Here is a 57671-nt window from a genome sequence, read left to right on the forward strand (position 1 = left end):
CACATAGGTAACGGTGTGAAGCACCTAAGGCACTGCTGTTTTTATCCATCCCCCACCGCTTAGCCGAGTGACTACCAAAGATAATTCGGTTAATGGTAATCAAAGAGGGTGTCGAACAAAGGTATGATGGCACGTAATTAACTCACAGTCAAGTAGTAAGTCTCATAGTTTCTGTTAATAACAACACGGAACTGCTTCTGAATTCAACAAACCGGTTTGGGGCGGTCTGCTTTTTACGACGTATACTTTTTTAACTGAATAACCATGGAATTAGGTATTAGCAGTTTTGGCGAAGTACAGCCCGATGGCGTGGCCGGAAAAGCCGTCAACGCCCACCAGCGGATGCAGCAATTGCTGGAAGAAATTAAACTGGCCGACGAAGTGGGGCTGGACGTCTTTGCCCTCGGCGAACACCACCGGCCGGATTTTATGGTTTCGGCCCCGGAGGTCATTCTGGCAGCCGCAGCCTCCCTCACGAAAAATATCCGGCTGTCGAGTTCCGTCACGGTTTTGAGTTCAGCCGATCCGGTTCGGGTGTTCCAGAATTTCGCTTCGCTGGATCTCATTTCCAACGGCCGGGCCGAGATCATGGCCGGGCGCGGTTCGTTCATCGAATCCTTTCCGCTGTTTGGCTACGACCTGAAGGATTACGACGAGCTGTTTACCGAAAAACTGGACCTGCTGGTGGCGATCAACCAAAGCGAAATCGTCAACTGGCAGGGTAAACACCGGGCCGCCATCCGCAACCTGGGCGTTTATCCGCGTCCGTATCAGGAATCGCTCCCGATCTGGCTGGCCGTTGGTGGCACGCCCGCATCCGCCGTTCGGGCGGGTACGATGAACCTGCCCATGACGCTGGCGATGCTGGGCGGCTCGCCCGACCGGTTTGTGCCGTTTGTCAATTTGTTCCGGCAGTCGGCGCAGAAAGCCGGTCATGACGTTGCGAAATTACCGCTGGCGATCAACTCACATTTTTATCTGGCCGACAATTCACAACAGGCTTCTGACGAACTGTTTCCATCCTACGAACAGATGATGAACCGCATTGGTCGCGAACGGGGCTGGTCGCCCATTGGCCGGGAGCATTTCGAGTACATGCGCCAGTCCGGGCCGCTGCTGGTGGGCAGTCCGCAGCAAGCCATCGACAAGATTCTGCACTTTCACGAATTGTTTCAGAACACCCGGTATCTGGCCCAACTCATTGGCAGTCATCAGCTTCCGCACAGTAAAGTGCTTCGCGCGATCGAATTGTTCGGAACCAAAGTGGCACCAGCCGTTCGGAAAGCCTTACGAACGCCCGAGCCGGTTTAAACCTTAATTGCCGGGAATTAGACGTACCTTCACCGGAATACGGGCGCAGTGCTCCCCTCCGGTTTGCAAACAATCTTTGATTCCCTCATCACAAGTTTTATTGACCATAACGTCGGCATCGCCGACCATTTTTTAAGTGACGCGCTGGCGGCTCATCTGAAAGAAAATCTGACCACGCTGTACGCCGAAAACCGGCTTCGGTCGGCAGGTACCGGCAGCGACGGCCAGGTTGTGCAGAATAAACGGGTTCGCAGCGACCTGATTTACTGGCTGGATCGCCAGCACAATGACCGCTACGAAAATGATTTTTTTGACCTGATGGACCGGTTTGTCCGTCATTTAAACCAGACCTGTTACACGGGTATTACAGGCTACGAATTTCACTATACGCTGTACGAAACGGGCAGTTTTTACCAGAAACACCTCGATCAGTTTCGCAACAACGACAGCCGGAAGTATTCGATGATCCTGTATTTAAACGCCGACTGGCAGGAAGATGACGGTGGCGAATTGTGCATTCACCGGGGCGATACCATACAACACATCGCCCCGGTAAACGGCAAAATCGTCTTTTTTAAGAGTAACGAATTGGAACACGAAGTCCTCCGGACCAATAAACCCCGGATGAGTATAACCGGCTGGTTAAAAGTGAATTAGGCTATTTCTTCTGCTGCGACAGGAACGTGATTAATGACGCGAATTCTTCGTACGACAGGGCGTTGGCCAGGCCCGACGGCATCATCGAGGTTTCCTGTTCTTTCCGCGTCAGAATATCGCTGGTTTTGATGGTGAACACTTCGCCGGTAATGTTGCGCATCACCACCTTGCTGGCCGATTCTTCGGAAACAAAACCCATATAGCTCTTATTGCCTTTGGCCGTGATCAACACCGTGGCGAAGCCCTGCGAGATCGAAGCATTGGGTTTCAGAATCGACTCGGCGATCTGTTCGCGGTTCATGATCGAGCCAATCTGTCCCATAAACGGCCCTTTCATCGGCTCGCTTTTGCTCAGGCTGTGGCAGGCAATACAGCCCTGCTGGGTAAACAGCGTTTTTCCGAGGGCCGCATCGCCCTTGATTTTCGCCATCGCCAGCATCACGTCCTCAATCGACGCTTTGCCAACCTGCCCTTTCTGGTTTCTGATTTTTTCCAGATCCACTTTGGTTTCTTCATTGGCTGCCACAACCTCTTCCCCGCCAAACTCGGTGATTTCCATCCGGTGCCGTCCGTTCAAATCGGCAAAAAATTGCTTGCCTGACGCATCCGCTTTCGTCCATTCCTGCATCAGCAAGTCTTTGATCGCCGGTGACGATTCCCACGTAATCCCCTTGTAATAAGGGCCGTGCGTATCGGGCCGGGTACTCCACCACCACGAACCGTCGTAATCCGCTTCCTTTTTGTAAAGCCGGGATAAAGTCGTCAGAATCTGCTTTTTCAGGGTTTCATCCTTCGCATTTTTGTAAGCAGCAATCAAACCGGTGGCGGCTTTCGGATCGTGCATATACCGCAGCGCCCAGAGGGCAATCGTCGAATTTTCGGTGCCGATGGCATTCACACACGCATCGACGGCATTCAGGCTCACCAACGCCCGAACCGCCAGGTGCGGAGGAACAATGGCGGCATTTGGCGTCGCGTGCGGGCCTTCCGTGCCTTTCGCCGGGGCGACGAAGGAAGCAGGCACTTTCACCTGCAACAAGGCCGGAGCGGCTTCGATCCGTCCCAAACGCCCCAAACCGACGATGGCCGCCAGCCGCACCCGCTCCGAAGGATCTTTCAATCCCTGAAGGAACGGTTCGATGGGCACGGTTTGGAGGTTCGGTTTCCGGTCGGCCAGGGCTTTCAACGCGAACTCCCGAACGTCGGCTTCCGAGGTCAGTTTGACCAGATTGGCAATTCCGTTGGCTCCGGCCGCCTGCGCGTACGTAAAAATGCCGGCCACCCGGACGTACAGCGGCAGGCTTTTGTCGGCGGCCAGTTTCCAGGAGGCATCGGCCGCGTCTTTCGGGCGGGTTAGCAATTCCTGTTGGGCCGCCAAACGGGCCACGGCACTCCCGGATTTCAACAAGGCGACCAGCTCTTTCACCGATGCTTTTTTCACATCCGCAAACGCTTTGTACGACCAGCTTTTCGGCACAACCCGCACCACGTAGCCTTTGGCCGGATTGCCGGAATAGCCCGCACCGTCCCAGGCCGACAGATACATCCGGCCCGACGCGTCGACGTCCACATCGGTGATTTGCGGCAATTTGATAAATTCTTCTTCTTTTTGCGTAAAACTTGGACCATCCGGCGTCACGCGGTGAATATAAAGCTGGCTTCTTCCCCAGTCGGCCATCATCGGCACGTGGTTGTATTTTTCCGGCCAGGTCGGATCATCCATGAACAGCGAACCCGTACCGGAGCCACCACCCACATCGACCAGCGCGGGAATGATTTCATCCGTAAAACCCTTAAAAAGAACCGGATAACCGTATTCCCCGGATTGAATCTGGTGGCTAAACCGGATGTTCCAACCCCCGCCATCGTTGGTGTTGTCGCGGGTAAAAATATTCATATACGGGTCGATGGCCACGTCGTAGATGTTCCGCATCCCGTGCGAATACACTTCCATTTCGGTTCCATCGGGTCGCACCCGCACGATGCCCCCGCCGAGTTGGGTCAATTTCTTTCCGCTCCGGTCCACGGCGCCGTGGAAGCCAAAGTCGCCGACGGCAATGTAAATCCAGCCGTCGATTCCCATCCGGATGCCGTTGGTCGAGTGATCGGTGCCCCGGCTTTGCAGAAATTTGGGTGAGCTAATGTTTTGAATCAGCGGTTTTGACGGGCCGTCGGCCACGCCGTCGTGGTTTTTATCTTCGAAAACCACCAGATCCATGCCAGTGGCAATCCCGGTTTCGGCCGAAAACGTTGTGTGCAGGACGAACACCTGATCCCCTTGGGCGATAATGCCGCGGGGGTTGTCGGCCATCGCAAATTTGGTGTGCCGGTCAACTTTGCCATCACTGTTGCTATCAACCAGTTTGATGATGTAGCCCTTGCCCGGCGTTTTGCCCAGCGACCCAATCATGTCTACACCGACATAGACTTCGCCGGTCGGGGCTACGGCGAGGCAGGACGGGCTGGGCGTCAGGTCGGGACCGGCAAAATTCGTAATTACCAGTTCATCCGGGTCGGCAGAAGCAACCGCCCGATTCGTAGATTTTTGGAGTAGTTTGGTTTCAGAATTGCCCAGTTGTCCAACCAACCCCATCAGGATCAGGACACTATAGACCAGACTTAAGGAAATTTTTAACATGGTTTTCTTTTTAAAACGTTTCTCGGAGGTGCCGCAAAATCAAATACGAAGTACGTTTACTTTACGGATAAATAAAAATGGCAAAAACCGCTATTTCCGGCACCTGATTTCGTTTTGCGGACCACTATTTCAAATAATCAATCCTCCTGTCTATGTTTATGGTGTTGTTTCCCAGCCCCCGGTTTCAACCCTGGGCTGGAACCAAAAACGCACCTTATTTTTCCGGGTTAAACGCTGCATTTCTAGCGATTTCAACGTCGTTCGCGACCTCGCCCCGCAGTTTCTCCCAATGAAACCGGAGCGTTTCATTTTGCTCCCAGGTGCTGCCTTTCTGTTCGGTAAAATGAACCAGCGGCATGTCATTGTACAACGGTCGGGTGATGGCAACGACAGCATCCCAATACCGCAAAGCGGCTTCCAGATGAGTTACCGCAGCCTGTTTATTCGACTCACCACCCTGGGTTCGGTAGGTTTGTAATGCAACGGCACCCTTCAGCTTTTCGGCCAAATGGAAACCCAGATTGGCCCAAACCTGCACATCGGCCACCTCGTAGTGCAGCGAGCGATTGGCTGATGTGTTGATGGTTTTGACCAATTGCAGGGCTTTCTGACCATCCTTTTCCAGCATCTGAGCCAGTTTCGGCGGGGTTATTTTTGTGGATTCAAAACCACCACCGGCGATGACGGTTTTTACATAATCGCTGGCCGACACATAATCAGGATCAAGCACGGGTTGGGTCAGGAGTCGGTCGGCGGAAATGTAAGCGACGTTTTTCTTTGCATCGTGCGCCAGCATGCCCTCACTATACAGCGAAAAGTCCCAGGTAAAATCGAACAGCGAAGCCAGCCGCAAGGGGGTGGACGACGCCAGCGCGTAGGCTTCCAGCAAACCGCTCGCCGATGGGCCGTAACGCCGGGTGAACTCGGCCTTGAAAACCGCATCCGGTGTGGCCGGATTGTACAAAAGCCGCCCCCAGAGTTTGTAAAACAACCATTGCCGTTCAAATGCGTACTTCCAGTCGACCGGGCCACCGGGTTTTGTGAAGTAATCTTTCGCCGGAATGTAGGTTTCCGAACCCAGAAAATAACCACCCACGTACGACTGCCGGTTGGCGGCCAAATGCGCCCGGACGAAATCGGGAACGCCCCACCGCAGGCAGAAAAAGTCTTCATTCCGGGCCGTCCAGGTAATTTTATAGGCTTTCGGGTCTGGCACAAAATAGGTATCGTATAGCTTGCCGCCGTGGAGTTTCACCAGTTTCGGCGTCGAATGGGCGTGCGACCAGTTGTATTTCAAATCCGCCCAGATCGGCCCCTCAATAAACGGCAAGGCCCCCTCGGCTTCGATGGATTTCCGGGTGAGTTTTTCCGTATCGATGCTGGTGACGCCGAGTGACCCGGTCGTACTGGAAAACGGAATGCGGTGAATCAGTTTCGTTTTCCGACCCGCCAGCCGCATGCCCTCAATAATCGTTGCCTTCATCCAGTTTTCGCGCTGTTGGGGCGTCATCCCACCCATCGCTTCACCCAGCGTCAGGCCAAAACCGGTCAGTTCGGGGTACTCCTGAAGCACCTGCGTGACGCATTCGCGGGTGTAGCGTTTGACGATTTCGGACGTATCGCCGTCGATAAAGTGATGATGCGTCAGGTTGTTCAGGGCCGGGTTGACGTTGTAGGCTTTCGAGAATTGCGGACTGGTAAAAATGTTAAACGGAATCAGATAGGTGTCGATCGCGCGTTCATTCGCCATCCGAAAACACGCCATTCCGCAACTCCTCCGCCACCGCCAGACTGCCGTAGATCAGCCCGCGCCCGTCACCGCCGGTGATGGCCAACAAACCCGACGTAGCAGCGGCCATTCTGGCGCTTTTCCTGAAACGGAAAGAACGGCCAATCAAGGAAGCCTTGCTCGAAAACGACCTGCGGCAGGCGCGTAAACTCGTCAACGGCGGGAGCCACGGACTGGCGGAATTTACGGCGGCATTCCGTATTGGTGAGAGTCTTTTGCCGGTAAAACCGGTGCAATTGGTCGTGTCGGTTTCGTAAAAACCGGAGCAGTCGCGTGCCTCACGGCACGCTGCGGGCGGAGGGGATGACTACTTCCTACCGACGCTACGCTGTTAAGCTCCTGACGGAGCGGAGGGCGGACGAGACAGCCTGCTCCTACCGACGCTACGCTGTTGAGTCCCTAACGGGGGCAGAGAGCAGCTTGAAAACGGGTGTCGTTACCGAATCGCGTGATTGCTTTTTTCCTCTTCCAGATCGAGTTGTGCTTCTATTTTACGGATCACGTCCACGTCGAACTCCTCCTGATGCCGGAGCCGCTCCAGTTCCTGGCGTTTGATGCGGTGCAAGCGGGCCAGGGCGTCGTTGTAGTCGGCCAGCAATGGACCGTCGCGGTCGGAGGAAACGTACTGATTCAGGAGTAACCCGCTTTCCAGCCGGCTTTTCAATTGCGCCAGCAGGTGGTTGTCGGCGATGGCATATTGTTGTGTGAGTTCCCGCAAAGCTGCTTCGTGCAACTGGCGGTTGATGGTGGCTTCCTGCTTTTCTTCGGCCAGGCGCGGAATCAGTTCTTTCGGATGAACCCAGCGGATCACCAGCGGCAGCGTCAATCCCTGCAACACCAGCGTAACCAGAATCACCACGAAAGTAATGAACAAAATCAGGGATCGCTCGGGAAATGGGCCGCCCGAGGGCAGTGTCAACGGAATGGAGAGGGCGGCCGCCAGCGAAACGACACCCCGCATGCCCGCCCATCCCAACACGACAGGCCCCCGCCAGCCCACATTCCGCACCGCAACGGGAATAAACCGCCCTGCGATTTCGGTAAATACCATCGCAAACAGCGCAAACACCAGCCGAACAACGATGACCAGGGCCGAGATCGCCAAACCGTAGCCAATGGCATCCGTCAATGAATGGCCGTCCAGCCCTTTCACGACAACGGATAATTCCAGCCCGATCAACACAAACACCAGCCCGTTGATGATAAAAATGACCGTTGCCCACATCGCCAGCCCCTGCACCCGCTCCGTGTGGTTGAGCAGCCGCGAACTGTGGTTCGACAGAAACAGCCCGCCACTGACAACAGCAATGACCCCGGAGTAATGAAACTGTTCTGCGGTCAGGTACATGATGTAGGGGGCAATGAATGTCAGCAGGATCGTGATTCGGGTCTGAAGGGGCAACCAGCGGTGAATCGCGTAAAACACACCCGCCACGGCCAGGCCGATCACCGCACCCATGACCGTCACCATGACGAAATTCAGGCCAACCTCCTGCCAGACGAAAGTGCCCGAAATCACCGTCGCCATCGCAAACCGGAAGACCACCAGGCTGGACGCGTCATTAATCAGGCTCTCCCCTTCCAGAATACTGAGGGTGCTTTTGGGAACATTAACCCCTTTAAGCACCGAGGTCGCGGCCACCGCATCCGGGGGTGAGATAATACCGCCCAACAAAAACCCCAACGCCAGCGTAAAACCGGGAATGAGGGCCGTCGAGGCATAGGCCACCGCCGTGGCCGTCAGGACGACCAGCCCAAAGGCCAGCACCAGCACAATCCGTCGCCAGCGCCAGAGTTCGCGCCAGGACATAAACCAGGCGGCTTCGTAGAGCAAGGGCGGCAGAAACACCAGAAAGATGAGATCCGGTTCGATGGTCAGCGTCGGCACACCGGGAATCAGGCTGGTCAACAAACCACCCATCACCAGAAAAATGGGCGTCGGAATCCGCAGCCGCTGCGCCAGCGTAGCGAGCAGAGCCATGCCCAGTAACAAAGCCAGTCCGAGGAAAACCAGGTCACGCATGAATAAGGAGTTAATCGAATGGTTGGGGAGACACCTGAATCGGTGTCCACAAATTACGCCCTCCTGATCGATCTTCCAAGCGCATCCACCTATCTACCGGTCGGTTTACACAAAACCGCCTTAAGCAGCCACCAAGGAATGGCTCAACAGCACCCGCTCCAAATGGGCCAAATACCGTTGATGATCCCGTTCAATGTTGGCGTTTTTTTCCACATCGTGAAAGTGTAGACCTTCCAGCGGCTTCATTCCCGTGAAAGCATTCATCCGGTGAAAACCGAACATAACACCTTCGTCAACACTTTTTTGGTTGAAAAACTCGCCGGGCAGTGTAAACGCTTCTTCCGGGGCATTCCAACTCGTGGTGAGCATATACTGCCGCCCCTGAAGCGTCCCGCCCGTGCCGTAGTTGATGGCCGGATTTTTCCGCGAACGACCGTCGCTGACGTAAATGCCCTGCTGGTGACCCGCTGTAAACACGACGTCGATGTACTCCTTCAGCCGGTGGGGTACCTGAAACCACCAGACCGGCGTGTGATAAATCACCACATCCGCCCAGACGTATTTTTTCACTTCTTCAGCGGGGTCGTAATCCTCGTTGACGTTGGTCACTTTTACGGCAAAATCAGGATGCTGATGCAGAAAATCGACGGTCCAGTCCGTCAACGTCTGGTTGAATGCCCCGCCCGAATGGGCAAATTTTTGACCGCCATTGATCACAAATATATTCTTCATAGGTGTTTTTCGTTTATGTCGATGCAAAAGTAATGGCCTTATCAGTATCATAAAAATAAGTTAAGTAGTAGCTTTGTATCATAAAACTGATAGATTATGATTGCCAATCTGGAATGGTTTCGGACGTTCAAGGCCATCTACGAAACCGGCTCACTGACCGCAGCGGCCCAGGCCCTGTATATTTCGCAACCGGGCGTGAGTCTGCACCTGAATTCGCTGGAAGCGCATACCGGCTACAAACTCTTCGACCGGGCGGCCCGGAAAATGGTGCCGACGGAACGCGGAAAAGTCATGTATAATTTCATTCTGGAGCCCATCAGCAAGCTGGAAGCCGCCGAACAGCAGTTTCACAAAAGCTCCAGAACCGGCAGGGCGACCATCAGCATCGGCATGTGTTTCGAGACGTTTCAGTTTACGCTGGAACCGCACATCGCCACGCTGCCGTTCAACGTCATCATCAAGTTTGGAGAATACACCGAAATGCAGCACGATCTGGACAAAGGCTTGCTGGATCTGATCATTACGCCCCAGAAAGGCACGCAGACGAACCTGACGTACCAGCCGTTTTCGAAAGAACGGATTGTGTTGATCGGAGGTGCCCGGTCGCAAACCGCCGAACTGGAATCATTGCTGAACCAGAAAAAGTTTGGCGAAGCCGAAGTCTGGTTAAAACAGCAGGTCTGGTACAGCACGGCCGCCGACATGGATCATCTCAGGCGGTTCTGGCACCTGAATTTCAACCGCCACCCGGATTTCAAACCCAACTACATTGTGCCGAACATCTGCTCCATTGTCCGCTGTCTGAGCGACCGGGAGGGCTTTTCGATCATTCCGGATTTTCTGTGCCGGGACGAGATGGAGCGGGGGCTGGTGAAACTGGTTTGGGAAGGAACGAACGTCATTGAAAACACGCTGTATTTCGGCACCCGGAAAAAAACCATCTATACTGACGAAATCAGCCGGATTCAGCAGATTTTTGAGAAGAATGCAGTAGCCTGACTTCAGCCAGGAGGCTATTCCACAATCAATTTAATCTTTCGGCTCTTGGTGCGGCTGCGCAGCCAGTTTTCGATGCGCCTTTTTTCGGCGGGCCGGTGTCGGCGGCTAAATTTGGCGTAGACCAGCAAAACCGTATCCGGACGGTTACCGGTGCGGCTCATGACCAGCGACCGTGCGGCTGTGAACGACTGCACGTCGGGCATGAGGGTTTTGAGTTCGTCGCGCAAATCGGCCACCGGCAAATGGGCCGATTGTGTGGCTTCGATGTAGTTTCGGAGTGAATCGATCGTCTGGTCTTTGCGGGCAATCGACCCCTGGCTGTATTTGATGATCTGGTCGGTGACGGTAGACGTGATGGTGTTGACATCAACTTCCGCATCTTTCAACGCTCCCTGCCTGATGATCAGGGCGGTATTTCCCAATCCATAGGCAGGCAATTTGGCTTTCAGGAGCTGAATCGAGTCGGGTGGCATGGGTTCGCCCACCACCATAAGTTCGATACTGCTTGCATTCCGCTGGTAACGCGCTGTATAATTGACCACCTGCCGATACTGAAAATTCCCTTCATTGGTCACAAACCGTTTGGCGGCCTGTTCGAAGATGGTTTTCCGAACAATCTGGTAGCCCAGGTAGGTGCTGGGAACAAGCACGATCAGGACAGCCGCCAGAATGGTATTTCTAACCCGTTTCTCAATGGCCGGATTGGCGTATTCCTTCTGGTGATACCCCAAAAACCGTACAATCAGAAAGGTGGACAGGCTAATGCAGACGCTGTTGATCAGGAACAAATAGAAAGCCCCGAAAAAGTACGAAATATTGCCGTTGGCGATGCCGTAACCCGCCGTGCAAAGGGGCGGCATCAGGGCGGTGGCAATGGCCACACCCGGAATAACATTGCTGATTTTGTCCCGACGCGAACCCGCCACAATGCCGGCCAGGCCCCCAAAAAAAGCGATGAACGCATCCCAAATCGTGGGTGAGGTACGGGCCAGCAATTCCGACTGCGCAATGTGCAGTGGACTCACCAGAAAGTATAGGGTGGACGTCAGCAGACTGATGATGGCGGCAATGAACAGGTTTTTGAAGGCCCGTTGAATCAGGGACAGATCGTTGATGCCCACGCCCAATCCAATGCCCATAATAGGCCCCATCAGCGGAGAAATGAGCATGGCTCCGATGATGACCGCCGTCGAATTGACATCTAACCCGATGGAGGCAATGAAGATGGCGAAAATAAGCGCCCACAGATTCGTCCCTTTGAACTCGATGCCCCGGTTGATGGACTGAATGATTTCGGCTTCATCGGCCTTATCCTCATCCAGACTGAACCGGTCGCGGATAAAATGGCGTACAAGCGTCCAGGTCGAACTTCGTTGTTTTCGGGCTTGATTCCGCTCTTCAGTTAACATTATTTCGGTAGGTTTAGGCGATAAAACGGTGTCTGTCGGTCTTTTACCAGCAAGGCAGCACCGGAACCGGGTTGAATCTATTTAAAAAACGCAATTTTTGTTCCAAAAAACCGGGTTCTAAGCAAAATCTAATCCGGTATTAAGGTCGGCCTAATCGGTATTCGACAGCTTTGGCGATCATCACCAGCCCACCGTTTTGGATTGTCTATCGATCAAAAACCAGGTTGGTAAGACGCGTTCAACGACGCACGAGGGCTCAGCCCAATGAATAACTTATTGGATTGGAAAGCGTTTAAAATTCGTTCTTTTTCCAGATTTACAAAACAGACCATCGGAACGTTTCTATAGTTGATGAAAAACCAGCCCTCGTTGTACCAGAAGCTATTAACCCGTTTCGACAATCGTTTTGTCCGGTCCATTTACAATGAGCGCGTCCGCCGAACCACGCTGCAATCCATTCCGTTCTGGATTGCCTCACTCCTGACGGGTCTGGTAACGGTGGGGTACGAACGCCTGTTTGCGTGGTCAGAAGCCACCTTTCAAACCTGGTTTCAGCGAATTCCGGCCTGGACTTTTCTGCTCACCCCACTCTGCTTTTTGCTTTCCTGGGCGCTGGTTCGGGTGCTGGCTCCGGCCGCACGCGGGAGCGGGATTCCGCAACTCATGGCCGCCATCGACCTGGCTACACCCGCCCATCACACCAAAATTTCGTATCTGCTGAGCCTTCGGATTGCCATCGTCAAAATCCTGAGCAGCGGGATTCTGTTGCTCGGCGGGGGAGCCATCGGCCGCGAAGGCCCAACGATTCAGATTTCGGCCTCGCTCTTTCAACTCATCAACCGGCTGCAACCCAGGGGCTGGCCGCAGCTATCCCGCCAGATTGTGCTCGTCACTGGTGGAGCCGCCGGGCTAGCAGCCGCGTTCAACACCCCGCTGGGCGGTATCGTGTTTGTGGTAGAAGAACTGACGCACACGCACATCACGCTCTACCGAACCGCCGTTTTCACCGCCGTCATCATTGCCGGGATGACGGCGCAGGCCCTGCTGGGCTCCTATCTGTACCTCGGCTATCCCGCCATTCCCACCACCGGCCTGTCATTTCTGGGCGTGGCCTTTGTCACAGCGCTCATCGCCGGGCTGGCCGGAGCGCTCTTCGGTAAACTGCTGGTGCAAATCAATGCATATCGGAAAACCTGGAAAACCGTGCCGCAGCAGGTGCTTTGGGTCATCGGCTGTGGCGTCCTGTTTGCCGCTCTGATTTACTGGGGCGGCATCGATGCAGCCGGAACCGGCAAACCGCTCATCAATCACCTGCTGTTCCACCACCCCGGCGAGGTGCCCTGGTACGTGTTTCCGGCCCGGATCATGGGCATGGTTTTGAGCTACAGCAGCGGGGGAGCCGGGGGAATCTTTGCCACCTCATTGAGCGCCGGAGCCGTTCTGGGCGAACTGATCGCGCACGTATTGACGATTGACCAGCAGGAAACCACGGTTGTGGTGCTGGTCGGGATGGTGAGTTTTCTGACCGGCGTGGTGCGTTCGCCTTTCACGGCGGCCATTCTGGTGCTGGAAATGACCGACCGCCATTCCGCCATTTTCCCACTGCTGCTCGGCGGCATGACCGCGCAATTGATTGCCTCGCTGGTCGATCCGCACTCGATGTATGAACACCTGAAAAAAGGATTTCTGGCTGAAACCCACCTGGCCATGCCCAATGAACCGGCTACGACACCGAAAGCAAACTGACGGTTTTCCGGCCACTGACGTCCGCAGGCTCTAAGGCAATTCTAAGGTTTTATTAAGCCCGTTCTTAGCTTTCTCATGCAATTTGCAGTCCATCCCATCGGGATTTCCCCGGTGAAATGCATCCACGCAAACGCTCAACACCATGAAAAAGCACATCATATTCTCGTTGATCGGAACGCTTCTGGCGGGCAGTACGGCGGTAGCACAATCCGCCGATGCCACGATCCAGCAGGCCATCACCCATTTCCAGTCCGACCGGCCCCAGCAGGCGGGTCAACTCTACCGGCAGGCCGTTTCCAGCCAGCCTTCTCCCGATTCCTATTTCTTTCTGGGCCGGTATTACCTGCAAATCAACCAACCTGATTCAGCCCGTCTGGCCTTCCAGAAAGGGGCGGATCTGGAAAAAAAGAACTACCTGAATAAAATCGGATTGGGGGGCGTGGCCCTGCTGCGCGGACAAGCCGACGAAGCCAAAACAATCTGGGCTGAAGTGGAGAAAAAAGCCAAACGCAAACACCCCGACTGGCTCCACCGGCTCGCCGAAATGAATATCCTCATCGACAAAAACCGGAATCCCGACGAAGCCCTGCGGCTGATCGACAAGGTATTATCCAACGAAAAAGTGGAGAAAAAAGCCGAATATTATGTCGTGAAAGGTGACGCGCTCCGCCTGAAAAACCAGGGTGGTGAAGCCGTGTCGGCCTATGAATCGGCTTTGCAGTTCGACGCGCAGCAACCAGATGTCCTGACGAACATCGGTTATATTTTCAAAGGTTCGAAAAACTACAACACCGCGCGAGATTATTTTGTCAAAGCCCTCGGCGTCGATTCGACCTTCACGCCAGCGTATGAAAATCTGGGCGATCTGTACTCCCTGAGCCGTAATTACCGGTCATCGGCCTACAACTACAAAAAAATGGTGGATAACTCGGAACCGTCCGATTCCACCATCCTGCGCTACACGAAGCTGGCTTTTCTGAGCGAAGATTACAAGAACATGATGGATTACCTGGCCAAAATCAAAGACCAGTCGCTCCTGAAAAACAGCAACGCCGTCCGGCGCATGTATGCCTACGCCTACGTGACGGACGACTACAAAAAGTATGACGAAGCCCTGGAGCTGATGCAACAGGTGCTGAACGAATCGAAAGAAGAAGACCAGTTTACGATGGATTACGCGGCTCTGGGCCGGGCCTATGCCAACCGCGCCGACACAACGACCGTCAGTGATTCGCTGGCACTGGTGTTTTTGAACAAAGCCACGGCAGACACGTCCAAAAACTACTTCGACGAAATCGCCCTGATCCAGTATAAAGACCTCAAAAACTACGCCGAGGCCGCCCGTGCCTACGAACAGGGCATCCAATGGAAGCAGCAACACAACCAGCGCGTGGTGGGGCAGGATTATTACAACGTGGGCCGGAGTGCTTATTTCGGCTTTTCCATCAACAAAGACAGCACGCTGCTGCCGAAAGCCGACTCGGCTTTTGCCAAACTGACCGAGGTCAATCCCACCTACGACCGGGGGCCTTTCTGGCGGGCACGCGTCAACCGGTACATGAAAGACGACAGCGCCGGTCTGCGGGCCATTACGTATTACCAGGCTTTTCTGGAAAGTGCTGATTCGTCCAAAGTATCGAAGAAAGACCTGATTGAAGCCAACAGCTTTATCGGCTATCAGTATTACCGCGAAAAAGACATCGCCCAGGCGGTTCCGTATCTGCAAAAGACGCTGGAACTGGACCCCGCCAACAAGAACGTTCAGCAACTGCTGGACTACATCGATAAGCGGGAAATGGTGGCGGATACCAAAAAAGAAGAGGAAAAACCGGAAGCCTCGGCTACGGACGACAATAACTAGTTGAGTACGTTTGAGTAAGATGGTAAATGGGAACCCTGCCGGGGCGGTTTAGACCCCTGGCAGGGTTTTGTTTTCCCATCACACGCTTTCAGGGTACGTTTCCGAACAGCTAAGTCAGAATTTACGCGGCACTTTATTTACGCTTACTAGATTGCGATTGACCTACTCCTTTCCGTCTTCCTTGAGTTGCACCGACAGGGTACGAATCAACTCCCGGGCGTCCATCAGCCCGTTGTGACGCCAGATTTCGATGCCCTGCTTCAACAGAATGAACGATGGCAACTGGTGAACCCCGAAGCTTCTGACCACTTCAGGATGAACGACCTGATCGACGCGGGTGATCCGAATGCGATCGCCCAACACCGCTCCGATCCGGTCCAGCAACTGATTAACCGAATCCTGCTGCGACCCGGAATTAGGGACAAACACCAGCAGAACCACGGTTTTGGCGGGAACGATCAGGGGCCGAAAAAGGGTCGAGTTCATAAATTCAGTTCATGGTTTACGGTTGTAAAATTTACGATGCGAGAACGGCCTATGCGGGCCAACTATCAACCCGGAAATCATAAACTCTAAACAGAATACCCAAAATTGCCGCTTTGCCGCCCTAACGACCATGAGATAGGTTGGTTCCCGAACTGATTTTTGTCAGGTAACGGCTTGTTTTTCCCGCTTAACTTGCATCCAATCCCGCTAGACGCTCTTTTGTTGCCAGTTTCCGGACAAACCGCATGATTACCGACCTATTTTCTGCCGTTTTTGCCAACGCGACCATCGGCATTATTCTCTCCGACAGCCGGGGCCGGATGATTTCGGTGAGTCATTACGCGCTCCAACTATTTGGCTATTCGGACGCCGAAATGGTGGGGCAATCCATCGAATTGCTCGTTCCCGACTCGCTGGTTCACCTCCACCAGAACCTCCGGAAGTCGTTTAATGCCCGGCCGGAAGTACGCCCGATGGGCCACGGTCGTGATCTGCACGTCAAACGCAAGGACGGTTCGCTGTTTCCGGCCGAAATCAGCCTGAGTTATTTTTACCGGGAAAATGAGCTGTTTGTAGTCGCCTACATCATCGATACGACCTACAAAAAAGAAGCCGAGCGGGTGCTCATCGAACAGAAAAACCGCATCGAACAACTGAACGCCGAACTGGAACAGAAAGTAGCCGACCGGACCAACGCGCTCATGGTGACGCTGCACCAGTTGGAATTGTCGAAAGACGAGCTTTCAAAAGCCCTGACGACCGAGCGCGAACTGGGTGAACTCAAATCCCGCTTCGTGTCGATGGCATCGCATGAATTCCGAACGCCCCTGAGCGCGATTCAGACGTCGGCCGATTTGCTGAATAAATACACGACAACGGAACAGCAGGACAAACGAAACCGCCACATCCAGCGCATCAAGGCGTCGGTCAATCACCTCAACGACATCCTGGAAGAATTTCTGTCGGTTGGCAAGCTGGAAGAAGGAAAAATCGAAGCGTCCTACTCTTTGTTCGACCTCGAAGAGCTGGTAACCAACGTGATCACGGATGTGCAGGGCATGTTAAAACCCGGCCAAACCATTCAAACCGAGCCGGATTGTGTCTCCAACGTATGGCTGGATCCGTCGCTGGTTCGCAAAATGCTGGTCAACCTGCTTTCGAATGCCATCAAATATTCCGGCGAAAACCAACCGATCCGGGTTCGTTTCTGGTGCCGCGACGGCCAGGTTTGCCTGTCGATCGAGGATCAGGGCATCGGCATGTCAACCGATGATCAGAAGCACTTGTTTGAACGGTTTTACCGCGCCAAAAATGTCACGGCGATTCAGGGAACGGGCCTGGGATTGCACATCGTCGCGCAGTATCTGACGCTGCTGAACGGTACCATCGACTTCCAAAGCCAGCTTAACCAGGGAACCACCGTAACTATTTCATTCAGTCATGAAGACGATTCTGCTCATTGAAGATAACAGTCACATTCGGGAAAATACCGCCGAAATTCTGGAACTCGCCAACTACCACGTTCTGATGGCCGAAAACGGCAAGATCGGCGTGGAAAAAGCGCTCGAAACCCGGCCCGATCTGGTGATTTGTGACATCATGATGCCGGTTTTGGATGGCTACGGCGTTTTGCATATTTTCAACAAAAATCCGGTTTTATCGGGCATCCCGTTTATTTTTCTGACCGCCAAAACCGAGCGTTCCGACTTCCGCCGGGGCATGGAAATGGGCGCGGATGATTACCTGACCAAACCGTTCGATGAAATTGAATTGCTGAACGCGGTGGAAGGAAGGCTGAAACGCTTCGACCAGATGCGACCGGCCTATGAACCCACCAAAGACGGCCTGGCTCAATTTCTGGACGATGCCCAGACGCTGACCGGCATCGATTCGCTGACGGTGGACCGGAAAGGGCATTTAATCCGCAAAAAGCAGTTTGTGTATTCGGAAGGCGACGAACCGATGCGGCTGTATTTTGTGCAGAGTGGCCGGGTGAAAACCTACAAAACCAACCCGGATGGCAAGGAATTTATTACAGGGCTGTACCAGACGGGCGACTTTTTCGGGTATGTAAGCCTGCTGGAGCAAACCGACCACACGGATTCGGCGGTGGCGCTGGAGGATTCCGAACTGGTGTATATTCCGAAGGAAATCTTCATCGATCTACTCTCGCGCGATGGACAGGTGGCCCGGAGTTTTGTGCAGTTGCTGGCCAACCGGGTGACCGAGCGCGAACAGCAATTGCTGGAAATGGCCTACGATTCGCTGCGTCGGCGGGTGGCCGACACGCTGCTGCGGCTCCACCAGAATTTACAAAACCACGAAAATGAGCCGGTGATTCAGTTCTCCCGCGATGACCTGGCCGCGATGGTCGGCACCGCCACCGAATCACTGATTCGAACGCTGAGTGAGTTTAAAGGCGATGGACTGATCGACATCAGCGGAACCAGCATCCGTGTGCTCCAGCCCGAAAAACTGAAACGGTCACGCTGGTGAAACCGCCGTAAAAAACCGGTTATTTTTTACGCATCGCCCATTCCCGGCCCGGTTTATCGACCCGGAAGCTTTCCAGATTGCCCTGATCCTGGAGCGTGACGTAGGCCGTGCGCCCGTCTTTTCCGCCGAAACAGATGTTCGTGGGGCGTTTACCCACCAACTGAATTTCCTGAATCACCTTGCCGCTTGGGGCCACTTTGGCAACGGTTCCTTTTCCAAACCGGGTGATGTAGAGATTGCCGTCGGCGTCGCAACGCATCCCGTCCATGCCAAAATCCGGGAACTCGATCAGCAGCCGTTTGTTGCTAACCTTCCCATCGGCCGACAAATCATAGACCCACACTTTCCGCTGGTTTGACTCATTGACATACAGACGTTTGTCATCCGGGCTTACTTCAACGCCGTTGGTGGTGCCCATGTTTTCTTCCAGCAAGGTTACCTTGCCGTCGGTATCGATTCGCCAGAGATTACCGGTATTGTTCTTCCAACTCGGGTCGCTCGCATACAGGCGGTCTTTGCCGTCGATGGCGATGTCGTTGGGCTGGTTCATGCGCGGTTCGTGGGCAAAAACGCTCAGGTTTTTGGTACCTGCGGCCACTTTCAGAATGTTGTGTTTGGGATAATCGGCGATGAACATATCGCCTTTTTTGTTGAACCGGATGCCGTTGCCGATGCTGCCTTCGGGCAGTTCGATGAATACGCTGGCTTCGCCCGTTGAGGTTACCTGCCCAATCGTGCCCTGTTTGCCAAAGTTGACGGCGTAAACCATCCCCGCCTTGTCCACCGCCGGGCCTTCGACGCCGGACGTAAACCCATTGACGGGCGTAAAAACCGTCGATTTGAATAATTCCTCAGCGGTATTCGGCATGGCTGAAATCATGAGTAAGCCCGCGCCAGTCAGCGAGGCAACAACAGCAAACAATCGTTTATTCATCATACGTGGTAATTGGTTTATCGTCTAGGGTTTATCGTTGGGATGATAACGATAAACCCTAGACGATAAATCATAAACTTACTAAACTACAAACTTCGGTGCCCATGCACTACTTCCTGCGGGGCATCGCGTTCTTCTTTCGGCATCCGGCGGTGCCACCACGACGCCAGAATGGAACCGGTAATGTTCATCAGCGGGCCAAAAATGGCCGGGGCCAGACCCACCGTCGCCATTTTACCCATCTGATTGGCAATCCCCGACGCCAGACCGCCATTTTGCATCCCCACTTCGATGGCAATGGTTCGGCAGTCGCGCTCGCTCATGCGGAACAGACGGCCCGACCAGTAGCCCAGAAAATAACCGGACAGGTTGTGAATCAGCACCAGAACCAGCAGAATGGGGCCAATCGACAGCAGGCTGTTGCGACCCGCCGAGGTAATGATGACAATGATGAAGGTAATGCCAAACATAGACACATACGGCATGGCATCGTCCAGCCATTTGGCTTTCCCGCTCAGAAACTTGTTGAACAGCAAACCCGCGCCAATCGGCAAAATCACCATTTTCGTAATGTCCCACATCATCGCCAGCGTATCGATTTCGACGAAAGCACCCGCCAGCGTCCGCATCAACAGGGGCGTTACGAAGGGGGCCAGCATGGTGGAAATGGCCGTAATCGTGATCGACAAAGCCAGATTGGCTTTGGCTAAATACGAGATCACGTTGGAAGCCATGCCGTTGGGTGAGCAACCGATCAGAATAATTCCGGCGGCAATTTCGGGTGGCAAACCGCTGATGCTCGCCAGCGTGTAGCCGATGGATGGCATGATGATGAAGTGGCTAACGACGCCGATTAGCACTCCGCGCGGCATTTTAACCACACCGACAAAATCATCGAGACTCATCGACGTTCCCATTCCGAACATGATGAGTTGGATCAGGGGCGTAATTAACGTACTGAATTTAAAGCCGTTGTAGGAAACAAAATAGGTAGGATAAAATAAGGCCGTGGTGACGGCGGCAAAAATCATAACCGTGTAGGAAAACCCTTTCAAGTTTTCAAAGCCCCGAAAACCGAAAGCAACCGCGAGAAAGAAGGCAATCAGAAACGGACCCGCCAGCGGAAGATTTCCGGTGACCATCAACCCCAGTGCTACCAGCAGACAGACACCCGCCAGACCTAAAATCAGTTTATACATGATACTATTTTCAGAAGGTTTAGGAATTACCCCCAAATATAACAGTTTACGGTATTCGGTTTACGGTATCCGGTATTCAGTTTACGCCGGGCCGTCGATACGGTAGCCCACCGAAAACTGTAAACCGAATACCGTAAACCGTCACTGCGCCCGTTGACGAACGACAATCGGATCGGCGATGCCGTTCAGGTCGTATACGATCCGGCCTTTGCGGATGGTCATTTCGCAGGTGAGTTTCTGTTTTCCCTCAATTTTGTGGCCGGTGTAATCGAAGAAACCAAAATAACCGGTGTCCCGAACCGCAAATTTGCCGTCCTGCAAGTCCAGAATGGCCACATCGGCCTCCGAGCCTTCGGTCAGGCTGCCCAGTTCGGGCCGCTTGATGGCCAGCGCCGGGCTCCACGTACTGGCTTTGATCACACTGGGCAGATCCATGCCCATCGCCATGAATTTCGACATCACGTTTAGCATGTCTTTCATGGCATTGTTCATGCTGCCGGTGTGAATGTCGGTGCTGATGGTGTTCGGAAAGAAACCGCTTTTCAGCGCCGGAATGGCTTGTGAGAACGCGAAACTAATCCCACCGTAGCCCACGTCAAAAATGACACCCTTCTTCTGCGCTTCCCAAACGAACGGTTTTACCTTGTTGGTTGCCACATCCAGAATCGGCTCACGGGTGGCCAGTTGCCCGAAACAGTGGGTAAAAATATCACCCGGACGCAGACGTCTCAAAAACAGTTCTTCAATGGAAAGCGTCGGTTTGCTGCCACCGAAGTCGATCATCACCGGTTTATTCGCCAGCTTTCCGGCTTCCACGGCGCGGTCGGTGGGCGTCCAGTCGTAGCCGTTGAAGTGCGCCAGCTTCACGCCCACGACCAGATCGGGATATTTTTGGGCCATTTCCGCCGTTGCTTTGGGGTCCATGTCGTCGATGTTCTGCTCGAACTTGCCGCCCCGCATCCCGCTACCGACAATGTTGAGCAACGCCAGCACCCGCGTCTGCGATGCATCGATGGTTTGTTTCTTGAACGCTTCGAAATCCCGCCAGCCCGAACAGCCCGCATCAACGATGGTCGTCACGCCGTTCCGGAACGTAAAACCGTCGGGCGGCAACGCGTTGGGACCGTTGCTGTAGGTCTGATCCATGTTCGTTCCGAAAAAAACGTGCGTATGGATGTCGATGATGCCGGGCGTTACATACAGTCCTTTGGCCTTGACCACCTGCCGGGCACCCGTCGCGTCGATGTTTTTCGCCACCTTCGCGATTTTGCCGTCCAGAATGGCCACGTCCATAATCCCGTTGATGTTGTTTTTCGGATCGATCACGTGACCGCCTTTGATCACGACGTGGTAGGGCTGCGCCCAGGCGAGATTGCCGAAGGCGACAAAAGCCGCAAGAATGAAAAATGTTAATTTTTTCATAGAGTTCAGGTTATTGATTATAGGAATTCGCTTTTGCCCCAGACCCCTAAAGGGGCACGGACGCGACAGCATCCGGATTAAGCCGCGTCCAAGTCCCCTTTAGGGGATTTAGGGGCGTTTTTTCTCAAACCGCCTTCGAAAGTTCTTCCTTGATCCGTTTCGCCACGATTTTTTCCTGCCCCGGTTTCATCATCCAGACCGTCACGCCGATGCTGCTGGGGCCACCGCCACCGACTTCGATGGACGGATCGCCGTTGCGCAGGGCTTCCTGAACCTGTTTTCCGGTTACTTTCACCAGCGCCGGGTCCCAGGAGATGCGGAGCGAGGGCGTGTGGTTGCCCAGCGGATTCACGCGCACCTCGGTTTTGATGCCGTTGATGGTTTTGACGGTATTTTCAACGTGCGCAACGCCGTCTTCCCACGACTTCCAGAGTTTGGTATAATCCTGCGTGATGAATTTCTCCAGCGCAACGTACATGCCCAGAATCTCTTCCTTGTTCACTTTCATGCCGCGACCAATATTAAAACCACGCGGGGGCATGTGCATCCGGGCGGCAGCAATGATGTCTTTTTTACCCATCAGCAATCCCGCACTCTGGGGTCCACGCATGGCTTTTCCGCCCGAAACAACCACAAAACTGAAACCCATATCATTGAATTTCCAGAGATTTTCGGTTGGCGGCACGTCGGCGGCAATGTCGATGGAGGTCGGAATATTGTGTTTTTTGCCCAGCGCCACCCACTCCTCGTGCATGATTTTGCCTTTGTCCGACTGAATGTGCAGAAAGTGCATCAAGGCGGTTTTTTCGTTGATCGCTTTTTCCACATCCTCGACGGTTTCGACCATCACCATTTTACAGCCGGTATTGGTCAGCGCGTGGTTATACACAATGTCGTGTCCTTTCTGGCAAATCACCTCCGATTTCATCCCCGTTCCTTCCAGATGCGGCAGGGCTTCCACTTTCTTTTGATCGGTTCCGGTCAGAATGCCGGCCAGGCCCAGGGTCATCCCGGAAAAGGCACCAGAGGTTACTACCGCAGCTTCCGAATGCACCATTTTGGCAATCTTCTCCCCGACTTTATCCTGCAATTCGTCCAGCAAACAGAATTCTTTTGAAGCATAATTGATGGCTTCGAGCACCTCGTCGTGCATCAGCGAACCCGTCATGTACGTCAGCGTTCCGGCGGCATTGATGAACGTCCGCACGCCAAATTCCTTGAACAAATCCCGCTTGGGAGCCGCCACCGCAGCCCCTTTGGATAAAGCGGCTTCGGCCGACAATGAAAAACCGCCCACGAATCCACCCAACAGCGGGACACTCGACAGGCGTTTGATGAGTTTTCTTCTGCTTAACATAATCGTGTCGTTAATCGGTTATTTGGACTTCTTACGCTGTTTCTTTGCCGCTTTCGGATCGGCGGGCAAGGTAATTTTCCAGAGGTTGCCGCCCTTGCCGCCGTATTCGATCACATAGACGGTATTTCCGACCAGCAGAGCATCGGTTGGCTCCGTGAAACCGTCGACCAGGCGGGTGGTTTTAACGGAATAATTGTCGGTGGTTTTGTTGTACGTTAAATCAAGATGCAACAGGTCCCGGCCCTGTTTTTTCAGCGGGTTGATCGCCGTCGAATTGCGTCGTGGCCCGGAATACCGAATCACAAAACCGTCGCCTTTCAACTCATCCGCCAGCACGTTTTGGGTATCGAAAAACAACGCCAACGGCGAACTGTGCGCGTTGAACGTGCCAACCGGAACGCCCGTCGTATCGCCATCCATGACAATGCCGGTTTTCAGATCACGGTATTCGTTGGCATCGGGGCCGACGTTCAAAACCGGACCCGTAAATTTCACACCCGCCGGTTTTTTCGGAAACTCCGGGTCGTTCCGGAAATACCGCATCAGCCACGCGTGGGCGAACTTGCTCAGAAACGGATCTTTTTCCGGATCGGGTTGCCAGTCGGGATTCTGCTGCGGATTGTCGATGCCGCCCATGACCCACGGAAAACCGTAGTGATGTCCTTTCTGCACCCAGAACATATCCTCGGGATGATCATAATCGCCGGAATTGGAAACCGCAAACAGCCTGCCGTCGCCATCGAAAGCCATGTCATAGGCATTGCGAATACCTTCCGCGTAGATGTAGCCGTTAGCTTTCAGTTGGGCTTCGTCGTTCGGCAGTTCCAGGTTTTTCGCATCGACCGGAAACCGGAAAATTTTGGCGGTGAGCGCATTATCCCGTGCATTTGGATAGACTCCGCCGTTGTCCTGCACCTCGCCGTGGTCGGTTCGCGCGCCGGTATTGACGTAGATGTATTTCTGATCGGGGCTGATTTCCAGTGCGTTCCAGCCGTGGTCGAAGGTGGTTTTGTTGGTACCGTATTCGACGGTATTGAACACGACGGTCAGTTCCGGTTTTTCGCCCGACGCCAGGTCGTAGCGCACCATCCGGCCCTTGGTTCCCTTGTTGTCGTTGACGCTGATGTTGCCCGCCAGAAACAGCGTATTGTTCAGAAAAGCCGCCCCCTGCAAGCGTGTAATGCCATGATCTGCTGCCGAAAAAACCTTCTCGGCCATCGGCGGCTGTCCGTTTAGCTTGACCCGAAACACGTCTCCGGTAAAGGTGGTGTAATAGAGTCCGCCGGTAGTCGGATGCTGAATCAGCCGCACGGCTTCGGGGCCGACGGTCATGAAATGCTCGACCTTGATGTCCGGGCGCAGGGCCGTCGGCGGAACGGGGGCTTTGGCGTCGGGGCCTTGCGCGTGGAGCAGAACCGGGTAGAATACCACGGCCGTCAGCAGGTTTATTTTTCGCAAAAATGCGTTGAACGCCCTCATTTCGTGTCGGTATTCTTTTTGGTTAATTTCCGGAGGTAAGCGACCAGTTGCCACCGCTGTTCTTCCGAAAAAACATCTTTAAACGGCGGCATATTTCCGCGACCAGTCGACAGTTTCCAGAACAGGGCGCCATCGGTTTGTTTCGTCACTTCCGGGTCGTGGAAGTTGGCCGGTTTGGCCCCCAACGCCCGGCCCGCAGCACCATCGCCGTAGCCCGCTTCGCCGTGGCACGACGAACAATATTCCATGAATAATTCTTCGCCCTGTTCCAGCGTCAACGGCTCGGTCGGGAAGTGGCTTTTCAGCGTATCGGCCCAGACAGGGGCTTTCCATTTCTCCTGCTTCGGATCATCAGGCTTTGGGTTATCCGTAAACCCCATAACACCGATTAAACCCAAGGCTAAAAAACCGGTAAGAAGGAATTGATATGAACGCATTTAAGAATAAAATTGAGCGTAATGAGAAGCCTGATCAGGCATCAAATTAATCGTGTCATGTTAATTAACAGCCCCCGGTTTTAACCGGGGGTTTGAACAGATACCGGGCATTGTTGAAACCGTTTTAACGGTTTTGGATCTAAAAACCGTTGAAACGGTTTGTGTGAGACGGCGTTATTTCTCGTGTCCCCACGGTTAAAACCGTGGGCTATTTTTTGATAATAGGTTATTTCTTTTTCTTGATCGACTTCCGAACGGCTTTCACCTCATCGGCGGAAACCGCACTGGCCGAATTGCCAAAACTTTGGCGAACAAACGTCAGTACCTCGGAAATGTCTTCGTCTTTCAGAAAATCGTGCTGCGGCATTACGTTGTTATATGACTGGCCTTTCACTTCAATCGGCCCTTCCAGCCCTTTCAACAGCACTTCGATCAGGCGGTTTTTGTCGCCCAGCACCCATTCCGAATCGGCCAGGGGCGGAAACCGCTGCGAATCGCCCCGGCCGTTGCGCTGGTGGCAGGCGGCACAATAGATGCCGTAGACTTTGCTCCCCAGCACCGGTTTGTCTTTATCGAGATTGTCGTTTACTTTATCCGGCGTCCGGATGTGCGACATGGACTTGCGTTTTTCCATCTGCGCCAGTTGCGCCGACCCGAATTTGCTCTTATCGCCCTTGTAGGTCACCTTCCAGATTTTCCCTTTCTCGGTTTCAGCCAGATACAGCGAACCGTCCGGCCCCATCGCAATGCCCATCGGACGATAGACCGCATCGCTCACGTTGACAATCGGATCGACACCGGCAAAACCGTCGGCAAACACTTCCCAGTCGGTGGATGGCGACCCGTTTTTGTCGGGAACAAAACCGATGAAATACCCCGCCTGCGGATATGGTGCGCGGTTGGTCGAACCGTGAAACGCAATGAAGGCACCGTTTTTGTAGTGTTCCGGAAAACCGTTGGAAGCTCCCGTTCCCTGGTAAAATACCAGATCGTTCGGTGCCCAGTGGGCCGGAAAACCGATGATGGGCTGCTCATAATCAGCCCCTTTCCCCGCTTTTTTACCATCTCCGCCGTATTCCGGATTGAGCAGTTTTTTCTTCTTTTCCTGATCGTAATAATAATACGGCCAGCCTGCATCCATCCCTTCTTTCACCCGCAAAAACTCCTCGGCGGGCAGCACCGCGCTTTCCCAGGGCGAATACAAATGGGACCACAACATCAGAAAATCATCCCGACCATGTCCGACGGTATAAAGCGTTTGATCGACCGGATTCCAGTCCAGGGCCACAATGCTCCGCAGTCCGGTAGCAAACAGCTTCCCGTCTTTTTGGGTCTGTCCCACTTTGTTGGCGTCGAACCGCCAGATGCCGCCGTGGTCGGCGAGCAGGCCACAGGGATTCAGACCTGGCGAACTCGGAATGCGGTTTTTTTCCTGACAGGCGTTGGAACCGGCTCCGAACGGCACATACATATAGCCTTTGTTATCGAAAGCTACCGGTTTGGTGATGTGCTCGTGCATCCCGTGGGCGTGGTCGTCGGTCAGAATGATTTCCACCGGCCCTTCGGGAATCAGTTTGCCCGGCGTCAGTTTGTAGCGGTACACGATCAGCTCGGAGCTGAAATAGAGGTAGCCGTTGTGAATCCGCATCGCCGTGCCGTATGCCCGTTCGCGCGACAGACCACCGAAACGTTTGATGATGTCCGCCCGGCCGTCGCCGTTGGTATCCCGCAGCGCAATCACGGATTCGTCCTTGTCCCGCGCAAACCGTGCTTTCACGTAAATATCGCCGTTGTCGTTGACGGCGAGGTGCCGCGCGCGACCCGCCAGACTATCGACAACGACCGTGGCTTCAAATCCTTCCGGCAGAAAAAGTCCGCCGTTCTCCGCCGTCTGAACCGGAAGGTTGGTATTCGTTTCAGGCCGGACAAAACCGACCGCAGCAAGTAAAGCCAGAAAAAGGCTACGGGTATAGAGTCTTGACATTCAGAAGTTTCAGAGAATAGGACTAGTCAGATTCATTTTTAGTTCACCACCAGCGGGTTGGCAATCCCGTTGAGGTCATACACGATTTTGCCGCCTTTGATGGTCATTTCGCAATCGAATTTTTTCTTACCTTCCATGCGATACCCGGTTTTGTCGTAGAAGCCGAAATTACCTTCGCGCATGGTCAGGATGGCCACATCGGCGATGGCACCTACCGACAGGTGCCCCAGCATTTCGCGTTTGATCACCTGCGCCGGGGTCCACGTACTGGCTTTGATGACATCCGCCACCGGAACACCCATGCCGACAAATTTGGACATGATGCTCAGGATGTCTTTCATCGAACCGTTCATGCTGCCGGTGTGTAAATCGGTGCTGATCGTTGTCGGGTAAAAACCGGCCTTGACCGCCGGAATGGCCTGTGAATAATTGAAGCTGGCACCACCGTAACCCACGTCGAAAACAATGCCTTTCTTGCGGGCTTCCCAGACAAACGGTTTTACTTTTCCGGTGGCTTCGTCCACAATCGTTTCGCGCACATTGTCTTCCAGCAAGGTGTAGGTGTGCGTAAAAATGTCGCCGGGACGAAGGTGTTTCATGAACAACTCTTCGAGCGAAAGCGGGGGGTCGTGTCGGCCGAAGTCGATCATTACCGGCATATTCGCCAGTTTTCCGGCCTGAACGGCCCGATCGACGGGTGCCCAACTGCCGCCCATGTAGTGTGCCACTTTGAAACCGACCACGTCGTTCGGATTGCCGAGGGCCACCGCAGCCGCCATTTTAGGGTCCATGTCGGTGGTGTCCTGTTCCCAGTCACCGCCCCGCATGCCTTCCCCCACGATGTTGAGAAGCGAAAGTACGCGCGTTTTGGACGAGAAGATGATGTTCTTTTTAAACGCCGGAAACGACTGCCAGCCCGCCCCGCCCGCATCGACGATGGTGGTGACGCCGACGCGGAACGTAAAACCGTCGGGCGAAACCGCCGTCAGGCCGTTGCTGAGGTAGTGATTGGGTTCGGTTCCGTAAAAAACGTGACCGTGAATGTCGATGATGCCGGGCGTGACATACATCCCTTTGGCATTGACGACCTGCTTGGCCTGGCTCGCGTCGATGGTTTTGGCAACCTGAACAATTTTGCCGTCGGTGATGGCGATGTCCATCACCGCGTTGAGGTTGTTTTTCGGATCGATGACTTGCCCGCCCTTGATGACGAGGCTGTAGGTCTGGGCGTCAACCGAACCGCTGATCAGACCGAGTACGGCCAGTAAAAAGGAAAGTTTTCGCATGGGTTTAGGGAACAATAACCGGAAAAATCAGACCGCAGCTTTGGCGAGTTCTTCTTTCAGGCGGGTGGCAACGATTTTCTCCTGACCGGGTTTCAACATCCAGGTGGTCAGGCTAATACCACCCTGTTCGCCCACGATTTCGATGGACGGATCGCCATTGCGCAGGGCTTCCTGCAAGGCTTTGGTCGTCAGGTTAATTTTGGCCGGTTCCCACTTGATCCGTAGCGTCGGCGTGTGATTACCGAGTTCGGGCCGGACGGTTTCCGTTGTTACGCCATTGACTTTTTTCACGGCATCGGCGATGTGCGCGACGCGGTCTTCCCACATTTTCCACTCTTTCTGCTGATCCTGACCCACGAATTTTTCCAGGGCGACATACATGCCCAGGATTTCCTCCTTGTTCACTTTCATGCCGCGTCCGATGGTCGAACCGCGGGGTGGCATGCTCAGGCGGGCAGCCGCAATAAGGTGTTTTTTGCCCATCAAAATACCGGCACTTTGCGGGCCGCGCATGGCTTTTCCACCCGAAACGCACACCAGATCGAAGCCCATTTTGTGGAATTTCCACAGGTTTTCGACCGGCGGCACATCGGCGGCAATGTCGATCATCGTTGGAATGTTGTGTTTTTTGGCCAGATTCACCCAGTCCTGGTGCATGATTTTGCCCTGATCCGACTGGATATGCAGGAACCACATCATAGCGGTTTTTTCGTTGATCGCCTTCTCGACCTCTTCTACGGTTTCCACGAAAACCATCTTGCAGCCGGTATTGGTCAAGGCGTGGGAATAGCCGACGTTGTGGCCTTTCTGAACGATCACTTCGGATTTCATGCCGGTGCCTTCCAGTTGCGGCAAAGCTTCCACTTTTTTCTGATCCATGCCGGTCAGCACCCCCGCCAGACCCAGCGTCATGGCCGAGAAACAACCCGCCGTGACGACCGCCGATTCGGCGTGGACAATAGCCGCAATTTTTTCCCCGACTTTGGTTTGCACATCGTCGAGCATCATAAACTCTTTGGAAGCCGCCTGAATGGTTTCCATGACTTCGTCCTGCATCAGCGAGCCGGTCATGGCCGTATAGGTTCCGGCGGCATTAATGAACGTTCTGATACCCAGCTCTTTCACCAGGTTGCGGGGAGCGAGCGCGGTGGCGGCCACAGCCGATGACAAGGGAGCGGTACTGCCGATGATACCGCCTAAAAGCGGCATGGCCGACAGTCGTTTGAGGATGGTTCTTCTACTGATCATGGGATGGGTTAGCAAAAACGTGGGGAACAATGGCCTTCCTGCCGATCGGGCGGGAAGGGTATATTTTGAGTCTATGCGAAAATACCCCCAACCCCCTGAAGGGGGCTTTCAGACCCGGATGATTTAGCCCTCTTCAGGGGTTGGGGGTATTTTTACATAGTTATACTAGTTAAATATAAGCGATACAGTCCATTTCAACGAGCGAGTCGCCGGGAACACCGCCGTAGACGGCCACCGTTGTGCGAACCGGCGGTTTGCTGCCAAACCGGCCTTTGTAGACTTCGTTCATGCCTTTGTAGTCGTTCAGGTCGTGCAGAAAAACGGACACTTTCAGCACTTTCTCCATCGAAGAACCGGCTTTGATCAGTTCCTTTTCCAACTCCTTCAGCACCTCGTCCGTATGCACTTTGATGTCACCTTCCTTGTGGTATCCTTTGCCGGCCACGAAGACCAGATTTCCCATTTTGGTTGAACCGGAAAACAGCGGAACGTCCTTTTCAGTCACCACGTTAAATACTTCCTTTTCGGGAGCGGCTTCGGCTTTAGCCGCGGTGGTAGCGACGCCCAGGCCAGTGACACCGGCTACGGAGGCAAAGAGTCGTTTTAAAATGGATCGGCGTTGTGGTTTCATTAGAAAATTGAAGAATGGATTAATGAATACTAAAAATTTTAAGTAAATCAACCAATTTTTTGCCTATCGTGCCAGTGTTTGACCCAAAATGTATCAGCAATTTTTAGAGCGATCCACACCCGTCGCTGTTGATGATAATGTGGGCGTCCAGTTGTTCGTAGCGGGCGTTGATCGTGTTGCAAATTAAGTCCAGCTTTTCGAAGAGCGGTTCGTCTTCCAGCGAAGCCGTCAGGTAACACGATTTCATGATTTCTTCGTCAAACACGATGCGGATGCCGTACGCTTTTTCGAGGGTGGCAAACACCTCGGCAATGGGGGTTCGTCTGAAGCTAAACGGCTGTTTCTGAACCGGTTTTTCCAGCAAAGCCGGTTCGGCCACCAGGCTCTTGACAATCCGGGTGTCGGTCGGGGTAAAGACGATCTGCTGGTTAGGCGTCAGGACGATTCCCTCCAGTTTATAGTCCTCTTTTTGCTGGGTTACCGTAGCCTGGGTGCCGGCAAAAACGGATACTTTTCCGGTTTTAACCACCACTTTAACCTGCTTGTTATCTTCAAAAGTCTGCACCGTAAAACTGGTCCCCAGCACTTTCGTGACCAGTCCATTGGCGTAGACATAAAACGGTTTGTTCGGGTCTTTATGAACCTGAAAAAAAGCCTCCCCAACGAGGTAAACCTCGCGGGTTGTTCCCGGAAACGGATCGGGATAACTCACCCGGCTTTTCGGTTTTAAAACAATTGTACTTCCATCCGGCAACTGAACCTGACGCGATGCGTTGGTCGTGTTGGCAACTTCCCGAAGCGGATTCGACACCTGCGCAACCAGTTCGTCGTAGGTAACGTTACCACTTTTCGGTTCCGTCGAGCGGACTCCATATTGCCAGAACAGGCCCAGCATCAGGACGATACTAGCCGCCATGCCATACCGCACCCACTCCGACCGATACCAGCGAACCGACGGTTTCTCCTGGCTATCAATGGCTTGACTCAACCGTTGAATTTCGTTTTGTACTTCCCGGTCCGAAACCGTTGCCCGCTCGCCCGGAAACCGGGTATAGACGTCATTCAGGGTACTCAGCAATTGGTAAGCCTTATCGACAAGCTCCTCTTTATCAGGATTTTGAACCAACCATTCTTTCCAAAAATCACGATCGGCAGGATCGTCCAGCAATTTCCAACGTTGAAAAGACGGATCAATAGCTAATTCTTCAGGCTCGAAATTCCGATAATCTTGCATACAAAACAGTAATACTTTGCTATTTGTATGTAAAGATGCAAGTGTGTACGGCCAATACTCTTTTTTCCGGAATAAAATTTCGAAGCGCATTTTCCTCCGTTTTCGTTTCGTCCAATCCGCGAATGCATGTACATTTGACGGTAGGCGTTGGGACGTGAGTGAAGTTTACGAACAAAATTGGATAGGAACACGGATGGTGCGGATTGAACGGATTTACACAGATTATAATTAAAATCCGTTTTTTAATCCGTTCAATCCGCCTAATCCGTGTTCCCATCCGTAATAACCATGTACAAAACCGCAACCCTTTTTTCGCAAACCACCCAAACCGCCCTGAATCCGGCGCGGGTTGGGGCCATCGATATTCTGCGCGCGCTGACGATGGTGCTCATGATTTTCGTCAATGACCTCTGGTCGTTAACCGGCATTCCGGCCTGGCTCGAACACGTGCCGCCCGGCGCCGACGGCATCGGGCTGGCCGACGTCGTTTTCCCGGCCTTTCTGTTCATTGTCGGCATGTCGCTCCCCTTCGCCATCGATAACCGGCGAAAAAAAGGCGACACGGATCTTCAACTCGTCGGGCACGTTCTGCTGCGGTCGGTGGCGTTGCTGACGATGGGCGTTTTTCTGGTCAACGGCGAATCGATCAACGAAACCGCCACGGGACTGCCCCGGCTTTTGTGGAATGTGTTGTGCTGTACGTCGTTCATTCTGGTCTGGAGTACCTACCCGAAGACCATGCCTAACTGGCTCCGTACAAGTTTGAAAACCGCCGGATTGCTGATCCTGCTGGTTTTAGCCGTCCTGTACCGGGGCGGTGATGCCGAAAAAACCACCCGTTTCGAGCCGCACTGGTGGGGCATTCTGGGACTCATTGGCTGGTCGTATCTGGCGGCCGCGCTAGTCACGGTTTTTGCCCGAAACCGGCTTTTCGTGCTTATTACAGCCTGGTGCGGTTTTGCACTGCTGAGCATGCTGTCGCAGGCGGAGCTCTTGCCTAACGCCATCGACTTCATTCCGGCGGCCATCCGGGGCGGCACGCTGGCCGGTTTGAGCATGGGCGGGGTTGTGATTGCGACCCTGTTTCAGTACTACCGGAAACAGGGCGACAACCGGCGGATGGCCAGCGTTTTTCTCGGAACGGCGGTTTGGCTAACCGGCCTTTCCGTCATCACCCGGCCCTACTGGGGCCTATCGAAGCTGGATGCCACACCGGCCTGGCTGTTTCTGTGCAGTGCGTTCACGATTCTGGCGTTCACGGCCATTTACTGGCTTGCCGACGTGAAAGGAAAAAGCCAGTGGTTCCAGTTTATCAAACCCGCCGGAACCGACACGCTACTCTGCTACCTGATCCCGTACTTTGCCTACGCCACCACGGCTTTCCTGGGAATCAGCCTGCCGGACGTTTTGCTGATCGGTGGCATCGGCCTGCTGAAATCCTTCCTGTTTGCCCTGCTGTGTGTCTGGATTACCAAAATGCTGGGCAAAGCGGGCATCCGGCTAAAACTCTAACTTCTAACCACTCAATCCAACGGGGTTATTCGCAAAAAGACCGTATATTACACTTCCCCGATCACTTTAGCGATTTACTGAAACATGCGGAGTCGTGCCGTTTGGATGGTGTCGTGGCTGGTATTCTGCCTGCCGGGAATCGCTATGGCCCAAAATCTGCTTCAGAATGGCGGTTTTGAGGAGTACCGAGCCTGCCCCCGCCAGGATAATCTGTTGGGAGAAGCGGTTCCCTGGTACAATCCCAACGGGGCCACGCCCGATTTTTACCACCAGTGTTTTCCGACGGTTCAGATGGAACTGCCACCCCGTTCCGGGCAGGGACTGGCCCGGCTTTTTCTGGATGTAAGCTGGGCCGAATACCTCGCGACGCCCCTGAAAAAACCGCTGGTTGCCGACGACTGCTATTTCTTCGAGATGTACGTCGCCACGCCAACGCCGAACAAATACTTAAGCGGAACCATCGGTGCTTTTTTGTCCGAAAAACCGATTACCTCCCCGGAAAAAGGATTGCTTCCGGCGGATGCCCAGGTGATTGACAATGTCCTGACCACCAGCATTCCAATGTTGCGCTGGGAACGGATTTCGGGTTACGTTAAAGCCAAAGGCGGGGAGCAATATTTAACCATCGGGAGTTTTAAAAAACTGCCGGTTTTTCTGGGTTATTTCTACCTCTTCATCGACGACGTTTCGCTGTTGCCCATTGAAATGGACCTCGGAAAAGACACCACGCTTTGTGGCCGAAACAGCACACTGTTGCTGGATGCGACGACACCCGGTGCCACTGAATACCGCTGGCACGATGGCAGCACCGCACCCACGTTTCGGGTCACCAAACCGGGCCATTATTCCGTCACGGTCACCACACCCTGCAAAGTCCTGCGCGACACCATCCGGGTGGATTACGCCCTCGATTTCGACCTCGGCCGCGACACGACGCTGTGTGCGGGACAAACCCTGACGCTCAAAACGCCCCCCGATGTTCCGCCGACGTTTCGCTGGCAGGACGGTTCGGCCACGCCCACCTATGTTGTCAGGCAGGCTGGTTTATACAGTTTGCGGGTCGAGCAGGCTCGTTGCGTGGCTACTGACAGCATTCAGGTCCGGTTTGTGCCACCACCCCGGCTGAATCTGGGGCCGGATCAAAACCTGTGTGGGGCAGAAATATTTACGATTCGGCCCGACTTTGCCGAGGGGAAATTTAGCTGGCAGGACCCATTCGAAGCGGTTATCAGAACCGTGGGTCAGTCCGGCTTTTTTCAGGCGTCGGTGAGCAACGATTGCGCCACCGTTCGCGACACGGTTCGTATTTCGTATGAAGATTGCGGTTGTGTGTTGTATACACCGGATATTTTCACGCCCAACGCCGACGGACAAAACGATGTTTTTCAACCGTTTGGGTGCGGAGACATTACCATTACATCGCTGTCGATTTTCAACCGCTGGGGTGAACTGGTTTTCCAGACCGCCGAGCCGCCATTCGCCTGGAACGGGATGTATGAGGGAAAACCCGCGCCAGTTGGCGTGTACGGCTGGCAAATCCGCTACCGGCTTCAGCAGGGCACCAGCGTGTTGGCCGAACAAAAACGGGGCGCACTCAGTCTAACCCGATAGTGCGCCCCGCCTTCTTTATTCCCGTAAACCGTCAGCCTTTTTTCGCGGCCGCTGCGGCTTCTTCGGCCTCGGCCAGTTTGACGGCTTCGTAGAGATTCACAATCGCGCCGGTTTTCGATAAATCGGTAAAATTGACCAGATCCGTAGACTCGGGACGAAGCACCTGCCGGTTTTGTACAACAGCCGATTTTTCGATAATCCGCTTCAGATCGCTGTACGTCAGTTTCGGAAAATACGACTTCAGAACGGCGGCAATCCCGCTTACGACCGGAGCCGCCATGCTCGTACCGCTCAGGTTGTCATACCCGTTGCGGGGCGTTGTTGAATAAATGGCCATGCCCGGCGCAAACACATCGACGGTTTTCCGGCCATAATTGGAAAACGGTGCGACCAGACTTTCATTGTTTTTGGACGTAATAGCCCCCACCGTAATCAGGTTCGGAATCGCCGAACCATCCATAAACCGGTCTGATGGAAAACTGGCGGTCGTATCCAGCAACTTGTTGTCGTTCCCGGCCGCGTGAATCAGCAGAACGCCTTTGGAAAGCGCGTACCGCATGGCGTCATCGACGGCTTTGCGTTGGGGTGACACGTCTTTCCCGAAGCTCATGTTGATGATCTGGGCACCGTTATTAACGGCATAGCGAATTGCATTGGCCACATCCTTGTCCCGTTCGTCGCCATCGGGAACGGCCCGAACGGCCATGATCTGCACCTGATCGGCCACGCCCTGCACGCCCAGGTTGTTGGTTCGGTCGGCACCAATGATACCGGCGACGTGCGTGCCGTGCAGGGCATCGGGGCCGGTTATGTCGGGATTGCCATAGGCGGTTTCGGTTAGATCGTCGGGTTTATCCCCCACAATCGAGCGGCTGTCGAAATCCGGGTTGTAGGCGTATTCCGCTTTGCCTTTCAGGTCTTCCAGTCCTCTTGTCAGTTCGGCCTGAATATCTTCGGCCTGCCCGAATCCCTGCGCACTGGTCATTTCGTAGAGAGCGGCAGCCGCTTTCTTCACAAAATCATTGTCGGTGGCCGGATTGCGCAGCGTGGCCGTATCCAGTTTGGAGACGCCGAGGGCTTTTTTCAATCCATCAATGATCGTCACCAGTTGGGTGCTGAACGTGCTGTAAGAATCGTATTGTTCCTTATACTCAGCGCGTTTCTTCTCCATCTCCGTTTTATATTTCACGAACTGGTCGAATTCTTTCTGTTGCGCCGGTTTCAGCGACGAACGCTCTTTGCCTTCGTACAGGGGGCGCAGCCGGGCGTATTGCCGGGTCACTTCGGCGGTTTCGTACTGAACATTCCGCCCATCTTTTCCGCCGATAAAATTCCAGCCGTGGACGTCATCGACGTAACCGTTTTTATCGTCGTCGATCCCGTTGCCGGGAATTTCCTTCGGATTGGTCCACAGAATTCGCTTTAAATCTTCGTGCGTGGAGTCGATTCCGCCATCGATCACGGCCACGACGACGGGCGTTGGTTTGCGGTGGCTCAGTAATTCGCGGTAGGTGCGGTCGGTGCTGATTCCCCAGACGCTGTCGGCTTTCGAATCGAGGTGAAACCATTGGGATGTCTGGGCCTGCCCACGGGCGAAACCAAACAGGATGAATGTATAGAGACTCAGGAGTCGGAATACAAACTTTTTGAACGACATAGAAAAGAAGGTTAGCAGTTGTCTATTTCTGTTAACAACTGAAACAGAAACTGGTTCGCGCTGGTAGCAGTCTAGTATAACGAATCGAAGGCGAATTACGGTATATTTTACTGATTTCTGCCGGAAGCTGCGCCAATTTCACCCAAACCAGGGGATAGGGTGGCACATGATGCCACAATATGGTGATTTTGAAGTATGGAATAAAAGTATACTTAAAAAGCCGGGATATTGATAGATAAACCAGTAGTAGATAGTTCACCGGAGAACCTTGACAAATAGGGAGGAGCTATCGAGAACCGTGCCCCGTCAGGGGCATAACAGCGTAGCGTCGGTAGAAAATAGGGTACCAACGGTTCCGGCGTGCCTTTAGGCACGCGACCATTGCAAACGGTTGTGTACCTCACGGCACACGAACGATCAAGACGCCCCGTTTTCTACCGACGCTGCGCTGTTGAATCCCTACGGGATGAATGGCTCGCCTTTTTGATCCCTATGTTCAACCATCATCGCGAACAATCTGCGAGATTGGTGTATGTACTTTTTAAAACGTTCAACCTAAATGACCCGAATTCTTTTCGCTATTTTCTTGATGGCCCTGATCAATACGGGGCGGGCGCAAACGCCGGATTCACTCCGGATTAGCTCGCCCAATGGTCTGCTCACCTTGTCGATTGACCTGCGCGACATGCCGGAATCGCCCCAAAGTCCGGTTTACGAAATAACGTACCGAAACCAGCCCCTGATTCTGCCTTCGCGGCTGGGACTGGGCGGCAATCCCGCCACTTCCCGGCCGTTGAACTGGGATAAAAACCTGCGGATTGTGTCGGCGACGAAACGAAGCCAGCAAGCAAACTGGAAACCGGTCTGGGGGGAACGCGCCGAGATTCCCGATCGCTACAACGAGCTGGTCGTCAGCCTGCGCAACGGGCCGGGGTCGGGCGGAACGATGCAACTCATCGTCCGGGCGTACGACGAAGGCGTGGCTTTCCGGTATTTTTTTCCGGAAGACCTGCGCATGCAAATTCTGGATGTTGGGCAGGAAATGACCTACTTCAACCTGCCGCCGAAAACAAAAGCCCTCTACACCGATCATGCGCAGGGGAGCTACGAAGAACGGACCATAGAGAACTGGACGAAAGCCGCCCAAATGCCGCTCACCCTGAAACTCGACAACGGAACCTGGGCCTGCATCACACAAGCCGAGCAAAGCAGCTACCCGCTGGTGCGGCTCAAAACCGCCGGTCTGAATCAGCTCGTCAGCCAACTGGCGGGTGAAATCACCGAAGCTTCGCCCTTTGCCAGTTCGTGGCGGGTGGTGATGGCGGCCGACCGGCCCGGCGACCTGCTGGAACATAACTACCTGATTCAGAACCTGAATCCGCCGAATGAAATCAAGGACGTGAGTTGGATCAAACCGGGAAAAGTGATGCGGGAAGTGACGCTATCGACCACGGGAGCCAAAAATCTGGTCGATTTCGCGGTGGAGCAAAACATCGACTACCTCCATTTCGACGCGGGCTGGTACGGTCACGAATACGAAATTGCGTCGGACGCAACCAGGGTGTCAGTCGATCCGCGCCGGAATCCGAAAGGCGATCTGGATTTGCCCGAAGCCATCCGGTACGCCAAATCGAAGGGGAAGAAGGTCATTTTGTACGTCAACCACCGCGCCCTCGAACGGCAACTGGATACGCTCCTGCCGCTCTACCAACGTTGGGGCGTTGCCGGCATCAAATACGGTTTTGTGCATACGGGATCGCACCACTGGACGGTCTGGCTTCACGACGCCATCCGCAAAGCCGCCAAACACCAACTGGTTCTGGACATCCACGATGAATATAGCCCGACCGGTTTCAGCCGGACGTATCCAAACCTCTTGACGCAGGAAGGCGTGCGGGGTAACGAAGAATGGCCCAATGCGACCCACAACACGGTTTTGCCCTTCACGCGGTACATTGCCGGAGCCGCCGATTATACGTTCTGCTTCAACCAACCGCGGTTGACCAACACCAAAGGCCACCAACTGGCGTTGCCGGTTATTTATTTCAGTCCGCTTCAGTATTTGTACTGGTATGGCAAACCGGCCGACTTCCCGGATCGGCAGGAAATTGAATTCTGGAAAGACCTCCCGACGGTTTGGGATGAAACGAAAGTGCTGGATGGCACACCGGGCCAGTATGTGTCGGTGGCCCGGCGGAAAGGAACTGACTGGTTTGTCGGCACCATTACCAGCACCGAAGCCCGGAAAATTGACCTGTCGCTCGCCTTTCTGGAACCGGGAAAAAAATATTCTCTCTGGTTGTATGAGGACGATGGAACCGGAAAAATCCGGAAACAAACCCGGACCGTCACGTCGAAAGACCAACTGACCGCCAATCTGTTACCTTCCGGTGGGCAGGTTGTGGTCTTGAAAAGAAACTAACGGAATGGGCTTAAAAAAACGAAAAATCCAGACAGGACGGTTTTATTCAGCGTGCCATGCATCAAAATAAATAAAGGACATGATGCGGTTCTGACTTATTCTTATTACCTTTGGTGAAATTTTAAAATACAATACAATATAATGCAAACAGGAACTGTTAAATTTTTTAATGAACTCAAAGGTTTTGGGTTTATTACCCCTTCGGATTCAGACAAAGACATCTTTGTTCACGTATCAGGTTTGATTGACGAAGTTCGTGAGAACGACAAAGTTCAATTTGAAGTTGAGCAAGGTAAAAAAGGTTTGAATGCCGTTAACGTAGAGGTTATTTAATCGAAAGATATAATAATTTGAAACGCTTGAAAAAACATGCTTCCCGGCATGTTTTTTTTTGCCCTCACTTTTTGAAACCGCAAAAAAATCCCGCATCCGATGCTGTCGAATGCGGGATTTTTACGTTCTGATTCCCGGGTTTATTTCGGGTTTTTGGTCGGTGCGCTTCCCTCCGCCGGGGGATTGTAGACGATTTCATTATCGGGCACATCCCAGTAATCCAGGAAGTTGTAGTTGATGGTGGCGTTGGTACTAACCACGCCGGTCCGGCTCAGAGCAACCGCTCCTGTGCGACCGGTTTCCAGCACCCCCCACCGGCGGGCGTCGTAGAAGGCCAGAGCGCGGAACAACAGGCCGACGCGTCTTTCCTTGCGCAGTTCTTCTTTGGCAGCCGCCAGCGACAGGCCGGTTCCGGCCACGGCGGCAATGCCGGCTCCCTGGGCTTGCCGAACCTCATCGATCAGCGCCAGACCGCCTTCCGTATTGCCGGTATAAATCAACGCTTCGGCTTTCATCAATTGATTTTCTTCGTAGGAACTAGCCAGAAACAGTTCATAGCCGCCCGGATTCAGGCTGGAATAGGTGATCACACCCGCTTCGCCTTCCGAACCCGCAGCCCCCCGGTTGATCAGTTCCCAGCGCGTGAAAAACGAATTCCCCCGCGAGGTTTCGCCAATGTAAGCCGATGTCCGCTGCCGGAAATTGTTGGTCAGGCGTTTGTCACCAGCTTTGAAATCCTGAATCAGTCGCTCCGTAATTTTATAGGTGTTGTTGGCCCCGGTGGTTTTTCCCGAAACCGTGCCGACCGTGGGCGACAGAAAATCCCCGTTGGCGTTCGAGCGGCCCGTAAACACGAAGTCGGAAGCCAGAATGCCGCTGTTGGTCAGCGTCAGAATTTCAGTCCATTGGGCCGCCGTCATGGTGCTTACCGGCGTATTGACCAGGATGTTCCGGGCTTTGAGGGTACTGATGTTCCGCTGCCACATCACCGGCGTCAGCACACCGCCTTTGCCCACCCGGTTAAAGCTGGGAATCAGGCCCTGGAGGGTCGCGGTATAATCGGCGTTGACGGTTAAGGTTCCGAGAATTTTAGCCGCTTCATCCAGATTCCGGTTGGATTCGGCAATAATCGCTTCTTTCGATACATACTTTCCATTGGTGCCATTCAGCACCTCGCCATTGGCCAGATCGTTGATCACGCCGGCGTAATACATGGACCCAATCCGGGCGTACGCAAATCCTTTCCACCAGTAGCCCCACGCCTTCAGAACGCCTTTTTTGGTGGCGGCATCGCCCGTAAACGTAACCGCATCGACATTGCTCAAAAGCGTATTGGCCGCATTGTTCATGTTGTACATGTACGCCCATTCGTAGTAGGTCGAGTTTTGGGAACCCGCCGAGTTGATATTGGACGAGATCCGGATAAAGTCGATCTGCTTGTTGGGCGAATTCGGATTCAGTAAAATCGTACCGTCGTCCAAGGTGATTTGATCCGGTGCGCCAATCTGGTTAATGAACACGTTGGCAATGTCGGTTCCGATGACGTCGCCCATCAGCTCATGGTTTCCGATGGCGCCCGACCAGAAATAGCCCGGCACACCGTCATAAAATTTCACATCCCGAAAACCAGTGATGTAGAATCCCTGCCCGAAAGCAACCAGACCGGATTCGGTTTTCAAGGCCGGTGACGACGGCTGGTTGGGATTGGCCACATTCAGATCTTCCTTGCAGGACGTGATCGAACCCGCCAGAAGGAATGCCAAAGCAACTATTTTGAACTTCTTCATGATGATCTTTTTTTGAGACGGATTTGATTAAAACCCAATGTTTAACGTAGCCTGATACGACTTGAAGTTCGGCATCGTGCTGTGATCCGTTCCGCGGTCCCAGGCCGAATTCGATGTTCCTGAGCTGATTTCAGGATCAAAACCGGTGTATTTGGTCACGGTCCAGATGTTCCGGCCGGCCAGCACCAGTTGCAGTTTTTTGAACACCGGAATGTGGAACAGTTTGGAAAGATCCAGACCAACCGAAATGTTTCTCAGCCGCAGGAAAGAGGCATCTTCGTAGAAATAATCCTTGGTTCCGTTGGCGGTCCGCTGCGCATAAACGCCCCGGTAGAAAGCCGTCCAGGCTCCCGTCTGACCGTCGATGGTGAAGGGCTGGGCATAATCGCTATGAATCCCGTCGCGGTACATCCACTCCTTGGTCTGGTTGTAGAGGTGGCTTCCGTATAACCAGTCAAACTGGAAGTTGAACGTCAGGAAATTCTTGAAGGAAAAGTCGTTGATAAACGACATATTGAACTTCGGATTCGGATCGCCGAAGCTGTACATACCCGGCGTAAAGAAGGGCTGCTTCGTGGCTTTGTTCACCACAAAACCGTTGCTGGCAACCGTATAGTTTTCCTGCTGGGCTTCCGGAATAAAGAAGTTTCCGTTTTCATCCCGCGCCTGGAGGCTGCTGATGCTTTTGTACCCATACAACTGACCCACTTTTTCGCCGGCTCTCAGCACGTAGTTGGTACTGCCCGCGTTCGAGATCACCACCACCTGAGCATCACCGCGTACGGCCACAATTTCGGAGGTTTGCTTGCCGTAGTTGATGGTCGTATTCCACTTGAGATCCCGGCCGTTATACACCGTCGAGTTCAACGACAACTGCAGCCCACGGGAACCCAGCGTGAAGGCGTTATCGATCAGTGTACCCAGACCGATGGACGGCGCTACGTCGACGGAATAAATGGCATCCTTGGTCTGCCGGTCCCAATACGTGGCCGACGCGCTGATGCCGTTCAGCCAGCTCGTGCCTTTCAGCAAACTGAATACCATATCCGCGCCCACTTCAAATTCCTGCGACACTTCCACCCCCAAAGCCGGGTTGCTCTGGCCGTTGGCGTAATAAAAAGCCGTGCTGTTGCCGACGGTGGTCGGGGTAATCGTGACGTAGCGGTCAAACGGTTTCGGCTGAATCCCGGCCTGTCCGTACGCGGCCCGCAGTTTCAATTCCGGCAAAAAGCTGTTCACCGCGCTGTTCTGCCAGAAGTTCAGGGCCGACAAACGCAGGTAAGCATCTCCCCGGGGAAACGTAAAGGGCTTCGATCCCTGCCCGAAAGCGGAGGAATAATCACTGCGAAAACCACCCGATACCCCCACAAATTCGCCATACTCGAAGCGCTGGTTCACCAGATACCCATACGTAATGAAGGGTTCTTCGTAGTCGCGGTAAACCCGCCACGAGGCCGTATTGGCGGCATTGTAGGGTTCATACGCTGCGGGCAGGCCCAACGCTGCACTGGTGTATTCCTTTACCTTGCTGTTCCGCCAGTCGAACGACAGTTGGGTTACGCTTTTGATGGGAATATTCAGGCCGAAATCTTCCCGGAAATCAAAAACCGTCGTAGCCGTGGCCAGGAAGTTCTGGAACATTTTGCTGTTGGCATATTTCGTCAGATCACCGGTATTGTTGGTGTTGTAGTTGGAAATATAGCGCGCCGTGCTCTGGGTCAGCCAGTATTTGATGTTGGCGTTGTTCGACTGGTTGAGGTATTCCAGATCCCGGTTCTGCGTCTGGTAGTTCAGGCCGTATTTGGCGTCTAGTTCCACAAACTTCGGAAACTTGTAATTCAGGTTCAGGTTCTGAATGATGTCGACGATGTTGTCATTGTTTTGGGTATACGCCTGCCGGTACGAAGGATTGGAAGCGTTGATCCCAATCGTCTGGTTCATGTTGTACGGAATGGAACCATCGGTGGTGGTCAGGTTGAAATCCGCCAGCGGATAGGCGTTCAACAGACTGAACAGAATAGTTCGGTCACTGGTTTTCAGCGTGTTTTTGGTGTAGGCTAACTGCGTAATGGAACGCAAGGTCAGCCCTTTGGCCAGTTGCGCACCGATGTTAGCCGACAGGTTGCTGCGGTCCCAGTAGCCATTGTTGATCATATTGCTCTCCTGGTGGCTGTTGGAAGCCGACAGGCTGAAATCCGACTTTTGGCTACCGCCGGAAATCGCTACGCTGTTGTTGATGGTGTTCGCCGGTTTGAAAAAATAATCGAAGTGATCGTGGTATTGCAGGTTGGCGTTATACGGTTTGTCGTTTTTCACCGCCGGGTCCGTCGAGTTGTACTGCACGTTTTCGGAATACACCCCGTTGACGGCGTCGTAGGTAATCGGTTTTCCCGAAGATCCGATGATGTTGTTGGAGGCATCGGTCGCAAAAGCGTGGTATTGGGCTTTGCTTAATCCGCCGACGTTCAGGTAGGTATTCTGGGAAATACTGGACGAGAAATCGATGTTCAACTGCCCGTTTTTCCCTTTTTTAGTGAAGAGTTGAATGACGCCGTTTGCGCCCTGCGCCCCATAAATGGTGGCTGCGGCAGCGCCCTGCACCACTTCAACCCGTTCGATGGAGTTCAAATCGATGGTTTGGAGGCTGGTTGCGCCCATCTGAATCCCGTCGATCAGAATCATGGGCGAGGTGCCCCGGTTGATGGTGTTGACACCCCGCAACAGGATGTTCACGTCGGCGCCCGGCGTTCCGCCCCGGCTGGTGATTTGTGCGCCGGGAATTTTCCCGATCAGCGCCTGGTCGATGGAAGCCGAGGGCGTTTGTGGTAAGTCTTTTGCGCTGACGGATTCGACCGAGATGGCAATTTTCCGTTTGTCCGTGGCAACCCCAACCCCCGTCACAACAATTTCCGAGAGTTGCTTGGCGTCCGTCGTCAATTGAATGTCCATGACCGAACTCGTTCCCAACTCCACTTCTTTCGTCAGCATCCCGATGAACGAGTACACCAGCGTTCCTTTGGTGGCTGGCAGGGATAGTTGATACGTACCATTGCCGTCGGTAACCGTACCCGTCGAAGTCCCTTTTAACACCACCGACACCCCGGGTAACGGGCTGCTGTCTTCGGCAGACGTGATCTTACCCGTAATTTTCCGATCCTGCGCCCAAATGGAAGCACAAGTCGAGCACATCAGAAGAAGGCTCAACAGTAAATTTTTCCTCATTGTACGATCTTAGTTTGGTTAATGATTTTTAAAACTAAAGATTAACCAAGGCAACGCAAATTTTTTATATTGGATTTGTTAAAAAAATATGAAATATATACCCGATCCAGTATAGAAATAAAATTTTGTATTATTTTATATTACAATATTTATAGTAGTTAAAAAGTGAATTCACAAGATTTATTAGACATTATTATTAGAAATATAGTTTCAATAACTATATTTTACTTATATTATAGTTATTGAAATAGTTAAATTTTAATGATGCTTTAATGATTGCTTAACCGGAAAATTATACTTCATAATTTCTTAATCCCATCGGGGCACAACCTACCGCAACCGTTTGTAAATTGTAGCCCAAAAAACAACCCCATAACATCCCTATAATCAAACACTTACTTCGTAATCATTAGAAAAGACCGGCCATTTCCTTTCCCAATCACATACTTTCCTTTTTCCCCGCCATGCAACGTATAGCGCTCCCGCTATTGTCCCTGTTTCTTTTGATTTCGCCCCTGTATGCCCAACAGTGGTATAAAGGCAACCTCCACACGCACTCGCTCTGGAGCGACGGCGACGATTATCCCGAAATGATCATGGACTGGTACAAGGCCAATGGTTACCATTTTATCGGTTTGTCGGATCACAACACGTTTCAGGAAGGTGAAAAATGGATCAAAGTGCCGCGCGCTCCCGACCGTCGGCGCACCTTCGAACGGTATTTGCGCACCTTCGGACCCGATTGGGTGAAATACCAGACCGGCCCGAATGATTCCCTGAAAGTGCGGCTGAAGAACCTGAGCGAATACCGGAGTTATTTCGAAGAACCGGAAAAGTTCCTGATTCTCAAGAGCGAAGAAGTCTCGACGGGTTACCAGGGCAAGCCCATTCACATCAACATGACCAACCTCCAGAACCTGCTGAAACCGCTACCGGGTAACAGCGTGGCCGAGGTCATGCAGAACAACATCGATGCGGTGGTGGCGCAACGACGGCAAACCGGCCAACCGATGTTTCCCCACATCAATCACCCCAATTTTCATTATGCCATTACGGCCAACGACCTGATGCAACTCCGGCACGAGCGGTTTTTCGAGGTTTTCAACGGCCACCCGCAGGTGCATAACTACGGCGACAGCACCCGCGAAGGCACCGAGGCCATGTGGGACAAAATCAACCTGACATTTCTGCGGCAGGGTCGACCGCTGATGCTCGGCCTTGCCACCGACGACAGTCATAATTACAATTTCTTCGGACCCACCTACAGCAATTCGGGGCGGGGCTGGGTGATGGTGAACGCGCCCGAGCTAAAACCCAACACGATTGTGGAAGCTCTGGAAGCAGGCCGGTTTTACGCTACCACGGGGGTTACCTTCGAAAGTCTGACGCAAACCGCTACGACGGTGGCCTTCAAGATCAAAACCGAACCGGATGTCAAATACCGGATTCAATTTATCGGCATTCGGAAAGGGCAGGAAAAGGCGGAAATTCTGCGTGAGCTGATGGGCACGGAAGCGAGTTATACGCTGACCGACGAGTTGCTGGTGCGGGCCAAAGTCATTTCGACCAAGCCCAAATTCAATCCGTTTGAACCGGGGGATGTCGAAACCGCCTGGACGCAACCGATGGCTCCGTTGCAAACTCCGCAGCCACTCGCCAGCGTGGTGCCGCTGCCCAACGCCCACGCGCACAATGATTATGAGCAATCGCGCCCGCTTTGGGACGCCCTGGATCACGGTTTTACAAGTGTGGAAGCCGATGTGTATGCGCACAAGGATACACTGTACGTTGCCCACAACCGCCCGCCATTCTGGAACACCGATAAGTCACTCGAAAATCTGTATCTGCGCCCGCTGGCCGAGCGAATTCGCCAGAATGGCGGGAAAGTGTATGCCAATTACAGCGGCCCGTTTTATTTGATGATCGACTTCAAAACCGGTGCCGACAGCACGTATCGAGCCCTGGAGAAGGTATTGCAACGCTATCGGTCGATTCTAACGACCTGCAAGGGAAACCGCTGCCAGCCGGGTACCGTCACGGTTTTTATTTCCGGAAACCGCCCCATCGAAACCCTCAAAAGAGCGAAAGAACGTCTGGTGGGCATCGACGGACGGCCCGCCGATCTGGGCAAGGGATTCAGTCGCGACCTGATGCCGGTAGTAAGCGATTCGTATGGCAACCAGCTTCAATGGCGCGGACAAGGGCCGATGCCGGATGACCAGTTTCAAAAACTACGGCAACTGGTTCAGCGGGTTCACGCCGAAGGCAAGAAACTGCGGCTCTGGGCCTGTCCCGAAGATCCGGCAGTGTGGGCCAAACTCCGCGAAGCCGGTGCCGATTTCCTGAGCACCGACCAACTGGAACTGGCACGGGATTTTTTGTTGAAATAGACCTGAGAGTATAGACAAGAGAATAGAGACAAGAGAATAGAGATGTCCCTCTATCCATTCGACTCCTGAACCATGAAAAACCGGTTTCTAGTGACCCTTGCATTGACTGCCTTAACGGGCTGGCTTTCAGCACAACCCATCCATTTACATCCCGAAAACCCGCATTATTTCAGCTACCAGAACAAACCCACGGTGTTGATCACGTCGGGCGAACATTATGGAGCGGTTCTGAACCTGGATTTTGATTTCATCACGTATCTCAACACGCTTCAAAAAGACGGTTTGAACCTGACCCGAACCTTCACCGGAGCCTACCGCGAAGCCCCCGGCGACTTCGGAATCGAACACAACACGATGGCACCGGAAACGGGACGGTTTATTTGCCCGTGGCCCCGCAGCGAACAGGCCGGCTATGCGTTGGGTGGCAACAAATTTGATCTTTCGCGTTGGGATGAGGCTTATTTCAAGCGATTGAAGGACTTTGTGGGAGCCGCCGAACAACGTGGGATCGTTGTCGAACTGGCGCTCTTCTGTCCGTTTTACGAAGAGAAAATGTGGGTAATCAGTCCGATGAATGCCGCCAACAACGTCAATTCGGTTGGGGCTGTTGGACGCAACGACGTGTATACACTTGATAAAAACGGCGGGTTGCTGGCCATTCAGGAAGCGATGGTGCGGAAAATCGTGACGGAGTTGAACGGTTTCAACAATGTGCTGTTTGAAATCTGCAACGAACCGTATTTCGGCGGGGTACAACTAAACTGGCAGCACCACATCGCCGACCTCATTGTGAAAACCGAGACGAATTTACCCAACAAACACCTCATTACGCAGAACATCGCCAACGGTTCGGCCAAAATTGAGAAGCCACATCCGGCGGTGTCGGTTTTTAACTTTCACTACGCCACCCCACCCAAAGCCGTCCCGCTCAATTACGGGCTGAACAAAGTCCTGGGCGACAACGAAACCGGTTTTAAAGGCACCGCCGACTCGACTTACCGCAAGGAAGGCTGGGAGTTTCTGCTGGCCGGGGGCGGTCTCTACAACAACCTCGATTATTCGTTCACGTCCGTTCGACCCGACGGCACCTACACGCCGGGACCAAAATCGCCCGGCGGAGGCAGTCCGGCGTTTCGGAAGCAACTGGGTGTTCTGAAAGACTTTATGCAAGGGCTGGATTTTGTTCGGATGAAACCGGATACGGTTTTGGAGGGCGGTTCGTTGCCGTCGCGGGTGCGGATTCACGCCCTCGGCGAAACCGGGAAACAATACGCCCTGTACGTCTACAACGGCAATCATCCGAAGCAGCCCGAACCGATGAGCCTGATGCTGAATCTGCCCGCCGGTCGCTACACGGTCACCTACGTTGAGCCGGAAACCGGCCGGAAGCAGAAGAAAAAACTTCGGCATTCCGGCGGTTTGGCAACGCTTGAAACGCCGGCTTTCGGGGCCGACCTGGCTTTGACCGTACAAGCCCGTTAATTCAGTAGAATCTTTTTGGCATACTTGAACTGATTGGTTCGCATCTGGACGATTTTCAGGGTCGGCGTGGCCCGACCGGCGGGCGTTACGTGAAGAAGATACCGGGTGGCACTGACCTTTTCAATCGTCCCCAGATTCGGAATTCCCTGTAAATCCACGACCGTAAACGCGGGGTCCGGCGCATTGGTCTTCACTTCGATCCGGCCCCGTTCCAGCGCCAAAACCTCAAAATAGAACCCGTCGGCATCGTATGTCAGCCCCAGAATTTTCGAAAATTCAAACCGGCCGTCGCGGTCGACCTGCCGCAAGCGGTAATAATTCGTTCCCTTTTGCGGAGCTTCATCTGTAAAACCGTATGCCTGCATCGATTCGGAGAAACCTTTGGAAACCACCCGCCCGATGGCTTCGAAGGCGTGGGCGTCGGCGCTGCGCTCCACAACGAAATAGGCACTGTTGGATTCGAAAGTCGTTTGCCAGCCCAGCAGCATCTGGTGTTCGACCCGCTTGCCGCTGAACGATGCCAGCCGCACGGGCATGGCACCGGCATCGTCCCAGTTGAAATTGGAGATGAAAATAAACTGTCGCTTCGGGTCGACCCAATCCGGCCCGGCGCAGTATTGAATGGTCACTTCAGTGACCGGACTGCTGAACGTAATTGAGTTGACCGCATTGTTGAGGTCACCATTGACGCCTGTGATGGTATTTCCGCTGACAGTGTTGGTAGCCGCCGACCCGATGGCCGGATTGACCGGCGTTCCGGCGTTGCTGCCCGAAACCGTCACCTCGTCCTGATACTGGCTGTCGCCATCGATTCGGTCAATATCGAGCAGGTTGAAATTCAGGTTACTGACGGGCTGCGAAAAGGTTATTTTGACGGAAATACAATTGCCATTTGTGGGAAAGTTGGCATTCAGTTCCAGCCCGTTGGCACTCGGGCGGGGATAATCGAGGTAAAAGGAACTCGTCAGACCGGTTACATCCACCGTGGCATCGACCGGAATATTCCCGATGTTGGTATAGGTATTCGTCAACTCCCCCTCCGGATAGGTGTTCCAGTTCAAATCCTGCGCCCAGCCCACAGTTTGAGTTAGCCATACCATGGCCAGTAGTACAAATCGTTTCATAATTTTAATGTTTATTTGTGTGTACATGCGAATTAACAAATATTGAGATTAAACACAAGCAAAAGTCAAATACCGTACGAGAAAAAGACAAAAAGGGGTCTGAGAAGATTCAAAAGGAATTATTCTTGTAAACAATAAAGCGTAGTTTTGCCCGGATCAGTAGCTTCAGCGAATCACAACACTGGTTACTCTATGTAACTTTTCTCGGAAAATGAGGGGACAGAATAGTGCTTTTTGCTTTGTTTTTCGTGGGTATCCTCTTTAGAATATGAATCCTATTTCCAACGACATCATCGCCCGGCTCTGGAATCTCTGTAATGTGCTGAAAGACGATGGCGTGACGTATCACCAATACGTTACCGAGTTAACCTATCTGCTGTTTTTCAAGATGGCGAAGGAAACCGGTACGGAGGGGCAGATTCCGAAGGGCCACCGCTGGGATAACCTGATTGCCAAACCAAAACTGGAACGACTCGAAGCCTATAAAATCACCCTGATTCATCTGGGCACACACGGGGAGCAGATTGTGAAGGAAATCTTCAGCAATGCCAGCTCGTTCATCAAAAAACCGGCAACGCTGTCGGCGCTGGTGGAAGGAATCGATAAACTGGCGTGGTACAATGCCGGCCGGGAAGATCTGGGAGACATCTACGAAGGGCTGCTGGAAAAGAGCGCGAACGAAAAAAAGTCGGGGGCTGGTCAGTATTTCACCACCCGATCGCTGATCGACAGCCTGGTGACGGTGATGAAACCTACGCTGGATGATCTGATTCAGGATCCGGCGGCCGGAACGGGCGGTTTCCTGATCGCGGCCAACCATTACATTCGTGAACACCAGAATCCGGAAAACTGGAACAAAAACCAGCTTGAAAAATACCGCACCCGCACCTTTTTTGGCATGGAACATGTGCAGGATACGCATCGGCTGGCACTCATGAATCTATTTCTCCACGGTATTGATTTCAACCCCGATGCGGGCGGTGTTCATTACGGCGATACGCTGTCGCCGGACGGTCAGAAGCTGCCGGGGGCCACGTTGATTCTTTCGAATCCGCCTTTTGGCAGCAAAAAAGGCGGAGGGCTGCCCGAGCGCACCGACCTCCCCTACCCGACCAGCAACAAGCAGTTCTGTTTTTTACAGCACATTTACCGGGGCCTCAAACCGGGGGGCCGGGCCGCCGTCGTGTTGCCCGACAACGCCCTTTTCGAAGGCAATATCGGAAAACAGATTCGGGCCGATTTGATGGATAAATGCAATCTCCACACCATTTTGCGCCTGCCGACGGGTATTTTTTATGCCCAGGGCGTAAAAACCTGCGTGATTTTCTTCACAAAAGGCCACACCGATCAGGGCAATACGAAAGAAGTCTGGGTGTATGATTTGCGGGCTAACATGCCGCAATACGGAAAACGCACGCTGCTGACCCGGAACCACTTTTCCGAATTTGAAACCGCTTTTGGCGATGATCCGCTGGGACGTCCGGAGGCTTTATCCAGGCGACGGGACGATACCGGCATCACCAACCGCTTCCGCCGGTTTAGCCGCGAGTGGATCGCGCAGCACAACGACAACCTGGATATTTCGTGGCTCAAGGACGAAAGTGAAGAACTGCCGGAGCCGGGCGTGCTGGCGCGGGAAGTGATGGAGGAACTCGAGGGGGCGCTGGAGGAATTGCGGGAAATCATGGAGGAATTGGGAGAGGAGGTGGAGGTATGAATGACCTACCGCCGGGCTGGATCAGGGTCAACCTGGGCGCAATCAACGAATTCGCGTCGCTGGTGATCAACCCCGCCAGTCAACCCGATGTTATTTTTGAACTCTACAGTGTGCCGGCCTTTCCAACCCATCAGCCCGAGCGGCTGGCCGGCGCGGCCATTGGCTCCGTGAAGCAACTGGTAGAGCCCGACGACATCCTGATCTGCAAGATCAACCCCCGGATTAACCGCGTCTGGAAAGTTAGGCCCAAAGGCGAGTTCCGGCAAATTGCGTCGTCCGAATGGATTGTTGTGCGGTCACCGGTTTTATCGCCTGATTTTTTACGGTATTATTTTAGCACCCCGGTTTTCCGCGACCTGATCTGCCGGGGCGTTACGGGCGTGGGGGGCTCGCTCACACGGGCGCAGCCCAAACGAGTGGCCACCTTGCCGGTTTTGATTGCGCCACTCCGGGAACAACACCGGATTGTACACAAAATCCGGGCTACCCTGGCCCGAATTGAAGCCTGCCGCGACCGTCTGGATCGGGTGCAAAGCCTGCTGAAAAACCTGCGCCAGTCGATTCTATCGGCGGCTATTTCCGGAAAACTCACAGAGAAATGGCGCGGGAAAGACGTTTCGGACTGGACGCTGGAGCGGGCAGACGAGGTTTGTGCGAAAGTTCAAAACGGCGGCACCCCCGCAGAAGGTTTTCTTGATCACCCCAACATTCCGTTTTTAAAAGTTTATAATATTGTCAATCAGTCGATTGACTTTACTTCCAGACCGCAGTTCATTTCAACGGCATCGCACGACAAGGCCCTGAAAAGGTCGCAAACCCTACCGGGCGATGTTCTGATGAATATTGTGGGGCCACCGCTGGGGAAGGTTGCCATCGTACCCGATACCCATCCCGAATGGAACATCAACCAGGCCCTGACGCTCTTCCGGCCCGGCCCGCGAATCACGAGCGGCTGGCTGTATTACCTGCTTTGCAAAGGCGACAACCTGGCGGCCATTCTGCACGAAACGCGCGGGTCGGCGGGGCAGATCAATGTTTCGCTTTCCCAATGCCGCCATTTCAGGTTTCCGGTGCCGCCCGTCGCCGAGCAGCACGAAATCGTCCGTCGGGTAGACGCCCTGTTTGCCTATGCCGATGCCCTGGAAGCCCGCTGCTTGGCGGCCCGGAGAAACATTGAGCGGTTGCCGGCGGCCACGCTGGACAGCGCCTTTCGCGGACAATTGATACCGCAAGATCCGGAGGACGAACCCGCCGGTTTGCTCCTCCAGCGCCTGCAGGCCGACAAAACCGCCCGATCCCAAACGACGCCCTTGCCCAAACGTACCCGAAAACCCAGAATGACCCCACTCTCGCCCGAAACCGTGCTGGAATCCATTCGCTTCCTGCCGGATGGTCCGTTCACCTTCGACGAACTCCGCCGTCAGCTCGCCGTTGAATACGATGCCCTGAAAGAAGCGGTTTTTACGCTTCTCTCCGAAAAACAACCGGCACTGAAACAGGTCTTTGACCCCGAAAAACAGACCATGACCCTGATCCGGATAAAACCATGAAGCTCTTACGGATTCACATCATTTCAGCCGATACGTGTGGCGGACTGCTCGATGGGCTCGACATTTCATTGCGCCCTCAAATGGATGAGCAAACAACCTTCACACCCCTGTGTCTGCTGGGCGCCAACGGCACCGGCAAATCGCAGTTGCTTCAGGTGCTGGCCGAAATGTTCCAGTCGGCCTTCCATGCCGTGGTGTGTCAGGAGGAACGCATCGAAGGAAACCCCGGTTTGCAGTTCGAAGTCGACTACCTGATCCGGCCCCACGGCAGTCCGGCAACGGTTCACGTCCGAATCTCGCGTCAGGCGCAAACGAAACGCCGACCGGTGGTGACGATCCGGAAACTAGTGGACGGAGCCTGGATAAACTGCGAACTGACCGCGCCCGAAACGAAGGAATTGCTGCCCAGCAAGGTGGTTGGGTATTCGTCCGGGGATAACGAGACGCTGAGTTTGCCTTTCCTGCTGAGCCGGAGCGGTTATGCGGAGGAAGTACGCGAGAGTGCCATTGATCGTGCTACCCAGTCTACCGGTATTCAGGATACGCGCCTGATGCTGATCGACTACGGAACGCACCTGGAAGTGCTGGTTGCCAATCTGCTGCTGGGCAGTGACGAACAGCGTTCCGCCCTGCTGAAATACGCCCACCTGGACGACCTGCATTCTTTCCGATGCAGCATTCAACTGGCCCACGGGGCGGCTCCCCGCGCACCAGCCCGCGCCGGCAAGCAGTCGAAACGGAAAGGCATTCAGCTCACGGATGAACTCGAAGAATATCTGACCCGGCTGCAACGCTGTGCCACCTGCTACCAGTACGATGACAAAACCGAAACCTACACCTTTGACTTTCTGGTGGATACCGAAACCAAAACCGCATTTCGGTTTTTCTGGAAAACCGCCTTCGACCTGTATTCGGCTTTTCACAAACTCGCCATGCTGAATGATCTCGTGATTCCCAAACACGCCCGCGAACGGTTTAGCAAAGAAACCAAAGCGCGTCGGTTTGCCTCGCGGTTGCCGGAGCCGCAGGATGAAGACAAGGTTTTCCGTTTCGAACGGGTGAACTTTCACGCCCGGAATCATACCACCATTGTCGATTATGTGTCTCTTTCCGACGGTGAACATCAACTGGCCCAGCTCCTGGGAACTTTCAGCATGATTTCGTTTTCGAATGTCCTCTTTTTGCTCGACGAACCCGAATCGCACTTCAATCCGGTCTGGCGAATGAACCTGATGGATCGGCTGCGGGAACTGCCGACGTCGGACGGGAAGCGCAGCGACCACGCGGAAACCATCCGGCAGGACTGCCTGATTACCACCCATTCGCCCTACCTCCCCGCCGATCTCCCCAAAGAAAAGGTCTTCATTTTCAGCCGCGCGCCCCTTACCCGGAAAGTAGAAGTGAGCCGCCCGGATCAGGAAACCTACGGGGCCACATTCGACACGATTCTCCGGTCGTGTTTCGGCGTTCGCACCAGCCCTTGAGGAAAACGCATAAAAAACACCCTGTCAGCAAAACCGGCAGGGTGTCTGGTATACACAAATAAACATTAATTCAGGTCATTCAGCAGCACGCGTTTGGCGTAGCCGAAGTGGCTCGTTCGCATCTGGACGATTTTCAGGGACGGTGTGGCCAGACCGGAGGGCGTTACCTGCAAAACATACCGCGTCGCGCCCATTTTTTCAACTGAACCCAGATTAGCAATGCCCCGCAGATCCACCACCGCGAACGCAGGGTCCGGCGCATTGGTCTTCACTTCGATCCGGCCCCGTTCCAGCGCCAAAACCTCAAAATAGAACCCGTCGGCATCGTACGTCAGCCCCAGAATTTTCGAAAATTCAAACCGGCCGTCGCGGTCGACCTGCCGCAAGCGGTAATAATTCGTTCCCTTTTGCGGAGCTTCATCCGTAAAACCGTATGCCTGCATCGATTCGGAGAAACCCTGGGAAACCACCCGGCCAATGGCTTCAAAGGCTTTGGCGTCGGTGCTGCGCTCCACAACGAAATAGGCACTGTTGGATTCGAAGGTGGTTTGCCAGCCCAGTAACATCTGGTGTTCGACCCGCTTGCCACTGAACGACGCCAGCCGCACGGGCATAGCGGGTTCATCATCCCAGGTAAAGTCGCCAATATAAATTTCCTGCGATTCTGGAAGAGCAAAAGCTGGTCCGGCGCAGTACTGGATGGTTACTTCGGTGACCGGACTACTGAACGTAACCAGATTCTGGGCTAAAGCAACGTCACTGTTTATACCCGTAACGGTATTGCCACTCACGGTATTGGTAGCCGCCGACCCAATACTCGGACTAACCGGTGTTCCTCCGTTGCTGCCCGAAACCGTTACAACATCCTGATAGTCACTATCCCCATCCGCGTAATCAATATCGATCAGGTTGAAATTCAGGTTACTGACGGGTTGCGAAAACGTGATTTTTACCGAAACACAATTGCCGCTGGCGGGAAAATCAGCCGCAAGCCGCAAACCCGTCGGACGGCCGTTGGGTTCGTTCGCATTGAGCGACGATGTACTGCCCGTCGTCTCAACGCCCACACTGACCGGGGCATTTCCAACCGTCGGATAGGTGTGATTGAACGAGCCGTCCGGATAGGTATTCCAATCCAAATCCTGCGCCGATCCTCCCAGGCTGAGCAGGATGAAAGAAATCAGAAGTAGAAATTGTATCTTCATTGAGATAGTTGTTTGTAGTTGCAAGCAAGTAATCGTTTTTTATTTTAATACGCAAGTAAACCGCAAAATTTTGCCCGGAAACGGATGAGAGACATTACGAAACAAGAATTTACGAACTGATAATCAGATCGTACCGGTTGCAAAGCTGCTGATTTCGACCAAAATTGGCGCGTAATCCCGCCCGTTTGGGGAGTTACTAAAACGATACGCCTGCACAACAACAGAAACAGCCCTGCAACGGGCGACAACCAGCGGGTGCCGCCCGTTGCAGGGCTGTTTCTGTTCACTCAAAATCCGATGAATCCGTGTCTTTGCCGGGTTTTTGACCGGTTTATAAAACCGCCTTTATTTGAACAGGGGCGCGTGGATTTCCCGCAATGTCTCAATCGGAATCTTGATAATTTCCCGGTCGTAGGTCAGCAGGCCGTTGACCTCGCCTTCCACATCCGTCGTTTGGGTATACACCGCTGCCGAAACGCCGTTCTTCTGGTACATTTCCACCATTTTGGCGTATTTGGTGCGATACGCCTTCAGAACCGCATCTTTATCTTGATAGGTCTGGTAGCCCCAGTTCCGTTTGCCGGGGTCCCACAAATGTCCGGTAATCGGCCAGCCGATGCCGCCGAACTCACCGACGACAATCACCCGGTCTTTTTTGGGTTCCGGCACATTGGGCACTTCTTCATAGGTGTGAATGTCGAAGAAATCGCCCGCGCCCAGGTCAGACCAGCCGCTGGCGGCATTGACCAACCGGCTGGGATCAAGTGCTTTCACCCAATCCGCCAGCCGAACATTGTCATACTGGCCCCAGCCTTCGTTGTGTACCACCCAGGTCACAATGCTGGGGTGATTGTGCAGGCGGTTCATCATCCGGCGTAGTTCCAGTTCAAACTGCTCCTTGCCTTTCGACCGGCGCAACGGTTCGACAACCTCCTGACGACCCATATCCTGGCCGCTCAAAAAACCGGACGGCATGTCCTGCCAAACCAGCAAACCCAGCCGGTCGCAGTGGTAATAATACCGGTCGGGTTCCACCTTGATGTGTTTCCGCAGCATATTGAAACCGGATTTTTTCAGAAAATCCAGTTCAAAAACCATCGCTTCGTCCGACGGAGGTGTCAGCAAACTCCCCGGCCACCAGCCCTGATCGAGCGGACCGTTCTGGAATACCGGTTTGTTATTCAGCAACATCATGGGCTGCCCGGCGATCTTGCCCGGCCCCATCGACATTTTCCGCATCGCGAAATAACTCGTCACGGCATCGACGGCATTGCCCGTTACCTCGGCTTTGGCATAAGCCGACCGCTCGGCGTCGTTGTGACGCGGGCGGTTGCGGTTTTCGGCTCCGGGAAAGGGGTCTTTCACCGTCACCAGTTCCGCTTTCAGGTTGTAGAGAAACGGACTGTCGGGCGACCAAAGTTTCGGATTTTTGATGGGCAGATAGGCCACCCGCCCCGACCGAACCAGCAGACTCGCAACGGTTTGGGTTCCGTCCAGCGCCGTTAACCGGATGGCGCTCGTTGGGTTGGTGAGGGGTCGGTTTAGCAGCACTTCCACCCGCAACCGGCTGGAATCCAGCTCCGGGGTGAGCCGAACTTCTTCAATGTAAGCCGGGTTGGGAACTGGTTCGAGCCAGACGGTTTGCCAAATGCCCGACACCGGGGTATACCAGATGCCTCTGGGGTCGAACACCTGTTTACCGCGTGGCTGTTCACCGTCGGTGGTGGGGTCCGTCACACCCAGAACCAGTTGATTTTGACCCGATTTCAGAAAATCCGTGATATCGAATTCAAACGCATCCGAGCCGCCGACGTGCGATCCGACCAAACCGCCGTTGACCCACAGATTGCATTCGTAATCCACCGCACCAAAATGCAGCAACACCCGCTGCCCGTTCCAGTCGGTGGGGATCGTCACATTCCGGCGATACCACAGCCGTTGATCCGATTTGAGTGATTTCGTTACTTTCGAAAGCGTTGATTCCACGCAGAAAGGCACCAGAATTTGCCCGTCGAAATTGGCGGGCTGGCCTTCGGTTTTGGACCGGATGGCGTATTCCCACATTCCGTTCAGGTTCTGCCAATTGGCCCGCACCAGTTGCGGACGCGGGTAGTCGCGCCAGGCGTTTTCGGGCGTCACCTGTTTTTCCCAGCGACTCAGAATGGCCGCCGTGGCCGGGCCGGTTGCATTGGTTTGCGCCCGAACAGACGGAAGGAGAACTACGCCAAAAAGCGCACAGCACAGAAAGATATCAAAGGAACGTCGAATTGGGTGTTTCATGGATGTAGGGTAATTTCTTCACGAACTTCTTCTCCAAAAGCTTCGTGAGGTAACGACCTACTTCTTTCGAAATAAAACCCCGTTCCAATGACCAGAACCCCGTTTATTGAATCCTGTAATTGATAAATAGAAATCGGTATTCAAAATGATTTCAATAGCCCACGGTTTTAACCGGAGGATGACGGGGTAAAAAATGGACGGCTAATAACCGTTTTAACGGTTTCTGGATTTTAAACCGTTAAAACGGTTATTGATGCTGGATGTTTCTTCGAGGTCCCACGATTGAAATCGTGGGCTGGTATTTTTGAATTTATGGTTCATTCCAGCCCTATTTTTTCCCTCCGCCCAAGGTCGCCGGATTGCCCGCAGCCATGCCTTCCACCAGCGTTCCCAATCGGTCGCTCAGCGTTTGGATGGCTTTCTTGTAGCGGGCTTCCAGATCGGGCAGGTTGGCGGTCGATTTCAGGGAAGCTTCGTAGAGCAGGCCCGGCAACATCCACGACGCGTATCCGCTGTTCGGGTCCGAGGAGGCATATA

The 57671-nt window shown here is 53.6% G+C and carries 41 protein-coding genes (1 of these 41 running past the window's edge); 17 read left to right on the plus strand and 24 right to left on the minus strand.

Annotated elements, in window-relative coordinates:
- Window positions 1–264: 264 nt before the first annotated feature.
- Window positions 265–1311 carry an Atu2307/SP_0267 family LLM class monooxygenase gene (locus tag DUE52_RS26915; RefSeq protein ID WP_114409189.1) on the plus strand — a complete coding sequence of 349 codons (1047 nt, stop codon included), beginning with the start codon at window positions 265–267 and terminating at the stop codon, window positions 1309–1311.
- A 63-nt stretch (window positions 1312–1374) separates the two neighbouring features.
- Window positions 1375–1968 (plus strand): 2OG-Fe(II) oxygenase, encoded by a 594-nt coding sequence (locus DUE52_RS26920; protein ID WP_114409190.1) that lies wholly within the window; start codon window positions 1375–1377, stop codon window positions 1966–1968.
- 1 nt (window position 1969) lies between these two features.
- Here the strand turns inward: DUE52_RS26920 and DUE52_RS26925 are convergent, their stop codons facing one another.
- Window positions 1970–4606, minus strand: coding sequence for a DUF7133 domain-containing protein (locus tag DUE52_RS26925; RefSeq protein WP_114409191.1), 2637 nt, complete (start codon window positions 4604–4606; stop codon window positions 1970–1972).
- Between the two features lie 214 nt (window positions 4607–4820).
- Entirely contained in the window at window positions 4821–6356 is a 1536-nt protein-coding gene (locus tag DUE52_RS26930; protein ID WP_374755925.1) for a hypothetical protein, read from the minus strand.
- A 77-nt stretch (window positions 6357–6433) separates the two neighbouring features.
- Here DUE52_RS26930 and DUE52_RS26935 point away from each other — a divergent pair, with 77 nt between their 5' ends.
- Window positions 6434–6652, plus strand: a complete 219-nt coding sequence (locus DUE52_RS26935; protein WP_114409192.1) for a hypothetical protein — start codon at window positions 6434–6436, stop codon at window positions 6650–6652.
- 179 nt (window positions 6653–6831) lie between these two features.
- Here the strand turns inward: DUE52_RS26935 and DUE52_RS26940 are convergent, their stop codons facing one another.
- Both DUE52_RS26940 and DUE52_RS26945 read right to left on the minus strand, forming a co-directional pair.
- Window positions 6832–8418 carry a Na+/H+ antiporter gene (locus tag DUE52_RS26940; protein ID WP_114409193.1) on the minus strand — a complete coding sequence of 529 codons (1587 nt, stop codon included), beginning with the start codon at window positions 8416–8418 and terminating at the stop codon, window positions 6832–6834.
- A gap of 120 nt (window positions 8419–8538) precedes the next feature.
- Window positions 8539–9150: an NAD(P)H-dependent oxidoreductase gene (locus tag DUE52_RS26945; protein WP_114409194.1), complete on the minus strand. Its 612-nt coding sequence runs from the start codon at window positions 9148–9150 to the stop codon at window positions 8539–8541.
- A gap of 96 nt (window positions 9151–9246) precedes the next feature.
- Between DUE52_RS26945 and DUE52_RS26950 the strand changes: the two genes are divergently transcribed.
- Window positions 9247–10149, plus strand: coding sequence for a LysR family transcriptional regulator (locus DUE52_RS26950; protein ID WP_114409195.1), 903 nt, complete (start codon window positions 9247–9249; stop codon window positions 10147–10149).
- A 14-nt stretch (window positions 10150–10163) separates the two neighbouring features.
- Here DUE52_RS26950 and DUE52_RS26955 read toward each other — a convergent pair whose 3' ends face one another.
- Window positions 10164–11558, minus strand: coding sequence for a TIGR00341 family protein (locus DUE52_RS26955; RefSeq protein ID WP_114409196.1), 1395 nt, complete (start codon window positions 11556–11558; stop codon window positions 10164–10166).
- A gap of 351 nt (window positions 11559–11909) precedes the next feature.
- On the opposite strand from DUE52_RS26955, the gene DUE52_RS26960 reads away from it, so the two are divergent.
- The gene (locus DUE52_RS26960; protein WP_114409197.1) at window positions 11910–13304 is read left to right on the plus strand and encodes a chloride channel protein; all 1395 of its coding nucleotides are present in this window, start codon (window positions 11910–11912) and stop codon (window positions 13302–13304) included.
- Window positions 13305–13446: 142 nt separating this feature from the next.
- Window positions 13447–15165 (plus strand): tetratricopeptide repeat protein, encoded by a 1719-nt coding sequence (locus DUE52_RS26965; protein ID WP_114409198.1) that lies wholly within the window; start codon window positions 13447–13449, stop codon window positions 15163–15165.
- A gap of 162 nt (window positions 15166–15327) precedes the next feature.
- On the opposite strand, the gene DUE52_RS26970 is transcribed toward DUE52_RS26965, so the two are convergent.
- A complete protein-coding gene (locus DUE52_RS26970) occupies window positions 15328–15651 on the minus strand; it encodes a thioredoxin family protein (RefSeq protein ID WP_114409199.1) in 324 nt (107 codons plus the stop codon).
- Window positions 15652–15896: 245 nt separating this feature from the next.
- Here DUE52_RS26970 and DUE52_RS26975 point away from each other — a divergent pair, with 245 nt between their 5' ends.
- Together DUE52_RS26975 and DUE52_RS26980 are read left to right on the plus strand one after the other, a co-directional pair.
- Window positions 15897–17114: a PAS domain-containing sensor histidine kinase gene (locus DUE52_RS26975; RefSeq protein WP_114409200.1), complete on the plus strand. Its 1218-nt coding sequence runs from the start codon at window positions 15897–15899 to the stop codon at window positions 17112–17114.
- Window positions 17092–18147 carry a response regulator gene (locus DUE52_RS26980; RefSeq protein WP_114409201.1) on the plus strand — a complete coding sequence of 352 codons (1056 nt, stop codon included), beginning with the start codon at window positions 17092–17094 and terminating at the stop codon, window positions 18145–18147. Before DUE52_RS26975 ends, DUE52_RS26980 begins: the two co-directional genes overlap by 23 nt.
- A gap of 19 nt (window positions 18148–18166) precedes the next feature.
- On the opposite strand, the gene DUE52_RS26985 is transcribed toward DUE52_RS26980, so the two are convergent.
- The 11 genes from DUE52_RS26985 to DUE52_RS27035 form a co-directional block, all read right to left on the minus strand.
- Complete coding sequence (locus DUE52_RS26985) at window positions 18167–19084, minus strand: SMP-30/gluconolactonase/LRE family protein (RefSeq protein ID WP_229312328.1); 918 nt, start codon at window positions 19082–19084, stop codon at window positions 18167–18169.
- Window positions 19085–19167: 83 nt separating this feature from the next.
- On the minus strand, window positions 19168–20280 hold the full coding sequence (locus DUE52_RS26990; protein WP_114409202.1) for a bile acid:sodium symporter family protein: 1113 nt from the start codon (window positions 20278–20280) through the stop codon (window positions 19168–19170).
- A gap of 141 nt (window positions 20281–20421) precedes the next feature.
- The gene (locus tag DUE52_RS26995; RefSeq protein ID WP_114409203.1) at window positions 20422–21702 is read right to left on the minus strand and encodes an amidohydrolase/deacetylase family metallohydrolase; all 1281 of its coding nucleotides are present in this window, start codon (window positions 21700–21702) and stop codon (window positions 20422–20424) included.
- A gap of 124 nt (window positions 21703–21826) precedes the next feature.
- Window positions 21827–23059 (minus strand): aminotransferase class V-fold PLP-dependent enzyme, encoded by a 1233-nt coding sequence (locus DUE52_RS27000; RefSeq protein ID WP_114409204.1) that lies wholly within the window; start codon window positions 23057–23059, stop codon window positions 21827–21829.
- 18 nt (window positions 23060–23077) lie between these two features.
- A complete protein-coding gene (locus tag DUE52_RS27005; RefSeq protein WP_114409205.1) occupies window positions 23078–24538 on the minus strand; it encodes a PQQ-dependent sugar dehydrogenase in 1461 nt (486 codons plus the stop codon).
- Window positions 24535–24975 (minus strand): c-type cytochrome, encoded by a 441-nt coding sequence (locus DUE52_RS27010; protein WP_114409206.1) that lies wholly within the window; start codon window positions 24973–24975, stop codon window positions 24535–24537. Before DUE52_RS27010 ends, DUE52_RS27005 begins: the two co-directional genes overlap by 4 nt.
- A gap of 226 nt (window positions 24976–25201) precedes the next feature.
- Window positions 25202–26959 (minus strand): PQQ-dependent sugar dehydrogenase, encoded by a 1758-nt coding sequence (locus DUE52_RS27015; RefSeq protein WP_114409207.1) that lies wholly within the window; start codon window positions 26957–26959, stop codon window positions 25202–25204.
- A gap of 38 nt (window positions 26960–26997) precedes the next feature.
- A complete protein-coding gene (locus DUE52_RS27020; protein ID WP_114409208.1) occupies window positions 26998–28245 on the minus strand; it encodes an amidohydrolase/deacetylase family metallohydrolase in 1248 nt (415 codons plus the stop codon).
- Between the two features lie 27 nt (window positions 28246–28272).
- Complete coding sequence (locus DUE52_RS27025) at window positions 28273–29493, minus strand: aminotransferase class V-fold PLP-dependent enzyme (protein ID WP_114409209.1); 1221 nt, start codon at window positions 29491–29493, stop codon at window positions 28273–28275.
- A 169-nt stretch (window positions 29494–29662) separates the two neighbouring features.
- Entirely contained in the window at window positions 29663–30124 is a 462-nt protein-coding gene (locus tag DUE52_RS27030) for a RidA family protein (RefSeq protein WP_114409210.1), read from the minus strand.
- A 103-nt stretch (window positions 30125–30227) separates the two neighbouring features.
- Entirely contained in the window at window positions 30228–31358 is a 1131-nt protein-coding gene (locus tag DUE52_RS27035) for a FecR family protein (protein WP_114409211.1), read from the minus strand.
- 288 nt (window positions 31359–31646) lie between these two features.
- Here DUE52_RS27035 and DUE52_RS27040 point away from each other — a divergent pair, with 288 nt between their 5' ends.
- On the plus strand, window positions 31647–32870 hold the full coding sequence (locus tag DUE52_RS27040; protein ID WP_114409212.1) for a DUF5009 domain-containing protein: 1224 nt from the start codon (window positions 31647–31649) through the stop codon (window positions 32868–32870).
- 84 nt (window positions 32871–32954) lie between these two features.
- On the plus strand, window positions 32955–34481 hold the full coding sequence (locus DUE52_RS27045; RefSeq protein WP_114409213.1) for a T9SS type B sorting domain-containing protein: 1527 nt from the start codon (window positions 32955–32957) through the stop codon (window positions 34479–34481).
- Window positions 34482–34512: 31 nt separating this feature from the next.
- On the opposite strand, the gene DUE52_RS27050 is transcribed toward DUE52_RS27045, so the two are convergent.
- Window positions 34513–36138: a S8 family peptidase gene (locus DUE52_RS27050; RefSeq protein WP_114409214.1), complete on the minus strand. Its 1626-nt coding sequence runs from the start codon at window positions 36136–36138 to the stop codon at window positions 34513–34515.
- 559 nt (window positions 36139–36697) lie between these two features.
- On the opposite strand from DUE52_RS27050, the gene DUE52_RS27055 reads away from it, so the two are divergent.
- Window positions 36698–38560 (plus strand): glycoside hydrolase family 97 protein, encoded by a 1863-nt coding sequence (locus tag DUE52_RS27055; protein ID WP_229312329.1) that lies wholly within the window; start codon window positions 36698–36700, stop codon window positions 38558–38560.
- Window positions 38561–38701: 141 nt separating this feature from the next.
- A complete protein-coding gene (locus DUE52_RS27060; RefSeq protein ID WP_114409215.1) occupies window positions 38702–38893 on the plus strand; it encodes a cold-shock protein in 192 nt (63 codons plus the stop codon).
- A 140-nt stretch (window positions 38894–39033) separates the two neighbouring features.
- On the opposite strand, the gene DUE52_RS27065 is transcribed toward DUE52_RS27060, so the two are convergent.
- Together DUE52_RS27065 and DUE52_RS27070 are read right to left on the minus strand one after the other, a co-directional pair.
- Window positions 39034–40680, minus strand: coding sequence for a RagB/SusD family nutrient uptake outer membrane protein (locus DUE52_RS27065; RefSeq protein WP_114409216.1), 1647 nt, complete (start codon window positions 40678–40680; stop codon window positions 39034–39036).
- A gap of 27 nt (window positions 40681–40707) precedes the next feature.
- Window positions 40708–43902 (minus strand): SusC/RagA family TonB-linked outer membrane protein, encoded by a 3195-nt coding sequence (locus DUE52_RS27070; protein WP_114409217.1) that lies wholly within the window; start codon window positions 43900–43902, stop codon window positions 40708–40710.
- Window positions 43903–44366: 464 nt separating this feature from the next.
- Between DUE52_RS27070 and DUE52_RS27075 the strand changes: the two genes are divergently transcribed.
- Entirely contained in the window at window positions 44367–46292 is a 1926-nt protein-coding gene (locus tag DUE52_RS27075; protein ID WP_114409218.1) for a histidinol-phosphatase, read from the plus strand.
- A 72-nt stretch (window positions 46293–46364) separates the two neighbouring features.
- A complete protein-coding gene (locus DUE52_RS27080) occupies window positions 46365–47774 on the plus strand; it encodes a cellulase family glycosylhydrolase (RefSeq protein WP_114409219.1) in 1410 nt (469 codons plus the stop codon).
- On the opposite strand, the gene DUE52_RS27085 is transcribed toward DUE52_RS27080, so the two are convergent.
- On the minus strand, window positions 47771–48898 hold the full coding sequence (locus tag DUE52_RS27085) for a hypothetical protein (protein ID WP_114409220.1): 1128 nt from the start codon (window positions 48896–48898) through the stop codon (window positions 47771–47773). The two genes, DUE52_RS27080 and DUE52_RS27085, sit on opposite strands and share 4 nt — an antisense overlap.
- 268 nt (window positions 48899–49166) lie before the next feature.
- On the opposite strand from DUE52_RS27085, the gene DUE52_RS27090 reads away from it, so the two are divergent.
- From DUE52_RS27090 to DUE52_RS27100, 3 genes are read left to right on the plus strand one after another with little or no spacing between them, the layout of a single operon-like run.
- Complete coding sequence (locus DUE52_RS27090; RefSeq protein WP_114409221.1) at window positions 49167–50615, plus strand: class I SAM-dependent DNA methyltransferase; 1449 nt, start codon at window positions 49167–49169, stop codon at window positions 50613–50615.
- Complete coding sequence (locus DUE52_RS27095; RefSeq protein ID WP_114409222.1) at window positions 50612–52165, plus strand: restriction endonuclease subunit S; 1554 nt, start codon at window positions 50612–50614, stop codon at window positions 52163–52165. Before DUE52_RS27090 ends, DUE52_RS27095 begins: the two co-directional genes overlap by 4 nt.
- A complete protein-coding gene (locus DUE52_RS27100; RefSeq protein ID WP_114409223.1) occupies window positions 52162–53649 on the plus strand; it encodes a restriction system-associated AAA family ATPase in 1488 nt (495 codons plus the stop codon). Before DUE52_RS27095 ends, DUE52_RS27100 begins: the two co-directional genes overlap by 4 nt.
- A gap of 65 nt (window positions 53650–53714) precedes the next feature.
- On the opposite strand, the gene DUE52_RS27105 is transcribed toward DUE52_RS27100, so the two are convergent.
- The 3 genes from DUE52_RS27105 to DUE52_RS27115 form a co-directional block, all read right to left on the minus strand.
- Entirely contained in the window at window positions 53715–54854 is a 1140-nt protein-coding gene (locus DUE52_RS27105; protein ID WP_114409224.1) for a hypothetical protein, read from the minus strand.
- Between the two features lie 345 nt (window positions 54855–55199).
- Window positions 55200–57134, minus strand: coding sequence for a glycoside hydrolase family 2 protein (locus DUE52_RS27110; protein ID WP_229312330.1), 1935 nt, complete (start codon window positions 57132–57134; stop codon window positions 55200–55202).
- A 328-nt stretch (window positions 57135–57462) separates the two neighbouring features.
- On the minus strand, window positions 57463–57671 hold the 3' end of the coding sequence (locus DUE52_RS27115; RefSeq protein ID WP_114409225.1) for a M28 family peptidase. It continues 1981 nt past the right edge of the window; the window shows 209 of its 2190 coding nt (coding positions 1982–2190); its start codon lies off the right edge, out of view; the stop codon is at window positions 57463–57465.

Origin of the sequence: Larkinella punicea (assembly GCF_003334855.1) — a bacterium.
Taxonomy (GTDB): Bacteria; Bacteroidota; Bacteroidia; order Cytophagales; family Spirosomataceae; genus Larkinella; species Larkinella punicea.

Coding starts and splice junctions, on each gene's coding strand:
- DUE52_RS27000 (WP_114409204.1), bottom strand. CDS start 23,059: ATGTTAAGCAGAAGAAAACTCATCAAACGCCTGTCGAGTGTCCCGCTG.
- DUE52_RS26970 (WP_114409199.1), bottom strand. CDS start 15,651: ATGAACTCGACCCTTTTTCGGCCCCTGATCGTTCCCGCCAAAACCGTG.
- DUE52_RS27080 (WP_114409219.1), top strand. CDS start 46,365: ATGAAAAACCGGTTTCTAGTGACCCTTGCATTGACTGCCTTAACGGGC.
- DUE52_RS26935 (WP_114409192.1), top strand. CDS start 6,434: ATGGCCAACAAACCCGACGTAGCAGCGGCCATTCTGGCGCTTTTCCTG.
- DUE52_RS27070 (WP_114409217.1), bottom strand. CDS start 43,902: ATGAGGAAAAATTTACTGTTGAGCCTTCTTCTGATGTGCTCGACTTGT.
- DUE52_RS27010 (WP_114409206.1), bottom strand. CDS start 24,975: ATGCGTTCATATCAATTCCTTCTTACCGGTTTTTTAGCCTTGGGTTTA.
- DUE52_RS27075 (WP_114409218.1), top strand. CDS start 44,367: ATGCAACGTATAGCGCTCCCGCTATTGTCCCTGTTTCTTTTGATTTCG.
- DUE52_RS27025 (WP_114409209.1), bottom strand. CDS start 29,493: ATGATCAGTAGAAGAACCATCCTCAAACGACTGTCGGCCATGCCGCTT.
- DUE52_RS27095 (WP_114409222.1), top strand. CDS start 50,612: ATGAATGACCTACCGCCGGGCTGGATCAGGGTCAACCTGGGCGCAATC.
- DUE52_RS26995 (WP_114409203.1), bottom strand. CDS start 21,702: ATGAAAAAATTAACATTTTTCATTCTTGCGGCTTTTGTCGCCTTCGGC.
- DUE52_RS26945 (WP_114409194.1), bottom strand. CDS start 9,150: ATGAAGAATATATTTGTGATCAATGGCGGTCAAAAATTTGCCCATTCG.
- DUE52_RS26930 (WP_374755925.1), bottom strand. CDS start 6,356: ATGGCGAATGAACGCGCGATCGACACCTATCTGATTCCGTTTAACATT.
- DUE52_RS27045 (WP_114409213.1), top strand. CDS start 32,955: ATGCGGAGTCGTGCCGTTTGGATGGTGTCGTGGCTGGTATTCTGCCTG.
- DUE52_RS26955 (WP_114409196.1), bottom strand. CDS start 11,558: ATGTTAACTGAAGAGCGGAATCAAGCCCGAAAACAACGAAGTTCGACC.
- DUE52_RS27055 (WP_229312329.1), top strand. CDS start 36,698: ATGACCCGAATTCTTTTCGCTATTTTCTTGATGGCCCTGATCAATACG.
- DUE52_RS27050 (WP_114409214.1), bottom strand. CDS start 36,138: ATGTCGTTCAAAAAGTTTGTATTCCGACTCCTGAGTCTCTATACATTC.
- DUE52_RS26915 (WP_114409189.1), top strand. CDS start 265: ATGGAATTAGGTATTAGCAGTTTTGGCGAAGTACAGCCCGATGGCGTG.
- DUE52_RS27100 (WP_114409223.1), top strand. CDS start 52,162: ATGAAGCTCTTACGGATTCACATCATTTCAGCCGATACGTGTGGCGGA.
- DUE52_RS27005 (WP_114409205.1), bottom strand. CDS start 24,538: ATGAGGGCGTTCAACGCATTTTTGCGAAAAATAAACCTGCTGACGGCC.
- DUE52_RS27040 (WP_114409212.1), top strand. CDS start 31,647: ATGTACAAAACCGCAACCCTTTTTTCGCAAACCACCCAAACCGCCCTG.
- DUE52_RS26975 (WP_114409200.1), top strand. CDS start 15,897: ATGATTACCGACCTATTTTCTGCCGTTTTTGCCAACGCGACCATCGGC.
- DUE52_RS27030 (WP_114409210.1), bottom strand. CDS start 30,124: ATGAAACCACAACGCCGATCCATTTTAAAACGACTCTTTGCCTCCGTA.
- DUE52_RS27015 (WP_114409207.1), bottom strand. CDS start 26,959: ATGTCAAGACTCTATACCCGTAGCCTTTTTCTGGCTTTACTTGCTGCG.
- DUE52_RS26985 (WP_229312328.1), bottom strand. CDS start 19,084: ATGATGAATAAACGATTGTTTGCTGTTGTTGCCTCGCTGACTGGCGCG.
- DUE52_RS26950 (WP_114409195.1), top strand. CDS start 9,247: ATGATTGCCAATCTGGAATGGTTTCGGACGTTCAAGGCCATCTACGAA.
- DUE52_RS27035 (WP_114409211.1), bottom strand. CDS start 31,358: ATGCAAGATTATCGGAATTTCGAGCCTGAAGAATTAGCTATTGATCCG.
- DUE52_RS27090 (WP_114409221.1), top strand. CDS start 49,167: ATGAATCCTATTTCCAACGACATCATCGCCCGGCTCTGGAATCTCTGT.
- DUE52_RS26965 (WP_114409198.1), top strand. CDS start 13,447: ATGAAAAAGCACATCATATTCTCGTTGATCGGAACGCTTCTGGCGGGC.
- DUE52_RS27110 (WP_229312330.1), bottom strand. CDS start 57,134: ATGAAACACCCAATTCGACGTTCCTTTGATATCTTTCTGTGCTGTGCG.
- DUE52_RS26960 (WP_114409197.1), top strand. CDS start 11,910: ATGAAAAACCAGCCCTCGTTGTACCAGAAGCTATTAACCCGTTTCGAC.
- DUE52_RS26980 (WP_114409201.1), top strand. CDS start 17,092: ATGAAGACGATTCTGCTCATTGAAGATAACAGTCACATTCGGGAAAAT.
- DUE52_RS26925 (WP_114409191.1), bottom strand. CDS start 4,606: ATGTTAAAAATTTCCTTAAGTCTGGTCTATAGTGTCCTGATCCTGATG.
- DUE52_RS26940 (WP_114409193.1), bottom strand. CDS start 8,418: ATGCGTGACCTGGTTTTCCTCGGACTGGCTTTGTTACTGGGCATGGCT.
- DUE52_RS27065 (WP_114409216.1), bottom strand. CDS start 40,680: ATGAAGAAGTTCAAAATAGTTGCTTTGGCATTCCTTCTGGCGGGTTCG.
- DUE52_RS26990 (WP_114409202.1), bottom strand. CDS start 20,280: ATGTATAAACTGATTTTAGGTCTGGCGGGTGTCTGTCTGCTGGTAGCA.
- DUE52_RS27105 (WP_114409224.1), bottom strand. CDS start 54,854: ATGAAGATACAATTTCTACTTCTGATTTCTTTCATCCTGCTCAGCCTG.
- DUE52_RS27085 (WP_114409220.1), bottom strand. CDS start 48,898: ATGAAACGATTTGTACTACTGGCCATGGTATGGCTAACTCAAACTGTG.
- DUE52_RS27060 (WP_114409215.1), top strand. CDS start 38,702: ATGCAAACAGGAACTGTTAAATTTTTTAATGAACTCAAAGGTTTTGGG.
- DUE52_RS27020 (WP_114409208.1), bottom strand. CDS start 28,245: ATGCGAAAACTTTCCTTTTTACTGGCCGTACTCGGTCTGATCAGCGGT.